This is a genomic window from Streptomyces bacillaris (assembly GCF_003268675.1).
Taxonomy (GTDB): domain Bacteria; phylum Actinomycetota; class Actinomycetes; order Streptomycetales; family Streptomycetaceae; genus Streptomyces; species Streptomyces bacillaris.
This window is the reverse complement of the sequence record NZ_CP029378.1, coordinates 7,047,778-7,105,448: the sequence shown is the minus strand read 5'-3', so window position 1 is coordinate 7,105,448 and position 57,671 is coordinate 7,047,778. Positions and strand designations below refer to the sequence as shown.

Genomic DNA, 57,671 nt, shown 5'->3' with positions numbered 1-57,671 from the left:
GGCGGCCGGGGCACCCAGCTGGCGGGCGAAGTGGACGGTGCGGGCCACGTCCTCGACCATGACGGCCGCTTTCACAGCCGAACGCGCGTCGCGGCCGACGGTGAAGGGGCCGTGGCTGCGCATGAGGACGGCGGGCGAGCGGCTGTCACGGAGCGTGTCGACGATGCCACGACCGATGGAGTCGTCGCCGATGAGCGCGAAGGGGCCGACCGGGACCTCGCCGCCGAACTCGTCGGCGATCATGGTCAGGACACACGGGATGGGCTCGCCACGTGCGGCCCAGGCGGTGGCGTAGGGCGAGTGCGTGTGCACCACGCCTCCGACCTCGGGCATATGCCGGTAGACGTAGGCGTGGGCGGCCGTGTCCGAGGACGGCGCCAGGTCGCCCTCCACCAGGTTGCCGTGCAGGTCGGTGACGACCATGGCGTCGGGGCTCAGGTCGTCGTAGGACACGCCGGAGGGCTTGATGACCATGAGATCCTCTCCCGGAACGCGGGCCGAGACGTTTCCGGCGGTCCAGATCACCAACCCGTATCGCGTCAGTTCACGGTGCAGGTCAGCGACGGTCTGCCGGAGGTTCTTCACACTGTCGACGGCACCCATCACTTCTCCTTCGATTCGATGGCAGAGCGGCGCATGGCTCGCAGTCTGCGCATGACGTCGCTGCCGCCCCGGCCGAAGTGGTCGTGCAGGGCGACGTACTCGGCGAAGAGCCGGTCGTAGGCGGCGGCTTCCGCGGGGCGGGGCCGGTAGACGGCTCGGTCGACCGAGCCCATGGCGGTAGCGGCGGCTCGGACGTCGCGGTGCGCACCCGCGGCCACCGCCGCGTGGAGCGCCGACCCGAGGGCCGGTCCCTGGGCGGAGCGGATGATCGAGAGCGGCAGGCCGAGGACGTCGGAGTAGAGCTGCATGAGGAACGAGTTGCGCACCAGACCGCCGGCGACGATGAGTTCGTCCACGGGTACACCCGCGGTGGTGAAGGTCTCCACGATCGTGCGCGTACCGAACGCGGTGGCTTCGAGCAGAGCACGGTAGATGTCCTCGGGCCGGGTGGAGAGGGTCTGCCCCAGAACCAATCCGGACAGCTCGTGGTCGACCAGCACCGAACGGTTGCCGCTGTGCCAGTCAAGGGCGATCAGGCCGTGCTCACCGACCTTCTGGTTCGCGGCCAGGTCGGTGAGCAGTTCATGGACGGACAGGCCGCGTTCCCGGGCCTGTACGTGGTAGCCCTCGGGGACCTGGTGGTCGACGTACCAGGCGAAGATGTCCCCCACTCCGCTCTGTCCGGCCTCGTAACCCCACAGCCCGTCGACGATGCCGCCGTCGACCACACCGCACATGCCGGGGACCTCGCGCAAGGTGTCGCCGTTGAGGACGTGGCAGGTGGACGTGCCCATGATCGCGACCAGCTGACCGGGCTCCACAGCTCCGGCCGCCGGGGCGGTGACGTGTGCGTCGACGTTCCCGACGGCGACCGCGATGCCCTGCGGCAGTCCGGTCCAGGCCGCGGCCTCAGCGCTCAGGCCACCGGCCCGGTCGCCGAGGCGGCCGATGGGCTGATCCAGCTTCTCCGTCACGAAGTCGGCGAAGGCGGGGTGCAGTTCGGCGAGGAAGTCCGCGGCGGGGTACTCGCCGTCCTGGCGCATCCCCTTGTAACCGGCGCTGCAGGCGTTGCGTACGTACTCCCCCGTGAGCCGCCAGACGATCCAGTCGGCGGCTTCCACCCACCGGTCCATGGCGGCGTACACCTCGGGCGCCTCCTCCAGCACCTGGAGCGCCTTGGCGAACTCCCACTCCGAGGAGATCAGCCCTCCGTACCTCGGCAGCCACTTCTCCCCGCGCGCCCGCGCCAGGGCGTTGATCCGGTCGGCCTGCGGCTGGGCGGCGTGGTGGCGCCAGAGCTTGACGTACGCGTGCGGATCCCCAGCGAGTTCGGGCAGGTCGCACAGCGGGGTTCCGTCCCCGGTGGTCGGCACCATGGTGCAGGCGGTGAAGTCGGTCCCGATCCCGATCACACGAGCTGGATCGACCCCGGCGTCCGCGATCGCGGCCGGTACGGCGATCCGCAGAACGTCGAGGTAGTCCTCGGGAACCTGCAGTGCCCAGTCCGGCGGCAAGGTCTGGCCCGTCGCGGGCAGGGACCGGTCAATGACGCCGTGGCGGTAGGCATGGACACCCGTGCCCAGCTCGGCGCCGTCCCGGACCCGCACCACCACGGCGCGTCCGGACAGCGTGCCGTAGTCGACACCGACTACGAGGGAGTCAGGTTCGTCGGCCATGAAGCCACCTTTGGTCGTTCGTCGAAGGACACCCGAAGTGTTATCGCTAACAATCTATGCGTCAAGACATCCGCCGACAGCAATGACCGGGCATGTGAGCGTGCTCAGGCAGGACTTCGGGGGATCGGCCGGGTAAGAGGCTCAGCCGCGCGGAGCCGCGACGCTCTCCCGCGGGATGAGTGTGGGGTTGAGTGTGCGCAGCGAAGGCCCCGACTCGCCCTCGATCCGAGCCAGCAGAAGGCTGAGGGTCTCGGTGGCCACCCCGTCGAAGTCCGGGCGCACCGTGGTCAACGGGGGCGAGAAGAAACCGGCTTCGGGCACGTCGTCGAAGCCGACGATGCTCACGTCGTCAGGGACGCGACGACCCCGCTCGGCCATGGCGCGGATGGCGCCGAGGGCCAGGTGGTCGTTGGCCGCGAAGATGGCGGTCACATCGGGCATGCGGGCCAGCATCTGACCCGCGCGGTAGCCGGAGGACGCGCTCCAGTCCGCGGAGCTGACGGGTGGAATCTCCGCACCGGCCTCCTGCAGAGCACGCCGCCACCCGCGCGCCCGGCCCGCGGCGTCGAACCAGTCCGGCGGACCCGAGATGTGCCACACGGTCTGGTGCCCCGCGTCCAGCAGGTGCCGTGTGGCGGCGAAGGCCCCCTTCTCCTGGTCGACCGTGACCAGCGCTCCACCCCGGTCGGGGTCCCCGTCGACGGCCACGAGCGGGACGTCGGCCGGAATCTCCGCCAGTGCCTCGTCGGCGGATGCGGTGGGAGCGATGACCACGATGCCGGCGACCCGCTGGTCCCGGTGGTGTTCCACCGCCGCGGCGATGGAGGAGCGGTCGAGGACGCGCACCCGTCGCACACTCACCGCGAAGCCCTGGGTCGCGGCGGCCAGTTCGAAGGCCGCCAGCATCGAGGTCGGCCCGTACAGAGTGGAGTTCTGGGCCACCACGCCGATCTGCTGGGAGCGGCCGGTCACCAGGGTGCGCGCGGCACGGTTGGGCCGGTATCCCAGCTCAGCGATCGCGGCACGCACTCTCAGCCGCGTCTGCTCCCGGACATTGGGGTGCCCGTTGAGCACGCGGGACACCGTCTGGTGGGAGACCCCGGCGAGCCGCGCCACGTCCGTCATGGCCGGCTCGCGTACCCGGGTAGCCGCCGAGGCGTCCTCCACCTGCATCTCCTGACTCCGCTTGTTTCTGCCTGCCCGGCACCTGTGAGCGACCACGCGGGGACGCAGCACCTCGAACCATAACCAGGCTAGAGGCCCGACAGCCAGCGCGCGCCTCCCGCACTCACCAAGATCCGGAGATGAGGAGTTCCGAGGCGCTCGAACTCCAGGGGCCTCAAATAATGAGCGCTAACATAGCGCACCTCCTCCCCTGTCCCTGTGATGCGAAATCGCAGTACCCCAGGGGTTGACTGGGTAGATGTGAGCGTTCACTCTGATGCACCAGTGACCCCGGTCACGCGAAGCTCGCCACCCCGAGTGGGCACAGTTGAGCACGGAGGAAGCAGTGTTGAAGAAGATCGCCACGGGTGTCAGCGTTCTGCTGCTCGCCACACTGACGGCGTGTGGTTCGGACAGCACCTCGAGCAAGGACGGCGACAGCGGCGCGGCCGGCAAGAAGATCACCATGGGCTTCGCCCAGGTCGGGGCCGAGAGCGGCTGGCGTACGGCCAACACAAAGTCCGTCCAGCAGTCCGCGAAGGCGGCGGGCGTGGAGCTGAAGTTCTCCGACGCACAGCAGAAGCAGGAGAACCAGATCAAGGCCATCCGCTCCTACATCCAGCAGAAGGTCGATGTCATCGCCTTCAGCCCGGTGGTGGAGACCGGCTGGGACGCGGTGCTGCTGGAGGCCAAGCGGGCGCGCATCCCGGTGATCCTGACCGACCGCGCGGTCGACTCCGACGACGACACCCTGTACGAGACGTTCCTCGGCTCCGACTTCGTCGAAGAGGGCGAGAAGGCCGGCGAGTGGCTGGTCGAGAACACCAAGGGCCCCGTCAACGTGGTGGAACTGCAGGGCACCACCGGCGCCGCACCCGCCATCGACCGCAAGAAGGGCTTCGAGGAGAAGATCGCCGCCCGCCCCGACATCAAGATCAAGGCTTCCCAGAGCGGCGACTTCACCCGCTCCGGCGGCAAGCAGGTCATGGAGGCCTTCCTGCGCTCCAACCCCGATGTCGACGTCGTCTACGCCCACAACGACGACATGGGCCTGGGCGCCATCGAAGCCATCAAGGCCGCCGGTAAGAAGCCCGGCGAGGACATCAAGATCATCACGGTCGACGCCGTCAAGGACGGTATGCAGGCGCTTGCCGACGGGGAGATCAACTACATCGTCGAATGCAACCCGCTCCTCGGCGACCAGCTCATGGACCTCGCCAAGAAGGTCGTGGGTGGGGAGAAGGTCCCCAAGCGAGTGGTCACCGAGGAGACCACCTTCACGCCCGAGCAGGCGAAGAAGGCGCTCCCCGACCGGCAGTACTGATCCACGAGCTCCAGTCCCTGCCACCGCGCGCCTCGTGCCGGTGGCAGGGGCTGGCACCCACGACGAAAGCACTGGTCATGACCGATTCCTCAGCGCTGACCGGCACCCCGGTGGTCGAGATGCGCGACATCAGCGTGGAGTTCCCCGGCGTCAAAGCTCTCTCGGGCGTCGACCTCCGTCTGCTCCCCGGTGAAGTGCACGCTCTGATGGGCGAGAACGGGGCAGGCAAGTCCACCCTCATCAAGGCACTCACCGGCGTGCATCCTCCGACGGCCGGCGTCATACGCCTGCATGGCGAGCCGGTCGCCTTCGACGCGCCCGGTCAAGCCCAGGAAGCCGGGATCAGCACGGTGTACCAGGAGGTCAACCTCCTGCCCAACCTCTCGGTTGCGGAGAACATCCTGCTGGGCCGCGAGCCGCGGCGGCTGGGGCACATCGACGGCCGGGCCATGCGTGCGGGGGCGAAGGAGCTGCTCACCCGCATCGGCCTGTCCATCGACCCCGCCTCCCTGCTGAGCTCTCACCCGATCGCCATCCAGCAACTCGTGGCCATCGCGAGGGCACTGGTCGTGGACGCACGCGTGCTGGTTCTGGACGAGCCCACCTCCAGCCTGGACGCCGACGAGGTGGACGAGCTCTTCCGGATCGTGCGCGTGCTGCGCGACGACGGAGTCGCCATCCTGTTCGTCTCCCACTTCCTCGACCAGGTCTACGAGATCGCCGACCGCATGACCGTTCTGCGGAACGGCTCACTCGTCGGTGAGTACCTGCCGTCGGAGATGAACCACATCGAACTCGTCTCAGCGATGCTCGGGCGCGAAATGGGAGTGCTGGAGGAGGTACAGCGGCGCTCGGAGGACCGGGCTCCCGGTACCGCGCCGTTCCTCAGCGCCGTCGCCCTGGGGCGCACGGGCTCGCTCGCACCCGTCGACCTGGAGATCCATGCCGGAGAGGTGGTCGGCCTGGCCGGCCTGCTCGGCTCGGGCCGCACCGAGCTGGCTCGCATGCTCTTCGGCGCGGACCGCGCGCATACCGGAACTCTGACGGTCAACGGCAGGGAACTCCGCCCCCGCGGCCCCCGGGCGATGATCGCCCAGGGCGTGGCCTTCTGCTCGGAAGACCGCAAGGCCGAGGGAGTCGTCGCCGAACTCAGCGTCCGCGACAACCTCGTGCTCGCCCTGCAGGCCGCCCGAGGGTGGGCACGGCCCATCCCGCGGCGCACCTCCGAGGCCCTGGTGAAGGAGTACATCGCGAAGCTGGACATCCGCCCCGCCGATCCCGACGCCCTCATGAGCTCCCTTTCCGGCGGGAACCAGCAGAAGGTACTGCTCGCACGCTGGCTGGTCACCCGGCCCCGACTGCTCATCCTCGACGAACCCACCCGGGGCATCGATGTCGGTGCCAAGGCGCACATCCAGAAAGTCGTGGCCGACCTCGCGGCCGAGGGAATGGCGGTGCTGTTCATCTCCGCCGAACTGGAAGAAGTGGTGCGCGTGTCCGACCGGGTCGTCGTCCTGCGTGACCGGCACAAAGTGGCCGAACTGAACGGGCAGGACGTCTCGGTGGACAAGATCATGTCTGTCATAGCCGCTCCGAGCGCCAACCACACCGCGGCGGTGGCCTCATGACGCGCGGGCGGCTGCTGTGGCCGCTCATCGCCCTCGTCGCACTGATCGTCCTCAATGTCGCCGTCGAGCCCTCCTTCGTGGAACTCCGCCTTCAGGACGGGCACCTCTTCGGCAGCATGATCGACATCCTCCGCAACGGAGCACCTACGCTCCTGATCGCCGTCGGCATGACCCTGGTCATAGCGACCCGGGGCATCGATCTGTCCGTGGGAGCCGTCGCCGCCATCGCCGGCGCGATCGCCTGCACCTACATATCCGGCGGCGGGGACGCGGTCACCGCAGTCCTGCTGGCTCTGAGCGTGTGCATCCTGCTCGGGCTGTGGAACGGCTTCCTGGTCTCCGTCCTGGGAATCCAGCCAATCATCGCCACGCTCGTTCTGATGACGGCGGGTCGCGGGGGCGCCATGCTGCTCACCGAGGGCCAGATCGTCACCGTCAAGGATCCCCTCTACCGGCAGATCGGCTCGGGGTTCCTCCTCCTGCCGATCGCGATCCTGATCAGCCTCGCCGTCCTGGCGGCCGTCGCCCTCATCACCCGCCGAACCGCGCTGGGCATGCTCATCGAGGCCGTGGGGATCAACCCGAAGGCGGGCGAGCTCGCGGGCGTGCGCTCACGCACGATCGTCTGGACGGTCTACGTGTTCGCCGGTCTGTGCGCGGGCGTCGCGGGCCTGATGATCAGTTCCAACGTGAACGCGGCCGACGCCAACAGCGCCGGTCTGTGGATCGAGATGGATGCCATTCTCGCCGTCGTCATCGGGGGCACGTCGCTGGCCGGGGGGCGGTACTCCCTGGCCGGGACCATGCTGGGCGCCCTCGTGATCCAGACACTGACCACCACCGTCTACACCATCGGTGTGCCGACCGACGTCACTCTGGTCTTCAAGGCCGTCGTGGTGATCGTCGTCTGCCTGCTCCAGTCGCCCCGGACGGCGAGGATGCTCCGCGCACGCCGTAAGACCGCTGTTTCAACGCCCCGCTCCCAGGAGGTGGCCGCCGGATGAGCACCTTGGCTCTTTCCTCCGCACGTCTTCCCCAGCGATTCCTGCCCGTGGTCGCCACCTTCGCCGTGTTCGTGGTCACCTTCGGAGCCGGGTCGGTCCGTTACGAGAACTTCGCGTCGGGGCAGGTGGTCGCGAACCTGTTCGTCGACAACTCCTTCCTCATCGTCCTCGCGGTGGGCATGACCTTCGTCATCCTGACCGGCGGCATCGACCTCTCGGTCGGCGCCGTCGCCGCCCTCTCCACCATGATCGCCGCGGCCACCCTGAACGCGGGCTGGCCTCCGCTCCTTTCGATCATCACTGTCCTCGGGTCGGGCGCCACCCTGGGCCTGCTCATGGGCCTGGTCATCCATCACTTCGAGGTCCAGCCGTTCATCGTCACGCTGGCGGGTATGTTCCTGGCCCGCGGGCTCTGCTTCCTCATCAGTGTCGAGTCGGTCTCCATCACCGAACCCTCCTTCCGTGAGTTCGCCGCCGGCGCCATCACGTTGCCGGGCGACATCACCCTGACCTACAGCGTCGTGATCGCGCTGGCCGTGGTCCTGGCGGCCCTGTACGTCCTGCATCTGACGCGCTTCGGCCGGACCGTCTACGCGGTGGGCGGCAGCGAGTCCTCGGCCCGCCTGATGGGCTTGGCCACCAGCCGGGCCAAGGTCGGCGTCTATGTGGTGAGCGGTTTCTGCTCCGCCCTGGGCGGCCTGCTCTTCAGCCTCTACATGCTCTCCGGCTACGGTCTGCACGCCGTTGGCATGGAACTCGACGTCATCGCCGCCGTCGTCATCGGAGGGACCCTCCTCGCGGGCGGGACGGGCTACGTGGTGGGTTCAGTGGTGGGGGTGCTGGTCCTCGGCACCGTACAGTCGTTGATCTCCTTCGAGGGCACCCTCAGTTCCTGGTGGACGAAAATCGTCATCGGCGTACTCCTGCTCGCCTTCATCATTCTCCAGCGTCTGATCGTCCGCCGGCAGACCTGAGCGTCACTCACGATGGCCGTCCGCCGGGAAGACCGGGCGGCAGAAACGCCGGGGCGGGGCAAAGCCTCGTCCGGACTGCGGGAACCGGCGCGTCGGTCCAGGCCCGGTCGTCCGACGTTGCCGCGTTGTCGGCCGGTGTCAGGACGCCGCCGACGCCCTGGTGCGCGGGGTGGCGGCCGGGCAGGCTAGTTTGCTCGGATGAGTCTCCTTGATGACGTGGCCGAGCGCGACGGCGGTCGATGCTGGGTGTGTGACGAAGTGGTCGACCTCGATCAGTCGGTGAACGACCCGCGAGGGCCCAGCGTGGACAGCCGGACTGCCGACCGGAAGGCCAAGGTCACCGAGCGGCTCGCACACCGGGGATGCAACACGCGGAAGGGCGCGGTCAAGGTGGTCATCGCCTGGCCGGACCGCCTGTATGTGACCGAACCCGCGCCGCTGATCACCGTGGCCGGGAGGCTGGAGCGCAAGGGGGGCCGGGAGATGGTGGGCCGCTGTCCCACCGAGCGTGATGCCCAGGAGGCGGCGGACTGGCTGGTGGACCGGTTCTCCCGACTGGTGCCGGGGCTGCCGGTGACCGCCGCCATCGAACCGGGCGGCGGCCAGTTCCTCGTCGTCCTGTCCTCCGGCCGCCGCTGACCAGGGATCACCAACCCCGCCCAGGCCCACGCGCCGTGGAGCACACCCCGCTCCCGCCGTCACTCCTATCGACCAGGTCGCCGTCACGCCGCTGTCCGCACCACAGTTCCGGCCGGGAGCCGCTGAGACGAGGCAGCCGATGTCCCACGGCGCCTCGTCCCATCCCTGCGGTGTGTCGACACGCCGCAGGGATGGGACCGAGAAGATGGCCGAGCTGTTCGCCATGAGTCAGGCCGGGCCACGGCCGAGGCAGGAGACCGGCTGCCACCGCGTGCCCCAGGCTCCCGGGGCGGGGCAGCTCGGCCCCGGCTCAGCGGCGCGTCCGGGAGATGCCGGGTGACACCACGGAGGTCTCGCGGGGCGGGGATCCGGTCGGCCGGTCAGCTGGTGGGGAAGGAGTCGGGGGTGCTGATGCGGTTCTTGAGCAGTGCCCCCGATTCGGTCAGCACCCCGCTGCTGCTGTAGTCGCCGCCGTCGCAGGTGCCCGGCCTGAAGGCCGCGCTGCTCTCGTCCGCGTCGGAGTAGGTCCAGTTCGCGTAGCCGATCTTCAGCTGGTCGAGCAGGTCCAGCCAGGCCGTCGTGCTCGCCCGGTCCATCGCTCCCCCGCCGGTGGCGGTCACCGTGCCGAACTCGGTCACGAACAGGGGCAGTCGGGAGGCCGCGCGGCTCAGCGTGGCTCGGTAGGAGTCCTTGTGGCTCGCGGCGTAGAAGTGGAAGGCGTACATGATGTTGGACGCCCTGACGGGGTTGTTGACGACCTCGCTCTCGTTCGAGCCCTCCGAGACGCCCAGGGAGGACCAGCCGCGGGTGCCGACGATGATGACGGCGTCCGGGTCCGCGGCCCGGATCACCGGGATGACCTGTTCGGCGTAGTTCTTGATGGCCGTCCAGCTCACTCCGTTGGGCTCGTTGGCGATCTCGTAGATCACGTGGTCCTTGTCGGCGTTGCGGGCCGCGACGGAGGCGAAGAACGTCTTGGCCCGGTCGAGGTTGTGGTTCGGGTCGCCCGGCGTCAGGGTGTGGAAATCGATCATGGCGTACATGCCACGTGCCTCGGCCATGTCGACGAGGCCGTTCACCCTGCTGGTGAAGCCCGCCGGGTCGGTCTCGTAACCGCCTTCCTGGACGTACATGGCCACGCGCAGCAGGTCGGACTTCCAGTCCTTCGCCAGCGCGTCCAGGGACGCGGCGTTGTAGCACTTGCTGAACCACTGGATGCCGTGGGTGCTCATGCCCCGCAGCTGTACGGGGCGGTCGTACTGGTTGCACAGGTGCACGCCGCAGACGTGGAGCCTGCCGTTGATGTCCACGGGGGTGCCGGTGCCCGGGACGGGCGGGTCGACGGGCGGGGGCTCCTCCACGGAGCCCGTACAGGCGACGCCGTTGAGCGTGAACGCCGTGGGTTTCGGGTTGACGCCTGTGAAGGAACCCACCATCCCCAGATCGGCCGAGGCGCCGTTGGCCAGTGTGCGGTTCCAGTCGACGCCGACCGCGGAGACCGCGGAACCGGACTGCGACCAGGTCGCGTTCCAGCCCTGGACGAGCTTCTGCCCCGCGTCGGGCATGGTGAACTTCAGGGTCCATCCGGTGACGGGCTCACCCAGGTTGGTGACCTTGACTCCGGCCTGGAACCCCCCCTGCCACTGGCTGGTGACCGTGTAGTCGACCTTGCATCCGGTGGCGGCCACTGCCGGAGGGCCGAGCAGGGTGGTGAGGCCCAGGGCCGTCGCGCAGGTGGCCAGTAGAGCCAGAAAGCGTTTCACATCGATTCTCCCTCGTACGCGGTAGGACGGGTTGCCGCTCACCGTCGTGATGTGGTCGCGCAGACCTTGCCGTTCAGCCTGAAGACCTGGGGGTCGTGCACGAGGCCGGTGGGGCGGCCGTTGAAGCCGAACAGCACGGTGGTGCCGGGCGCGAGCATGGCGTTCCACCTCAGGGCCTCGGCCGTCACCCGGGGGCCGGTCTGCCCGATGTCGGCCCCCCAGGTGTCGGTCACCTGCTGCCGGTCGGCGAACGTCCAGTCGAGCCGCCAGGGCCGGACGGGGTCGTCGCCGGTGTTCTTGAGCTCGATGTGGGTGGTGAAGCCGTTGCTCCAGCGCTGCGACGTGTACGTCACCTCGCACTGTGCCGTCACAGGCTCACCGCCGCCGAGATCGTCCACGTAGGACGCGACCCAGGCGAGTGGGGCGTTCCAGTTGATGGTGATCTCGTTCGTGGCCCAGGACTCGATGTCGTCGATGTAGCACATCGCCGGTGCGCAGCCTTTCAGCTTGGCCTGCGCGACCGGGTCCTCGATGGACGCGTTGGGGCCGCCGGCCAGGGACCCCGGTGCGGGGTTCGGCAGGGCCGGATCGAGCTGGTTGGCCCAGAAGCGGTGGTGCTGGTTGCGCGAGTCCCGCTCGCCGTACCCGGTGACATAGGACTGGTTCAGCGCGTTGCGGCCCAGCAGGTAGTCGAGTCCGCGCAGTACGGCGTCGCGGTAGGCGGTCCTGCCGGTCAGGTCGTGCGCGGAACCCAGGACGACCATGTTGTTGGCGACCTGGCTGTTCGAACCCCATACGAAGTGCCCGTCGTCGGGGGAGTACGGGAGGCCGTAGGCGGCCCGGGCCGAGTCTGCCGCGTATCCGTCGGCGGCTTCGGTCACCATGCCGCGTACCGTGGCGAGCTGGTCGGCGGACAGCTTGCCCGGCACACTCGCGAGGTTCAGGGCGCCGAGCCCGGCGACCGAGCCCCATGACATGCCGCCGCGCGGGAAGACCGCGTCGGTGTCACCGTGCAGCGGGGAGCGGAGGACCTCCTGACGGTAGCTGTCCTCGCCGGTGGTGAGGAAGAGTTCCGCCGCCGCCCAGTAGAACTCGTCCCGCACGTCGTCGTCGCTGTAGGCGCCGCCGCCCGTGGCGTCCTGCGGATCGGCGAGGATGTCGGGGTGGGTCTTGGCCGCTGTCCACGCGGACCGCGCGGCAGACCGGCACTGTGCGGCGAAGGCCGCGTCGTAGGCATGGAAGAGGCGGGCGCACTGGGCGGCGGTGGCCGCCAGGTTGAGGGTGGCCGCCGTGGTCGGCGGATGCAGTTCCCGGGGCTGGGGGTCACGGTCCGGCCGGAGGGGCAGTCCGGTCCACGCCTTGTCGTGCAGCTTGTGGTGAGCCATACCGGCGAGGGGCTCCCCCGCGGGCACCTGCATCCGCATGAGGAACTCCAGCTCCCAACGCGCCTCGTCGAGGATGTCGGGAGTGGCGTTCCCGTGTTCGGGCAGCCGGAGCTCTCCGTCGCCGAGCGGCCCGGCGTCGGCGGTCTCCTCGTACAGGGTCCGCTCGAACGTGGACATCAGCTGGGCAACCGCTATACCGCCGTTGACCACGTACTTGCCGTGGTCACCGGCGTCGTACCAGCCCCCCGCCGCGTCGAGACGGTAGTCGCACACACCCGGCTGGCAGGGCACGTCGTTGTCGCCCTGGTTGGGGCTCACGCCGAGATGGCCGGCCGGCCGCGCGTACTGCTCGCCCACGATGTCCGCGTCGATCTCGATGCCGCTGCGGTTGTGGTAGAAGTACGCGAGCGCGTCGGTGCGCAGTGGCGCGTAGAGGTCGTCGCCGATGGCGAACGGCTCGCTCTTCTCCCCCGCGACCGTGACGGTGTACCCCTCGCCCACGGTCGTCACCGCACTGAAGTCGAAGGTGTGGACCTGTCGCCGCGAGGCGGTGTCCACGCCCGCCGGAGTGGTGGTGCCGTCGGCCACGCGTGTCCCGGCGGCCGAGTCGAGTGTCCAGAGCAGCGGATCGGTCGCGTCGGTGACCACCGTGCCGGCCTTGGGGCCGTGGGTGAGGTATCCGACCTGGTTGACCCGGACCGGGGATCCGGTGTCCGGTTCGTACGGCGGCGGCGCGGTCCCGCCGCGCAGTGATACGTCGTCGACGCAGAAGGTGAGGGCCTCGGCGCTGCCCCCGATCTGGAAGACGAGCTGCGCCGCGTCATGGTCGGCCCCGGCCGTGAAGGTCTCCGTGACACGTTCGGCGGTCGTCCCGACCGGCTGCGCGGTGGCCAGTTCCGTGGTCCACGGTTCGGTCGCCATCTGCACGTTGGTGCGGATGGCGACCGGTACGGTGGACGTCGCCGTGTAGCTGAGGGTGTATCCCTCACCGGCGGTGAGGGCGAGCCCGTTCTGCCCGACGATGGCGTCCCACGCATTGGCCGTGCCCGCGGGGACGTCGGCACAGAGGCGTCCGTCCGAGACGGCGACGGGGCTGTTGGCCGTCGACCACCAGGGGGCGGTGCCCGCGGAGAAGTCCCCGTTGACGACGACCTCGTGGCCCTCGTCGAGAGGCTGGGCCGCGCCGGCTGGTGGGGCGAGGGTGCCGGCCAGCAGTCCGGCGGTGGCTACGGCGCCCGCTAACACGCTGACGCGTCTGGAGCGGTCCGGTCGGCGCAACGTACGGGACGGGCGGGGAGCGAGTGGCTGATGTCGCGGCACACCGAAGTCCTTACGGGAGGGGGAAGGGCACACAGTGACTGAGGCACCGGTATGACGTCCGGCGGAGTGCGGGCAGTAGTGGGAGCGCTCCCAAAATCGGGGTCGCGGGACGTGCCGTCAAGCGGTTGGACAGGATTCGCCGCTCTGCCGGACTCATGAGAGACGACCGACCGGGCCCAGGACACCACGCGACTCGGCCCGGCAGGGCTCGGCCACAAGAACTCTGCCGCCTCGCCTGACCACCCGGCCGGCCGCCTGTCGGGCCGACGGCCACCCCGCCCCCCCTGCCCGCTGGAGCGCACCGTGCCGCCCTGGCCCCGCCGCGCCGCAGCGCGACAGCCATCCCGGCCTTGACCGCCCCGCCCTGACCTCAGCCTTCATCGATCCTCTCGACACATCCTCCGCGATGGGTTGTCAGGGGCATAGCAAAGCTCCTACAGTCCGTAGCACCAGCGGATGGGAGCGCTCCCAGAACCAGAACGGCGGGCGCATCCGATTCCGTGATCGCCCCATCCGGTCGTCCCTCCCGGAGAGGCCCCGCATGCGAGCGTCACCGCACTCCCCCAGTTCCGGGCGCAGCCTGCTCAGCACTCCTGCCGGCGTCGGCACGACGCGACCCGGTGGACGCCGGATCCCGCCCGTGCGGGACCGACGACTACGGCCGCGCTCCGGCCACGGCGATCCCACCCGCTTCGCCACGGCGCTCGCCCTGAACAGCACCCTCCTGATCCAGGTGTCGCCCCGGGACTCCTCGCCCGATGGTGGCCGCAGGAGAGAGAAGCACCGCCGGAAGACCATCCCCTCACAGGCACAGGAGACCTCATGGCTCGACGCAAGAAGCTGTTCACCTCCCTGGCGGCGGCGGTCGCGACACTCCTCGGTGGAATCGGCCTGACGCTGATGGGCCAGGGAGACGCGCAGGCGCACGGCGCGACGATGACACCGGGGTCGCGTACCTACCTCTGCATGCTGGACGCGCGGACCGGGACCGGCGCGCTGGACCCCACCAACCCGGCGTGCAAGGCCGCGCTCGCCGAGAGCGGCGCGAACGCGCTGTACAACTGGTTCGCCGTGCTCGACTCCAACGCGGGCGGACGGGGGGCGGGCTACGTCCCGGACGGAAAGCTGTGCAGTGCCGGTGACCGCTCGCCGTACAACTTCACCGGTTACAACGCCCCCCGCTCCGACTGGCCCCGGACGCACCTGACGTCCGGGAAGACCATCCAGGTCAAGCACAGCAACTGGGCGGCGCACCCGGGCTCCTTCCGGGTGTACCTGTCCAAGCCCGGCTACTCGCCGAGCACCGAGCTGGGCTGGGACGACCTGGAACTGGTCGGGACCGTCTCCGACCCGCCGCAGTCGGGCGGGCCCGGCACCGACGGCGGCCACTACTACTGGGACCTGGACCTGCCCTCGGGCCGCTCGGGTGACGCGGTCATGTTCATCCAGTGGGTGCGATCGGACAGTCAGGAGAACTTCTTCTCCTGCTCCGACATCGTCTTCGACGGCGGCAACGGCGAGGTGACCGGCATTCGCGGCTCGGGCGGCACTCCGCATCCGACGCCCACTCCGACACCCACCCCCACACCGACCCCGACACCCACCCCCACTCCGCCTCCCGCCGATCCGCACACCGGATGCATGGCCGTCTACAGCGTGACCAACTCCTGGAGCGGCGGCTTCCAGGGTTCCGTGGAGGTCATGAACCACGGCACGACGGCGCGTGACGGCTGGGCCGTGCAGTGGAAGCCCGGCTTGGGCACAAAGATCAGCAGCGTGTGGAGCGGGGCGCTGACCACGGACCCCGATGGCACGCTCACGGTCAGGAACCTCGGCTACAACCGCACCATCGCACCGGAGGGCAGCGTCACCTTCGGGTTCACCGCAACATCGACCGGCAACGACTTCCCGGTCGGCTCGATCGGCTGCGTCACCCCGTAGCCACGATCACGAACGACAAGTGCCGGTTCCCGCGCGATGCGGGAACCGGCACTGTCGTGTCTGACACCCCTCCGCACGTCGGGCACCAGGACAGCTGGAGACCTCCCTTGTGCGGCCCGTTCGCCCCACCGGGTGGCAGAGGTGGCAGCGCTCGGTAGTACCCACCGGCGCCGACGCAACCGATCCACCCCGGACGAGCGGGCCCTGGGCACGAGTGATGCGGGTGCAGTTGCTCCGCGCCTGCCCTGGGTCAGGCTCAGCCGTGCTCGTCGGAGCGACACCTCCAGGGCTCTGGACGGGCGTCGAAGTACGGAGGCCCTGCGGGGGGCCACGGCCGACAGCAGCCGCCTGCCACCGGCGATTCCACCGAACAGATCACGAGCCCGACGGAACCCCGCTCTCGCGGCCACGGCCTGCGGGCCTGTCCGCGGGCGCGGCTCCCGACGATGGCGACCCCTTCTCGCCGGCGGCCTTCCCACTCGGCGGGCACGACAAGACCGTCGGAGTGTCGAAGCGCTTCGACATCTAGCTCTGGACAGCGACCCGTAGGGCGGATTACTGTTCTTGCAACCTGAGGTTTACGTGCAGATCGCGCTGTCGAAGCGCTTCTCGACCCTGGAGATCCTGATGGTCACCCTTGCCGACGTGGCGCAGCATGCCGGAGTTTCCGCCAGCACGGTCAGCTACGTCCTCAGTGGCAAGCGAACCATCTCCGAGGTCACCAAGCGCCGGGTGGAACGCAGCATCACGGAACTGGGCTACCACCCCAATGCGGGAGCCAGGGCACTGGCCAGCAGCAGATCCAACATCATCGCGCTGATGATGCCGTTGCGCACGGACATGTACGTCCCGGTGATGATGGAGATCGCCATCGCCGTTGCCACCCATGCTCGGGAGTACGGCTTCGACGTCCTGATGCTCACCGGCGAGGAGGGGCCCGCCGCCGTGCGCCGTGTGGTCGCCAGCGGCCTCGTGGACGCCGTCATCCTGATGGACGTGGAGCTGGACGATGCCCGGCTCCCCGTACTGCGCGAGAGCGGCCGACCCGCGGTGCTCATCGGCCTGCCCTCTCAGACCACCGGTTTCACCTGCGTCGATCTGGACTTCACCGAGGCCGGCGCCCTGTGTGTGGAGCATCTGGCCGAGTTGGGGCACCGGGAGGTCGTCGTGATCGGCGAGGCTCCGGCCGTGTACGAGCGGAAGGCCGGCTTCGCTGAGCGTACGATCGACGGCCTGCGTGCCCGCGCACGTCGGCTCGGGCTGCGTGTGTTGCACCGTCCGTGCGAGGGCACGTACGCCTCGGTGGCGAGCGCCGTCGGGCAGATCTTCACCGAACGCCCCGATGTCACGGGCTTCGTCGTGCACAACGAGCAGGCGGTGGAACCGCTGCTCAGCCTGTTGCGCCAGGAGAGGCGGGCGGTGCCCGAAGACATCTCGGTCGTCGCCGTGTGCCCTGAGCAGGTCGCCCTCCAGGGTTCGGTCCGGCTGACCTCCGTCACCATCCCCGCGCGGGAGATGGCACGTCAGGCCGTCGACCACCTCATCGCCAAGGTCGAGGGGAAGGCCGACGACGAGGTCGTCCTCCTCAAGCCGGAGCTCGTTGTCCGCGCGAGCAGCGGACCGGCGCCCGTCGCGGGATGACGGCCGCGGTCCCCCAGCGGTCATGGGGGCACCAGGCGCCGCGGCGTGTGCCGGGGACCGCGCCGGAGCGACGGCAGCGGGCGGATCGAACACCGCCGCGAGTGTGTGACTGCGGTGCTCGCGAAACCTGTACGCGGTGCGTTGCGTGGAGTCCCTTCCACGGGGTGGGGTCATTTCCTGCCGGGGACGGAGAGAACGTGCTCCTGGTCCGCGACGAGGCTCAGTCGGTAGCGGTCGCTCCCCGCGACCACGTCGATCGTGCGGTCGCTCGACGGCCACAGCACGGCGGTGGCGTGCTCTCCGGACCACCGCAGGTCGAGGCGGGCTCCGAAGCGCGTTCGGATGCCTCGCAAGGTGCCTTCGGCGCACTCGCGCGGCACGGAAGGCAGCAGTACCAGCCGGTCGGGGGACGACTGGACCAGGCACTCGATGAGCACTGCGGGCAGGGCGTGCGCGGCGTCCGCGTTGTACACGTCCCGCCCGGGGTAGTGGGCGCTCATGAGGGAGTCGTGGAAGTAGTCGCCGTGCAGCACGTGGTGGAGCGCTCGGCCCGCCAGCTCCCTGTCACGCAGCCGTGCGGCGACAAGGGCGGTGTGCAGGCGGCCGTGCGCCGAGTCGTTCTCGGTGCCGCGTAGTTCGAGAGCGCGGTGGGCTGCGGTCGCCAGGGCGGGCGTGTCGTAGGGGTTGATCTCGTCGAGCGGCCACACCGGGTAGAGATGGCTGATGTGCCGATGGTCGTACGTGTCCTCCAGCTCAGGACCTGCCCATTCGGCCAGTGCTCCGTCCTCGTTGACCCGGTACGGAGGAAGCCGGGCGGCGAGGGCTCGCCAGTGCGGGGCGCTGGGATGGTCGGGGCGGAAGTCGGCGGCGGTGGTCAGGGCGTGCCGTGCGGCGGCGATGTCCATGGTGGCGTCGACGGTGCCCCAGCTCGCGTTGGCGGGCCGGTTCTCGGGCGAGTACGAGGGCACCACCGCCACGGGGACGCCGGGGCCGCGGCTGACGAGGAAGTCCTCGTAGAACTGGGCCGCCTCGACCAGGGCGAGAGGGAGCCAGGGGCCGGGCCGGCCGCCGGTGAGGAGTTCGTCGACCAGAGGGTGGAGCAGCCAGTCGGCGCCCGCGGTCCACAGGTGCAGGGGGTAGGCGCGTTCGAAGTGCCGGGTGTGGCCGCTCTCCCCGTCGGTGTGGGAGGGCGCGACGATGCCGCGGGCACCGAAAATCTCGCGAGCGTTGTCGCGCCAGTGGGCCAGTTGACCGCGTACCAGTTCCGCGTGGGCCCGGGACACCTCGGGCAGCGCCCCGGCGGCGGCGGAGGACACCTGCAGGTTGAGGTTGGCGTTGGTGGTGAAGGCGCCGGACCAGGCGGTGTCCCAGTCGCCCGTCCAGAGACCGGTCAGACGGGGCGGCAGCATGCCGCTGGATGACAGGAGGTGGTAGCGGCCCGCCGCGAAGAGGCGTTCGACGAGCGCCGGGCTGTCCGGTCGGCGCAGCAGCTTACTGCCCGGCAGTTCTCTCTCCGCCGGGTCTGTCGTCAAGGTGAGTACGGCGCGGAGGTAGGCGTCCCGGTGAGCAGGCAGATGTCTGTCCAGAAGCCGCGAGAAGACCAGCTCGGTGGCATCCTCCGGGCCCGAAGCAACGGCCCCGTCGAGGCCGGCCGGGGCCGATTCGAGCAAGGCACGCAGTGCGGCGGTGTGGGCGCCACCGGGGTCGCTTCCAGCAGGATGCCGTTCCACGCGGGTCAGCAGCAGGATCGCGGAGGCCCCGGTGACCCGCAGGCTGTCGCCGGCCGTGTCCGCCCGGCCGTCGGGGACGGCCACGAGGGTCGTCCCCGTGAAGGCGGTCCGGCCGTTGCCGTACTCGGTGCGCAGGCTCAGCACCGCCCTGGTGCCGCGGCGCCCGCCACTCTCGCACACCACCGAGCGCGAGAAGCGCAGCCCGTCGGGCAGCCCGGGCAGGCGCTCGTCGAGGCGGATCTCGGCGCTCAGTCCACCGGGCCGGCCGGACACCCGGTGGACGATCACGTCGTCGGTGCGTGAGACGAAGACGTCGCTGCGCCAGCCGCCGTCCCCCGCGCGCACCTGCCCGGTGGTGAAGTCCACCTGTCTGCGGTATCCCGGCTCGTCCCCCGCCCCGCTGCGTCGCATGCGGACCTGGAAGGCGGGGTGGAAGGGCTGCACCCACACGTGCGGGTACTGCGCGCCGAAGTCCTCCGCCGCTCTGGTGTCGCCCGCCAGCAGGGCGGTCTGGAGAGCGTGGAGCCCGGCGGCGAGCGCCGGCGGAGCGATGGCCTCGCTGCCATTGGGACGGACCAGGGTGTGGTGGGTGACGACGACGCGTTCGTCGGCCGGGTCGCCGAACACCATGGCGCCGTGCCTGCCGTTGCCGCTGAGGAAGGCGTCCTCCCACCGTTTGGCGGGCTGCGGTTCCCACGTCCCGTGCCTCACGTCAGCACCGCCGCACCGTGGCGCTCCAGGCGCACGGAACCGTCCACCCGGTCGCCCGTGAGCAGGTCCCGGTAGGAGCCCGGTACCTCGACGACGATCGGCCCGGGAGCATGGTTGAGCAGGAAGAGCAGGCCACCGCGGCGGATCGCCTCAAGGCCGGGCGGCCGGTTCTCCAGGACGGGGCGGGCGCCCGCCTCGTGGGCCACGTGGGCGAGCAGCTCGCGGAGGGCTGTCGGCTCGGGCAGCGTGGAGACGTACCAGGCACGGCCGTGGCGCAGCACCGCGGGCATGCCGACGAGTTCGCCGCTTCGATAGGTGGCTACGGTCTCGGCCGCGGAGAGTTCCAGCTCCTCCGCCCAGAGGGTTCCCTCGAAGGTGCGGAGGCCGTCGCATGTCACCTTTTCGCCCGCCGGCAGCGGCCACCACTCGTGGACGAGGCGGATACCGAACAGATCACGCAGCCGTTCGTCCATGCCGCCGGGACGGATGCGGTCGTCCTGGTCCGCGGCCCCGGTCATGAACCCGCAGACGAGGGTGCCTCCGCCGCGTACGTGGGCGACGAGGTTGTCGACAGCGGCGTCGGTCAGCAGATACAGGTGCGGAACGACGACCAGACGGTAGGGAGTCAGGGTGTGCTCGGGGTGGGCGAAGTCGGTGGTGACACCGGCCTCCCACAGGGCCCGGTGCCAGGCGCGTACCACGGCGGGGTAGTGCACCTCGGAGGACGGGCGGCCCTCCTGTTCGTCGGCCCACCAGGAGTCCCAGTCGTGGAGGATCGCCACCTCGGAGGTGACGTGCGTGCCGGCGACGCTCTCCCCCAGTCGGGACAGTTCGGCACCGATCTGCTTGATCTCCTGATAGGCGCGGCCGTGTTCCCCCGCATGGGAGACCATGGCCGAGTGGAATTTCTCCGCTCCCTGTCGCGACTGCCTCCACTGGAAGTGGCAGACGGCGTCCGCGCCACGGGCGACGGCCTGGAGGGACCAGAGCCGGTCGAGGCCACGGGGCTTGGGCACGTTGACACCGCGGAAGTTCACCGCGCCCGCCGCCTGCTCCATCACCATCCACGGCCCCCGGGCCTGCGAGCGGGTCATGTCCTGGATCATGGCTCCGTACTGGCCGGCGTGCGGGTCGGCGGGGTCCGGGTAGATGTCGACGGAGACGACGTCCTCCTCCTGGGCCCACCTCCATGCGTCCTGCCCGGTCCAGAACGGCATGAAGTTGGTGGTGACGGGGATGTGGGGGGTACGCGCGGCGACGATGTCGCGCTCGGCGGTGTAGCACTCCAGGAGCGCGTCGGAGGTGAACCGCCTGAAGTCGAGCGTGCAGGCGGGGTTGCGCAGGTACTGGGCCTTGCGCGGTGGGATGACTTGCTCCCACGTGTCGTAGCGCTGGCTCCAGAAGGCGGTGCCCCACGCTTCGTTCAGGGCGTCGATCGTGGTGTACCTGTGGCACAGCCAGCGGCGGAAGTGCCGTGCGGTCTCGTCGCACCAGCAGAAGGTGCAGTACTCGTTGTTGATGTGCCACATGCGCAGAGCCGGGTGGTCGCCGTATCGCTCGGCGAGGTCCTTGGCGATGGCGGCCGCGTAGCTCCGGTAGACGGGTGAGCTGGGGCAGAAGTGCTGTCGTGATCCGTACCAGACGACGGACCCGTCCTCACCGCGCGGCAGTGTGTCGGGGTGGAGGGATCCCATCCACGCCGGCGGCGAGGCGGTGGGGGTGGCGAGGACGACCCCTATGCCGTGCTGGTGCAGAAGGTCCATGAGCCGGTCGAGCCAGCCGAGGTGGCGTTCTCCCGGGCGGGGTTCGATCGTCGCCCAGGAGAACACCCCGATGGTGACCGAGGTGACCTCGGCCTCCTTCATCAGCCGCACGTCCTCCAGCCATGTCTCCTCGGGCCACTGCTCCGGGTTGTAGTCGCCGCCGAGGAGGATGCGGGGTCCGGTGGCATCGTTGAGAGAGGGCATGCAAGGACTCGCTTCGTCATAGGGGTCGAGGTTCGACGGAGAGGTCAGGCGGGGTCGGCGTACTGGATGCCGCGGCCGTTCGTACCGAGGTAGACGCGGCCGTGGATGCGGGGATCACCGGTGATCGTCTCGCCGATCCAGCCCCATTGGTGGGCGTCGTCGTTGATGCGGGTCCAGGAGGCGCCCTCGTCGTCGGAACGCAGAACGGCGGTGATCTGGTCGGTGGCGCCGACCTGGAAGACCGTCGGATGGTCCGCGCCGGCGGCGGCCTTGCCGAAGCCCAGGGTGTAGGAGGCCCAGCAGCTGTCGACCTTGGTGAAGGTGGCACCGCCGTCGACGGATCGGTACAGGCCGTTCCACTTGGCGGAGAGCCAGAGGTGGCCGCTCCGGTCGGGTGTGGCGGCCAGGCGGAACTGGCTGTCGCCCGCCGGCAGGCCGGTGGCCGCGGCGGTGAAGGTCCGTCCGGCGTCGACCGAGCGGAGAACGGTGCCGTTCGCCGTGTCGTAGGCGTAGAAGCGGCGCGGGTCCCCCGGGTCGGCGACCGGCGTGCCGCCCCGGGGGAAGGTGGGCACTTCCGTCCAGGTGGCGCCGTTGTCGGTCGAGCGGTGAGTGGCGTACGTGGAGCCGTCCCAGTGGACGAACGACCACAGCAGGGTGCTGCCGTCCGCGCTGGTCGCGATGGGGCCGGGAGCCGTGCTCGCGATGTCCGGCTGGCTCGCGAAGGGCTTCCAGCTCTGGCCGCCGTCGCCGGACCAGGCGCCGTTGCGGCTCGATGACCATCCCGTCCGTACGACGTAGGAGGGCTTCCGGGCCGCCATCGCCAGACCGGTGGCGGAGCCGAAGACCGGGTTGGTGGCCATGCCGCGGGAGGGCGAGGCGGTGAGGGAGTCGTGGTACATGACGCCGATGTCGGCCAGACCGCTGATCAGGTGCGCCCCGCCTTCGGGAGGGGAGATCAGCTGCCGTACGGCGCTTTCCTCCAGGCCGCGGATCTCAGGCGCCCAGTGGACCAGGTCGCGCGTTCCGTAGAGGGTGGCGCCGGTGCCGAAGACGATGTGGCGGGAGTCGAAGGGGTCGATGGCGACTGCCTGGATCCACCAGCCGAACTTGGGCCGGGACTCGCCCCATCGCAGGTAAGGCGTCTCGGAGACGTCCAGGACGGCACGGTCCTTCAGGGATTCCCAGGTGCGTCCGCCGTTCGTGGAGCGGAAGACCGTGTCGATGTCCGCCCAGCGGTTGTTGGTGGTGACCACCAGGGTGCCGGGCCGCTGGGAGTCGACCGCGACGCCCCCGTATCCGAACGTGTCGACTGATCCGTCCGAGGTGGTGCCACCGGGCCGGACCGGGGTGATGTCGGTCCAGGCTCCCGTGAGGGTGTTCAGGGCGTGCACGCTGCCGTCGCTCTGCCCGTTGGGCCCGGGGGCGTCGGCGTAGGTGACGTGGAGCGTGCGGATCGCGGTGTCGTACGCGGCCCGGATGGGCACGCGGGCCGAGGCGCCTCCCGGCTGCCCTGGGACGGGCTCCCAGGCGGCGCCGGAACGGCGGCGGTACAGGGCGGTTCCGCCGTCGGCCCATCCCGCGTACAGCGTTCGTCCCGCGGCGACGAGGAGGGTGATTCCCTGCCCGTTCGCCACCGGCTCGGGTCCGAACCCCGCCCGCGCCCAGGTGGCACCTCGGTCGGTGGACTTCCACAGGCCGTCGTGGCGGGTGCCGAGCCAGAGGGTGTCGCTGTCGACGGGGTCGACGACGAGTCGCTCGCCGGCGCCGCGCCCGTCCTCGTTGGCCCCGAGCTTCACCGGCAGATCGGTGCGGGACCAGGTGGCTCCCCGGTCTTCCGAACGCAGCACGGCTCCGTTGTCCGACCAGCTCTGCGCGTACGTCCCGACGGCGAGGTAGAGGCGGTCGCGATGGTGGGGATCGATGGCCATGGCCTCGACGCCCAGCAGGTTCCAGTCGTCCCAGCCGAGGTGGTCGGTGAGAGGGACCCACGCGCGTGTGCGGCTGTCCCACCGGTATGCGCCACCGATGTCGGTCCGGGCGTAGGCGAGTCCCTTCACCCCGGGGTGGAAGAGGACGCCGGTGACGAAACCGGTTCCGCCGATGACCGCGGTACGCCAACGATGCTGCTGGGCGGCACCGGCCGTGCCGGAGGACGCTCGCGCGGTGCCGGGGGCCGCCGGAGCGGCGACGGCGCCGACTGCGGACAGCGCGGGCCAGGCCGTCAGACCCGTGAGCACACCGGCGGTGAGAACCGTGCGTCTGCCGGGCTGATGTTCAAGCATGGACATGCCGAAACCCTCTCTTCGTGGGGCGGTTGCGGTGCGGAGCGGTACCGCCGTGTCCTCCCGTGGTCAGGGGCGGGCGGACACGGCGGAGATGGGGGGAGGCACACCGGACCGCGGACGACGGCTCAGGTGAGGGAGACCACCGGGCCGGGCGACGGCGTCCGGGACCGGCGGTGCGGTGGGTCTCAGCCCTTGACCGCGCCCGTCAGCATGCCCTTCTTGAAGTGCCTCTGGACGAACGGCGACAGCACGGCCACCGGCAGCAGTGCGAGCACCATGACAGCCATCTGGATCGACAGGGGCGAGAGCTGGCCGGTGTTGATGGCCTGTGCCAGGCCCGTGGGTCGTTCCTGCTTGAGAACCAACTGCATCATCACGTTCTGCAGCGGCATCATGCTCTGGTCGCTCAGGTAGATCGACGCGTTGAACCAGGCGCTCCAGTAGCCGACGGCGTAGAAGAGCCCGATCACGGCGAGGACCGCGCGGGACAGCGGCATGATGATCGTCCACAGGATGCGGAGGTCACCGGCACCGTCGATGCGGGCGCTGTCGAGGAGCTCGGGTGCGACGCTCATGAAGAAGGACCGCAGGACGAGGATGTTGAAGACGTTGACCGCGCTGGGAAGGATCAGGGACAGGTAGGTGTCGGTCAGCCCGATCCCTTGGACCAGCAGGTAGGTGGGGATGAGACCCGCGCCGAAGAACATGGTGGCGAGAAGGGTCACCAGCAGGGGCCGGTGCAGCAGTGATCCGCTGCGGGAGAGACCGTAGGCGCACAGGACGGACACGGTCATGCTGAAGATGGTGCCGACGGTCGTGACTCCCACGCTCACCAGCGCCGCCCGGGTCACCTGCCCTCCGCCGAGCAGTTCCTGGTAGGCCACGAAAGTGATCTCGCGGGGGACGACGACGAGCCCTCCGGCCTCCGTGATGGTCTTCACCGAGGACAGGCTGGTGACGATCACGATCCACAGGGGAAAGAGGATCGCCGCGCAGGCGAGTACGAGTACCGTGGCCTTCGCCGCCAGACCGGCCCGGCTCGGCTCCTCCTCCCACACCGGCCGCAGCCGGCCGCGGGACCCCCCGAGACGCGTGGAACCCCACACGGTGCTCATCGCTTGTACACCCCCTGCTCGCCCATCATGTGGGCGACCTTGTTGGCCGCCAGTACGAGACCGAGGCCGATGATTCCCTTGATGACTCCGACCGCTGCCGCGTAGCTGAAGTCGCCGAACTGGATGCCGACGTTCCAGACGTAGGTGTCGAGGACTTCGGCAGCGGTCGGGCCGACCGCGGTGCGCTGGAGAAGGATCTGCTCGAATCCGACGGTCAGGGCGTTGCCCACCTGTAGCACCAGCAGCAGGGCGACCACGGGACGCAGGGCCGGCAGCGTCACGTGCCACATCCGCCGCCACCGCGAGGCACCGTCCATCGCCGCCGCCTCGTACAGGTCGGGGCTGATGACGGAGAGCGCGGCGAGGAAGATGATGACGCCCCAGCCCGCGTCCTTCCAGATCATCTCGAAGGTGACCAGGAACTTGAACAGCCCGGGATCGGTCATCAGGTCGATGCCCTCGTAGCCGTGCTCGCGCAAGGTCTGGGCCAGCATGCCGGCGCCGCCGAACATCTGCTGGAAGATGGTGATGACCAGAACCCACGAGAAGAAGTGGGGGAGATACAGCACCGCCTGCGCGACGGCGCGGACCCGGGGCGGACGAAGCTGTTGATGAGCAGCGCGAGCAGGATCGGCACGGGAAAGAACAGGGTGAGCTGCACCAGGAAGATCGTCAGGGTGTTCTCCAGCGCCTGCCAGAAGAGACGATCCTCCAGCATGCGGCTGAAGTGCTCGATGCCCACCCACGGACTCTCGCGGATGGCCTGCAAGGCGTTGTCCCCGAGGTAGGGGTCGTAGTCCTGGAACGCCACCATGTTGCCGAGCAGAGGCACGTAGTTGAAGACCAGGACGAGCAGGACCGCGGGCAGGGTCATCAGGATCAGCGTGCGATCGCGACGCAGTCTGACTCTCCAGCCGATGCCTTGGGAGGCGCCGACGGGGACGTTCGCCCGCCTCGCTGTATCCGCCCCCTCGGCCGGGCCGGAGCAAGCCGGGACCTTCCTGCTGTCGTCAGCGGCGCGTTCTGGACCCGCCAGCTTGCTCTGCGGCACGTGCTTTCTCCTTGTTCCCCCTCGGGCCGGTGCTGTCAGGACGCCTGGTCGCCGGCGTCGTCCAGGAGCTTCCGGTACCAGTCACGCAGTTGGTCACCACCGCGGGAGCGCCAGTCCGACACGGCCTGCTGCATGTCGCTGATCTTCTTCCGGCCTCGCACGATGTCCTTCTCCAGGTCCTCGAACTGGCTGCTGAGCTCGGCCCAGCGGTTCGGCTCCTGGACCTGCATGCCGTAGAAGAGGGGCCGGGTGACGAACGCGCCCATGCGCTGCTGCCAGCGGACCATCCCCTCGGCCACGTCGGGGTGGTTGGGGTAGGCGAAGAACTGCTGAGGGCTCGCGATGTACTCGTAGGTCGCGAAGACCTCGTTGTTGCCGGTTTCGGTCTTGGTGATCTCGTCACCCTTGAGCGTGTGGTGGAGCCCTTCCACGCCGTACGCCTTGAGGCGCTGTTCCTTGGTGCCGTACGGGGCCGCCGTGTAGTTGGCGACGGCGAGGACGTCTCGGATCGTCTTCTCGTCGGCGTTCTTGTTGACGAACGCCCAGATGTTGGAGGGCGAGCCGGCGAAGAGGCGCGGCTTGCCTCCGTCGTGGTGGAAGTAGTCCATGGCGGCCATGGAGAAGCCCGGGTTGTCGCCCCGCTGGACGACGGTCTTGCCGTACCAGTCGGAGATGTCCGCGTTGTACATCCACACCCGGCCGGCGGTGAAGAGGTTGCCGATGTCTCCGCTCTCGGCCTTGGCGTCCGGGTGCACGAATCCGGCGGAGTAGAGGGAGCGGGACCACTCGAGGGCTTCGAGGTACTCGGGGGTCTCGATCCGGTGGACCAGCTTGTCACCGACGAGCTTCCAGCAGGCGGGCTTCTCGTCGAGGACACCGAAGAACTTGTACGCGGCCCAGGTCATGTCGCCGCAGGCCCAGACCCTGCTCCTGGCGGAGGTGATCTCCTTGGCGAGGTCGAAGAACTCCTGTGTGGTGGTGGGCGGCTGGTAGCCCTTGGCCTTGAAGAGGTCGGACCGGTAGAAGGGCGCGATATTGGGGATGTCGCTGGCCGGCATGGGCAGGCCGCGGAGCTTGCCGCCGAAGACGGCCCGCTGCCAGGCGTTGGTGGGGATCGCAGCCAGGTTCGGGTAGTCCTTGACCTTGTCGCCCGACAGGTACGGGCCGAGGTCGGCGAACTTGTTGTTGATGGCGCTGGGCATCTTCCCGCCCAGCTCCCAGGCGGGAACCACGACGACGTCCGGGACCGAGCTGGAGGCGAGGACGGCACCGAGCTTCTGCCCGTAGGTGTTGCCGTCCTGGTTCTGCCAGTTCACTTTCACGCCGATGGCCTCGTCCATCGCCGTCCAGTACGGGTTGCCGTTCTCGGGGGAGGTTCCCCAGAGGGGAGCCATGATCGAGACAGTGCTGCCCTTGCCGAGCTTCTCAGGCACGGAGACGGCGAGCTTCGAGGCCGGCAGCGCGGTGGTGAAAGCCACGGCTGACCCGTTCGTGCTCGGCAGGTCCGGCTTCACGACGTCGGACCCGACGAAGGCCGGGAGGATGCCCTGAAGCTTCTTCCCCGTGGTGACACCCTCGGCGCGGCTGTCACCGGACGAACCGCTGCACGCGCTGAGCAGGGGCACACCGCCGGCGACGGCGATCGCGGCGACCGCGGTGGAGCCGAGGAACGTTCTCCGGCTGGGAGCTCTGGTGTCGGGCATGGCATAGCCCCTTTCGTCATGCGGGCAGCCGGGAGGCATTCGGGAGCGGCCGTACGCATGCAAGTCGGCGGATGAGGCGAGCTGGGACTCACAAGGCAAGGAGTGGTCGACCGACCGCTTCGTCGAAGCGCTTCGATGTTGCAGCGAGGTTAAGTGAGGAAGGCAAGCCGTTCAAGAGTCGCCCCGGGATTCTTTGGTTTCGCTTTCTCTGCTGAGCATGCAACAGCGGCCCCTCACCTTCGATGAGCACTTGGCCGAGGCGGCTGCGTCTTGACACTCCTCGCAGGGACCTTCAGCATCGAAGCGCTTCGAATCTTGCTTCACTGTTGAGATCGCTCACCCTTGGGGAACTCTGTGACCGACATGCGGCCGTCCTTCCGTGACGCCACCCTCTCCCTCGACGAGCGCGTGGACGACCTGCTCAGGCAGCTCACGCGCGATGAGCGGATCGCGATGCTGCACCAGTTCGCGCCCCCCGTCGAACGCTTGGGCATCGAGGCGTTCCGTACCGGTCAGGAGGCCCTCCACGGCGTCGCGTGGATGGGGCCCGCCACGGTCTTCCCACAGGCCGTGGGGCTGGGAGCCACGTGGAACGAGGACCTCGTCCGCCAGGTCGGTGAGGCTGTCGGGGAGGAGGCCCGCGCCATGCGGGCGAACGATCCGAGAGTCGGACTCAACGTGTGGGCCCCCACGGTCAACCTGCTGAGGCACCCGTTGTGGGGCCGCAACGAAGAGGGATACTCCGAAGACCCTCGGCTGACGTCCGCCATCGCTGTCGCCTACACCCGCGGCCTGCGCGGCGACCACCCCGTCTACTGGCGCACCGCACCGGTGCTCAAGCACTGGCTGGCCCACAACAACGAGACCGACCGGGACACGAGCTCCTCCTCGATCCGCCCCCGGGTCCTGCACGAGTACGACCTCCGGGCTTTCCGCCCCGCGGTGGAGGCGGGGGCCGTCGCCGGAGTGATGCCCTCGTACAACCTCGTCAACGGCAGGCCGAACCACCTCTCCCCCCTGCTGGACACGCAGCTGCGGACCTGGACCGACCAGCCCCTGGTGGTCTGCTCCGACGCCGGTGCGCCTTCCAACCTGGTCGACTCCGAGGACTACTGCGACACCCATGAGGAAGCCGTGGCCGCCGCCCTGCGCGCCGGTGTGGACAGCTTCACGGACCACGGCCAGGACTCCTCCGTCATCGTCGGACGCGTTCGCGGGGCACTCGACCTCGGGCTGCTCCAGGACGAGACAGTCGACGAGGCCGTACGCCGACTCCTGCGGATGCGCTTCTGCCTCGGGGAGTTCGATCCCGAGCTGGACCCGTACGCGAAGGCCGCGGCGTTCGACACCCCGGAGCACCGGTCGCTCGCGCGGGAGGCCGCCGAGCAGGCCGTCGTACTGCTCAAGAACGACGGCCTGCTGCCGCTTGCCGAAGGCACACGCATCGCCCTGGTCGGGCTGCTCGCCGACGAGTGCAAGCTGGACTGGTACAGCGGCACGCTGATCCACCGCTCCACGCCCCTGGACGGACTGCGCGAGCGCTTCGGCACAGCCGCTGTCTCCTTCACCGAAGGCGCCGACCGGGTGCGGCTGCGCACAGCGGCCGGCTGGGTGCGTGTCCCTTCCCCGTCGGCAGCGGCGACGGTGCGAGGAGCCGAAGGAGCACTCGACCCGGCCCTGCTGAGTGGTCGCACCGATCTCGCGCCGCTGACCGTTGGCAGCGACCCGACGGCGTTCACCGCGGTGGACTGGGGTGACGGACTGCTGACCTTCCGGGCCCCCGACGGCGCCTACGTTTCGGTCGCCGAGGACGGTTTCCTGCGCGCGTCGGCCGTCCAGCCCGGGGGCTGGGTGGTGCAGGAGACGTTCCGTCCGGAGGAACACGGTACGGGCCACCTCCTCGAGCATGTCGGCACGGGCCGGTACGTGTCGGTGACCGCCGGAGGTCTGAAGGTCGCCGAAGAGGGTGATGTCTTCGACATCGTGACCGTGAGTCGCGGTGTGGACGACGTGGCCGCGGCGGCCGCGGCCGCCGACGTGGTCGTCGTCGTCGGCGGCAACGACCCGCACATCAACGGCCGCGAGACCGAGGACCGCACCACACTGCGCCTGCCCGACCACCAGACCGACCTGTGGCGCGCGGCCCACGCCGCGAATCCCCGTACGGTGCTCGCCGTCGTCTCCTCGTACCCGTACGCGATGCCCGACGCGGATGCCGCCCTTCCCGCCCTGCTCTGGACCGCCCACGGAGGGCAGGCCGCGGGCACCGCACTCGCCCGGGTCCTGGCCGGCGACGTGTCGCCGGCGGGACGGCTTCCGCAGACCTGGTACACCTCCGACGCCGAACTGCCCGACCTGCTGGACTACGACATCATCGGCAGCCGTCAGACCTACCTGTACTACGAGGGCACCGCTCTCTATCCGTTCGGCCACGGCCTCTCCTACAGCTCCTTCGCCTATGACGATCTGTCGACCGCGCGCGCCGGAGACACCGTCCAGGTGTCCTTCACCGTGACCAACAGCGGAACGCATGACGCGGACGAGGTGGCCCAGGTCTACGTCCAGGTGCCGGATTCGGCCGTCCCCAGACCGCAGCGGCAGCTCCTCGCCCACCGCAGGCTGCACCTCGCCTCCGGCGCGGCACGACGGCTCGCGTTCGAGGTGCCCGTCGAGGCACTCGGCTTCTGGGATGTCTCCCGTGGCCGCTGGACAGTCGACGCGGGCCGGCGCGTCATCCTCGTCGGCGCCTCCAGCGCGGACATCCGACTCACCTCCGACCTCCGGATCGAGGGCGAGGAAACCGCTCCGCGTCCCGTACTGGACAGCGGCCTCGATGCGGCGGACTACGACGAACAGCGCGGCACCGTGATCGTGGACCGGACCAGGGTGACGGGCGACGCGGTGACAGCCATGGACGGCGTGACCGGCGAACTGGTCTTCCGAGGCTGCGACTTCGGGGGCGGGGTCGTCACGGCGTCGGCGGAGACGGCCGCGACCGGACCGGCCACCGTGGAACTGCGGCTGTCCGACGGGACACTCCTCGCGTCCTGCACACCCGTCGCCGACGGTCCCTACACCTATGCGACCACCCCCGCCGGTCTCTCGCTGTCCGGCGTGCACGATCTGCACATCCGGCTGAACGGCCCGGTACGGCTCGCGAGGGTCTCCTTCACCGGCTGAGGCCTACAGCCGCAGTACAGCCCGGCACCCCCAGGTGCCGGGCTTCGCCGTGTTCGCCCTGGTCCATGGCGTCGAGCACGGGTACGGTCGGCCCCACTCGAGCGCGAGGCCGTTCTGCGGGTAGCGGCCGGTACGCACCACCCCTGGCACCCGTCGAAGGCCCCGGCGGGCGCGGCAGCCCCTCCGCGGGAAGGGCCGGTAGGCACCACCGGGGCGCCCCGAGGCGCGGGGAAGAGGCTCGTCAGGGCATGGGCACGACCACTTCACCGGCGCCCCGGACACAGCCGCCGCCGACCACCTCAACGCGGTAGGAACGATCCGTCCCCTCGGCACGCACGCGCAGGCCGTCCTCGTCCTGGGCGAGGTGGAAGACCGCCGCCACCCGGCCCTCGAGGTCGGGCACCGTGACCGAACGGCGGAGGGGCGTGCCGACCGAAGCCGGATGGACGCGCAAGGTCAGCTCGTCCAGCCAGTCGGAGTCCGGCCTCTGGTCGTCCGCGCCGAGGGGCAGAACCGCTCCCGCTCGCACGAAGAGCGGCAGGCTGTCGAAGCCGTGCTTCTCCCGCCGCCACACGGGGCCGGCCACCTTCTCACCGCTCAGCAGATGAGTCCAGGTCCCCCGCGGCAGGTAGTACTCCACCTCGCCGTCCGCGGTGAAGACGGGTGCGACGAGGAGGTCCGGGCCGAGCATGTACTGCCGGTCCACGGTGCGGCAGGCTGGGTCCTCGGGGAATTCGAGGAGCATGGGGCGCATCACGGGGACACCGGTGGCGTGGGCCTCGACGGCCACCCCGTAGAGGTAGGGCATGAGCCGGTGCTTGAGCAGGGTGAACTGCCGCGCGGCGTCGACAGCCTCCTCACCGAACTCCCACGGCACCCGGTAGGACACGTTGCCGTGGAGCCGGCTGTGCGAGGAGAGCAGGCCGAAGGCGAGCCATCTCTTGAACACGTCCGGGTCCGGGGTTCCCTCGAAGCCGCCGATGTCGTGGCTCCAGAAGCCGAAGCCGCTCAGGGACAGGGAAAGCCCACCGCGCAGCGACTCGGCCATGGCCTCGAAGGAAGCGAAGCAGTCGCCGCCCCAGTGAACGGGGAACTGCTGCCCGCCGGCGGTCGCCGAACGGGCGAAGAGGACGGCCTCACCGGTACCGCGTTCCTCCTCCAGAAGCTCGAAGACGGTCTTGTTGTAGAGGTGGGCGTAGTAGTTGTGCATCCGCTCGGGGTCGGAGCCGTCGTGCCAGACGACGTCCGTCGGCACGCGCTCCCCGAAGTCCGTCTTGAAGCAGTCGACGCCCTGGTCGAGCAGCGGCCTCAGCTTGTCCTGGAACCATGCCCGGGCCTCGGGGTTGGTGAAGTCGACCAAGGCCATGCCGGGCTGCCAGAGGTCCCACTGCCAGATGTCGCCGTTCGGCCGCCGGACCAGGAACCCGCGAGCGGCGCCCTCCGCGAACAACGTCGACTTCTGCGCGATGTACGGGTTGATCCACATACTGATCTTCAGTCCGCGGGACTTCAGACGGGCGAGCATGCCCTCCGGGTCGGGGAAGGTCTCCGGATCCCACTGGAAATCCGACCACTGGTACTGGCGCATCCAGAAGCAGTCGAAGTGGAACACGGAGAGCGGGATGTTCCGCTGCGCCATGCCGTCGACGAAGGACGTGACGGTGGCCTCGTCGTAGGCGGTGCAGAAGGACGTGGTGAGCCACAGGCCGAACGACCATGCGGGCGGCAGGGCGGGGCGACCGGTGAGGGCGGTATAGCGGACGAGCACCTCCTTGGGAGTCGGTCCCGCGACGACGTAGTACTCCAGTGCCTGGTCCTCGACGCTGAACTGGACCTGGCCCACCGACTCCGATCCGACCTCGAAGGACACCTTGCCGGGGTGGTTGACGAAGACGCCGTAGCCGCGCGAGGAGAGGTAGAACGGGATGTTCTTGTACGCCAGCTCGCTGCTGGTACCGCCGTCGGCCTGCCAGATGTCCACGGTCTGGCCGTTCTTGACGAAGGGCGTGAAGCGCTCGCCGAGCCCGTAGACCTGCTCTCCGACGCCGAGAGCGAGCTGGACGGCCATGTGGTGGGCGCCCTCGGAAGTGGTCACGAAGGCGCTGCCCTTGCGCTCGGCGGCGGTCAGCCGGTGGCCGCGTTCGTCCAGGAAGTCGAGCGACCACGGCTTCCCGGTGTCGAGGCGCAGAGTGAGCGGCCCGCTGCGCAGCTCGACGAGATCGCCCTCGCGCCGGGTATGGCCCGCACTGGCCCACGTACCCTCGCCCGGCAGCTCGAAGTCGGGCCCGGAGTGCCGCTTGCCCGCGTGATGGGTGACGCGTACGCCGATGATCCCTTCTGCGGGTGAGAAGAACTCGGTGGTGATGAGAGCCGTGTTGAGAGTGTCTCCACGATGGCTCACGCGCGTGACAGCCGCGTAGGCCGTGATGTGGTCGGCGCTGACATGGAGATCGCGCACTTCGGTGGCGTACGAGGCGCGGACGCCCTCGCGCATCAGCCAGAAGCCGTCGGTGAACTTCATCTGGTCTTCCTTGGTGTGAGGATGGCGTGATCAGGCGAGGAGCACAGGGCCGGCTCGGTGCGTTTCGGCTGCTGGACCTGTCGGAGACCGCGGGTCACGCGGGGCCCCGCACTTCCCCTTCGAACCGGTGCGCACCGACGGCTTCGACGGGGTGCGGAGGTCCGCGAAGAGCTGCACGCGCGACTACCTGCTCCTCGAAGGCCGTGCGGCACCCGCATCTGAACTCCATGCATCGAACCGCTTCGACATGCCGTGCATACGCTGACGTCCGACACCGTTCCAACAAACGTCGCCGTGGTCAAGGGATTCACCGACAGCCAGGCATCTCATGGGTGGGCTGACCGCCCTTGTACCAGAATTCGATCCACGCGTCATCGAAGCGCTTCGAACCGTTCCGAGCCCGGTAGCTCCCAGCAGCTTCCCGGCTTGTCGCCGGCCGCACCTCCATCTCGTACCGGACGAGCCGCACCGGCCGGCACGGCGGCGACCTTCACACAGGTGAGCTCCCCTCCAGCAGCCTCGAACCGTGCATGAGAACCCATCAGGCAATGTGTCGCTCCTGTGTCGCGGGGGCGTCATATGCGCCAAGCTCTCGCGTCCGACACCCCTCACGCGCTGCTGGACCTCCGCCGGCAGGGCTGATCACTGCCTGTCCCGAGCCTCTCGCGCCGACCGCCCGCTCCGCCCCGTCACCGCTCGCCCGGGGGCACGGTCATCGCCAGGAGCGCGGTGTCGTCGTCGAGTCCCTCGCCGAACGGGTCCAGTAGTGCGGTGAGCGCCCTGACGGTACCGGGCGCCGAGGTGGGAGCGAGGGACCGCGCGAAGTCCGGGAGTGCTTCGTCACCGTAGCGTTCACCTGACGTCCGATCCCGAGGGGCCCGGACAGCACCGTCACTACCGGTGCCCCCGCGTCCGCGGCTCTCAGGGCGGCTGCCAGGCAGGGCAGTTCCGGTGCCCGCTCACGAAGCATCGCTCGACCGCTCTCCGGCTCGTGAACATCCTCCCGGAACGGGCCAGCAACCACTTAGGACCGGCTCCTTGAACCGCCGGATTGCCTGTTGCGGCGGAGCAGGGCTGAGCCATTCCGCGCGTGGATCGCCGGGCGGCAGCGCCCTGCTGCGCACACGAAGCGCCGAGCCGACACCTACCCCAAGAACGACAACCGCACCTGCCGCTCCGGGTTGTCCCGGTTCGTGTCCACCAGGCACACCGACTGCCAGGTCCCCAGTTCCAGTCGGCCCCCGATCACCGGCAGGGTCGCGTGGGGCGGCACCAGGGCGGGGAGTACGTGGTCGCGGCCGTGACCCGGGCTGCCGTGGCGGTGTTGCCAGCGGTCGTCCGCCGGGAGCAGGTGGTGGAGGGCGGTCAGGAGGTCGTCGTCGCTGCCCGCGCCCGTCTCCAGGACGGCGATGCCCGCCGTGGCGTGGGGGACGAAGATGTTGAGGAGGCCGTCGCGGCCGGACGCCGAGCGGGTGAGGAACTCCTCGCACTCCCGCGTCAGGTCCATGACGGTCTCCGCCGTACCCGTGGTGATGTTCAGGACCGTGGTGGTGAAGGAATCGGACATGCCTCCATCTTCCCTTCCGGGGCGCGAGATGCCACGTCCACGCTCCGGGACGCCCTTGACCGTCTCCTGAACGGATGACTACGTTCAGCGCCATTTTCCGATCAGCTCTGCTCACCTCGCGCGGTCACATCGACCTGCTGCGGGTGGCATCCGCCGCGTGTCGTCGCGGCTGCTGACGTTCACCCGGCGCCCGTACCGCTCCGGCCGCTCCGCCTTCCACGGCGCGTGCTGCCTCACTCTGCGCTGTCCTGCTGGGCTTCTGACCTCGTCCCCCGTCTCTCCCTCCGGATCGCCGGGAGGCGCGGCCCGCTGTCCGGCTTCCGGGCCGTGCGGCCCGGGCGTTCGTCCTCGGCCGGGGCGCCGCGTCCTGTCGCCGTCCCCGGTTTCCCCTGCTCACGCCCCCCGTGGAGCCCCCATGACCATCAGTCACGCACCGCCCGGACCGACCGGGTTGTCCGCCGCCCCGGAGAAGGGCCTCTCCCCCGGCAGCCGTACGCCACCCGGCCTGGAGCCGATCGTCCCGGCGTCCGTGCGGCGGGCGCGGCTGCGGTCCGTGGCCCGGTGGGTGCGGCGGACCGTGGGGCCCCTGTTGTTGCTCGCGTTGTGGCAGGTGTTCAGCGCTACGGGGGTTCTGCACCCGGACGTGCTCGCCTCGCCGGGGACCATCGCCCGGGCGGGGGGTCATCTGATCGCGGACGGGACCCTTCCCGGCCGCCATGGGGGGTGTCTCTCCAGCGGGTCGCGGTGGGGCTGGTGCTCGGCGGAGTCGTCGGGACGGTGCTCGCGCTGGTCTCGGGGCTCTCGCGGCTCGGGGAGGACCTGGTCGACGCGACCGTACAGATGCTGCGGACCGTCCCGTGGGTGGGGCTGATCCCGCTGTTCATCATCTGGCTCGGGATCGGTGAGGCGCCGAAGGTGGCGCTCATCGCGCTCGGGGTCGCCTTCCATCTCTACCTGAACGTGTACGCGGGCATTCGCGGCGTGGACGCCCAACTCATCGAAGTGGGTGAGTCGTTGGGGCTCAACTGGTGGGGGCTCATCCGGCATGTGGTGCTGCCGGGGGCGTTGCCCGGGGCCATGACCGGCTGCGCTACTCCCTCGCCACCGCCTGGCTGGCGCTCGTCTTCGGTGAGTCCATCAACGCCGACGCCGGGATCAGGTTCCTGATGAACCAGGCCCGGGAGTTCTTCCGCACCGACGTGATCGTCGTCTGCCTCGTCGTGTACGCCTTCCTCGGCCTCACCGCCGACGTCATCGTCCGCACCCTCGAAAGGCTGCTGCTGCAATGGCGACCGACCTTCACCGGCCAGTGACCGCCCCGGCCCCCTCTCCCGCCGGAGAGTCCGAAGCCGCCGTACGGGTCGAGGGGCTCACCCGGGCCTTCGACGGGCGTGCCGTCATCGATGACCTTGATCTCACCCTGAAAGCCGGTGAGTTCACCGCGCTGCTGGGGCGCAGCGGGTTCGGCAAGTCGACCCTGCTGCGGGTGCTGGCCGGGCTCGACCGGGAGATAGACGGGACCGTGCCGGCGCCCCGGGGCCGTGCCGTCGCGTTCCAGGCACCGCGCCTGATGCCCTGGAAGCGGGTCTGGCGCAACGTCCTGCTGGGGCTGCCGGGGAAACCCGAACGCGCCCTGGCCGAGGAGGCGTTGGCGGAGGTCGGGCTGACCGACCGGGCGGGCGCCTGGCCCGATACGCTCTCCGGCGGCGAGGCCCAACGCGCCTCGCCTGGCCCGCGCGTTGGTACGGGAGCCCGATCTGCTCCTGCTCGACGAGCCGTTCGGCGCGCTGGACGCCCTGACCCGGATCAAGGCGCAGCAGCTGGTCGCCGAACTCTGGCAGCGGCGCGGCTGCGCGGTCCTCCTGGTCACCCATGACGTGGACGAGGCCCTGCTGCTGGCCGACCGGGTGCTGGTGATGCGGGACGGGCGGATCGCGTACGACACCCCCGTGGGCCTGGACCGCCCGCGCGGGGTCGGCGCCCCCGGCTTCACCGGCCTGCGGGCCCGGCTGCTGAGCGAGCTGGGCGTCGAGGACGGCCCCGCCGACGCAGGTGCCCGTGCCGGTGCCGAATCCGGTGCCGATGCCGACGCCCTTGCCGCCACAGGGACCGGAGCCGGAGTCGCCACCGGCTCGGACGCATGACCCCCCTTCCCCTCCCGATCGTCACGGAGAACCGCATGAAACGCCGCGCCCTGCCCGCCCTGCTCCTCCCCCTCGCCCTGCTCCTCGCCGCCTGCGGGGGCGGCGCTTCGTCCACGGGGTCGGGAGGCAGCACCGACGTCAAGGGGAGCGTCACGCTCAACGTCGGTGACCAGAAGGGTGGTTACGAGGCCATCCTGCGGGCCTCCGGAGAGCTGGACGACCTCGACTACCGCGTCAAGTGGTCCACCTTCACCTCCGGACCACCTCTGCTGGAGGCGGTGAGCGCCGGGGCCGTGGACATCGGCGGGGTGGGCAACACCCCGCCCGTCTTCGCCGCCGGGTCGGACTCGAACATCGTCGTCGTGGGCGCGACGCACGGTTCCCCGGCCGGTGAGGCCATCGTCGTTCCGAAGGACTCGCCGCTGAAGAAGCCCGAGCAGCTCAAGGGCGCGTCCATCGCCGTGGCGCAGGGCAGTTCGGCCCACTTCCAGCTGGTCGCCCCGCTCCGGAAGGCCGGCCTCTCCATCAAGGACGTGAAGCAGAACTATCTCCAACCCGTCGACGCGCTGGCCGCGTTCAGCCGGGGCCAGGTCGACGCCTGGGCGATCTGGGATCCGTACACCTCACAGATCCTGCGGGCCGGGAACCCCCGGGTACTGACCACCGGTGAGGGTGTCGTCAACGGGCTCGGCTTCCAGGTCGCTTCGCCCGCCTCGCTCAAGGATCCGCAGAAACCGAAGGCCATCGGTGATCTGCTAGTCCGTCTGGAGCGGGCGCAGAGCTGGGTGTTCGAGCATCCGGAGGAGTGGGCGAAGGTCCGGGCGAAGGAGACCGGACTGCCCTACGAAGTGGCCCTGGACGCCGTGAAGCGCAGCTACGGCACCCGGGTCCCGGTGGCGATCGACGACGCCGCCATCGCCTCCGAGCAGGAGATCGCCGACACCTTCGCCGAACTCGAGCTGACCCCCCGGCGGTTCGCCTTCGAGGACTACGTCGACACCCGCTTCAACCGGGACCTTCCCGCCTCCACAACCGCACCCCGCTCCTACGGAAAGGCCTCGTCGTGAACGTACATCTGCACTGGTTCCTGCCCACCGGAGGTGACGGCCGGACGCTCGTGGACCGGCACGCCTACACCGACGGCGGGATCAAGCGTGACCGGATCACCCCGGTGAGCGGGGTGCGCGCCCCGGACATCGAGTATCTGGCCCAGATCGCCAAGGCGGCCGAACAGCTCGGTTCCGAGGCCGTGCTGACGCCGACCGGCACGTGGTGCGAGGACGCCTGGCTGACCACGGTGGCGCTCGCCCAGCACACCGAGCGGCTGAAGTTCCTGGTGGCCTTCCGGCCGGGGGTCATCTCGCCGGTGCTCGCCGCCCAGATGGCCGCCACCTATCAGCGCATCACCCGGGGGCGGCTGCTGCTCAACGTGGTGACCGGTGGCGACTCGACCGAACAGCGGCGGTTCGGGGACCACTTGGACCACGACCGGCGTTACGCGCGCACGGCGGAGTTCCTGTCGGTGGTGCGGGGCGCGTGGAGCGGGCAGCCGTACGACTTCGACGGCGAGCACTACCAGGTGGAAGGCGGGCTCACCGCGCTCCCGCCGGACCCGCTGCCGGAGATCTTCTTCGGGGGCTCCTCGGCTGCGGCCGGTCCGGTGGCCGCCGCCCATGCCGATGTCTATCTGACCTGGGGCGAGCCGCCGGCCCAGGTGAAGGAGAAGATCGACTGGATCCGGGGACTGACCGAGGAGCAGGGGCGAACGGTCCGGTTCGGCATCCGGCTGCACACCATTTCGCGAGACTCCTCGCGCGAGGCGTGGGCGACGGCCGACCGGCTGCTGGACGATCTCGACGCGGACACGATCGCGGCGGCGCAGCAGGCGCTGGGAAAGAGCGAGTCGGTGGAGCAGCAGCGGATGCTGGCGCTGCACGGCGGTTCGCGGGAGAAGCTGGAGATCGCGCCGAACCTGTGGGCGGGCGTCGGTCTGGTGCGGGGCGGGGCCGGCACGGCGCTGGTGGGCAGTCATGCGGAGGTCGCGGACCGGATCGAGGAGTACCACGCGCTGGGCGTGGAGCACTTCGTGCTCTCGGGCTATCCGCATCTGGAGGAGGCGTACTGGTTCGATGAGGGCGTGACGCCCGAGCTGGCGCGGCGCTGGCTGCTGTCGACCGTACCGGCGTCCCCGCTGCTGGGGGCCTCCGGTGCCGAGACCCGGGCTCCGGGCGCGGGCCCGTCGGCTCCGGCTCCCGGTGGGGCGCCGCTGCTGGTCGCCGGAGGCCGCTGAACGCTGGGTAGGGCGCTCGGGAAGATCCCGGGCGCCCCGCTAGTTAGTAGAAACGTGAACATTCATGGGGTGCGCGAGCTGGACGTGGTCGTGATCGGCGCCGGGCAGGCGGGGCTCTCCGCGGCCCACCATCTGCGCCGTGTCGGTCTGGAGCCGGACCGTGACTTCGTCGTCCTGGACCACGCGCCCCGGCCGGGCGGCGCCTGGCAGTTCCGCTGGCCCTCGCTGACGTACGGCAAGGTCCACGGGATGCACGCGCTGCCGGGCATGGAGCTGACCGGCGCGGACCCCGACCGGCCCTCGTCCGAGGTGATCGGTGAGTACTTCACCGCGTACGAGAACCGCTTCGGCCTGCGGGTCCACCGGCCCGTCGAGGTGCGTGCCGTACGCGAGGGGAGCGGCGGGCGGCTGCTCGTGGAGACGTCCGAGGGGGCGTACGCCCCGCGCGCCCTGATCAACGCGACCGGCACCTGGGACCGGCCGTTCTGGCCGCGCTACCCGGGTCAGGAGACATTCAGGGGGCGACAGCTGCACACGGCGGACTATCCGGGGCCGGAGGAGTTCGCGGGTCTGCGCGTCATCGTGGTCGGGGGCGGGGCCTCCGGTACGCAGCATCTGATGGAGATCGCGGAGTACGCCGCCGAGACCTTCTGGGTGACCCGGCGCGAACCGGTCTTCCGCGAGGGCCCGTTCACCGAGGAGTGGGGGCGGGCCGCCGTGGCGATGGTGGACGAGCGGGTACGGAACGGGCTGCCGCCGCAGAGCGTGGTGAGCGTGACCGGGCTGCCGGTCACCGACGCGGTGCGGCGCGCCCGTGAGCAGGGAGTGCTCGACCGGCTGCCGATGTTCGACCGGATCACGCCGACCGGAGTGGCCTGGGACGACGGCCGTACGGTCGAGGCGGACGTGATCCTCTGGGCGACCGGCTTCCGGCCCGCCGTGGACCATCTGGCCCCGCTGAAGCTGCGCGAGCCGGGCGGGGGCATCCGGGCCGAGGACACCCGTGCTGTACGGGACGGACGCGTCCATCTCGTCGGGTACGGGCCGTCCGCCAGCACCATCGGCGCCAACCGGGCCGGGCGCGCCGCCGTGCGCTCGGTGCTGCGGCTGCTGGAGGGGGCCGATGGGCGACGGCGTGCGGAGGAGACGGCCCGGGCGGCCGCGTGACGGGGGCGGGGGCCGGGGTGGCTGGTGACGACCGCTCCTGCGGCGGGGGCGTCAGCCCGTGGCCGCTCGGCGGTTGCGGTTGAACTCCTCGACGTTTCTTTGCTGTTCGTCGTAGCTGTCGGTGAAGCGGGTGTCCCCGGGGGCGACCGTGACGAAGTACAGCCAGGGGCCGGGCGTGGGGCTGATGGCGGCGCGCAGGGCCTCCTCCCCCGGGTTGGCGATGGGCGTCGGCGGCAGCCCCTTGCGTACGTAGCTGTTGTACGGGCTGTCCAGCTGGGTGTCGGCGGTCGTGGTGTCCAGGGTGGAGCGCTTGAGGGCGTAGTTGATGGTGGAGTCCATCTGCAGCGGCATGTCCTTGAGCATCCGGTTGTAGATGACCCGGGCGACCTTGCCCATGTCGGATGCGGTGTCGGCCTCGGCCTGGACGATGCTGGCGATGGTGGCCGTCTCGTAGACGGTGACGTTGTTGCGCTGGGCTCCGGCGGTGATGTGGTCGGCCCCGAACCGCTTGCGGGCGGTGTCCGCCATATAGCGCAGGAGGCTGGTGGGGGTGGTGGCGGAGTCGATGGGATACGTGGCCGGGAAGAGGTACCCCTCGGGGTTGCCCTCGGCCTGCTCGGGCAGTTCCAGGTCCACCGTCGTCGCGGTCTTCTGTGTGGAGCCGGGCTTCAGGCCGAGCGCCCGGTCGACGGCTTCGTACACCTGTGAGGCGCGCCAGCCCTCCGGGATCACCAGGGTGGCCTGCGGGCGCTCCTGCTTCTTCTCCTTCTCGTCGGAGCCGAGCAGGGAGAGCGGGATCAGCACGGCGGCCGACACGACGAGCAGCGCGGCGACGACCAGGACGATCTTTCCGCGGCGGGTCGGGCGGAGTCTGCGACGGGGACGGGCGTCCGGGGACTCGTTCACCATGCGGGCACGTTAACCCGGTGTGCTCCCCCGGGCCGGTAGCCCGGCTGCGGCGTCGGCTCCGGCGACACGAACGCCGTACCGCACCACCAGAACACACGAACAGGGGATCGGGTGTTCGCCGGAACGCGTGATCGTCACCGGATTCCTCGCTCTTCACCCTTCCGGGGCGCGATGATTGCAGAGCGCAGTCAACGGGCTGCAGACCGCTACTGCGCACGTCCCACACCTGCATCACGCACAAGGAGAAAGACCAGATGAACTTCCTGACCAACCTGCTGGCCGGCATCGTCCACTTCGTGGGTTGGCTCGTCTGACCATCGCTCCGCCCGGCGCCGTCGCTCCCCGTCCCACGGGAGCGGCGGCGCCGCTGCGTTGCCCGCGTGGGCGCCGCTATGGAGCCGTGGTGACCGGGCCCGTGAAGGGCGGCAGGGCGGCGAACCCGGGGTCCACCGTCACCGCCTCCGCGAGCGCTTCGAGGGTCCGGCGGACCCGGGTGAGCGGGTGGTCCGGGAAGTCCGCGTCCCACCGGTCGTGGTCAGCCTCGTGGAAGGGCAGCCCGCCCTGGACCTCAGGGGCGTACGGATGCGGCCGGAAGTACTGCTCGGGGCCGAGCCTGGCCATCACCACCCCCTCCCGCATCCCGGTCATGCCGCGCTCGGCCGCCTGGATCTTCACCACCATGCTGCAGGTGGCGCGCGGCACGGTGAAGCTGCCGATGAACGCCTGGCCGCTGGGCTGCCCCGGGAGCGGCAGCTTGAGTATCTGGCGGAGGGCGGGCATCCCGCCGAGCCGCTTCACCGAGGCCTCGATGAGCCCGCCGCCCGCCTCCGCCGTGAAGCGGGTCAGGCCGTGGCGCAGGGCCGGGCCGTCGTCCAGGGCGGCCGGCAGATCCGGCACCAGGTCGAAGAAGTGCAGGGACAGTACGTCGCCGTGGCCGTTCAGCCAGGTGTCGGTGTCCACGGTCCGGTAGCCGGGGAGTTCGACCCCGAGGAGAGCGCTCATGCGCGGCGATCATGCCGTACGGGCGGTGGGCCGGTGATACCGGGGCCGTAGCCGGGGTGCGGCTGACCGCCGTACGCCTTCAGGAGGCCGGGGCCGGGGCCTGGTGGGAGTCGCGGCGGACCAGCGCGGCGTAGCGGCCGTCCCGGTCGAGCAGCTCCTCGTGGGTGCCGCGCTCGGCTATGCGCCCGTCGTCCAGGACGACGATCTGGTCCGCGTCGCGGACGGTGGAGAGGCGGTGCGCGATGGTGAGCGTGGTGCGGCCCTCGGAGAGCGCGTCGATCGCTTCCTGCACGGCGTGTTCCGTACGGGTGTCGAGGGCGCTGGTCGCCTCGTCGAGGATCAGCACCGGCGGGTCGCGGAGGATGGTGCGGGCGATGGCGAGGCGCTGCTTCTCGCCGCCCGAGAAGCGGTAGCCGCGCTCCCCGACGAGGGTGTCGTACCCGTCGGGCAGGGACGCGATGTGGTCGTGGATCTGTGCGGCGCGGGCCGCGGCCTCGATCTCCTCGTCGGTGGCCTCCGGCTTGGCGAAGCGGAGGTTGTCGGCGACGGAGGCGTGGAAGAGGTAGGTCTCCTGGGAGACCACGCCGACCGCCCGGGCCAGTGTGTCGAAGTCCAGGTCGCGGACGTCGACCCCGTCGAGCGTGACCCGGCCGCCGGTGACGTCGTAGAGGCGGGGGACGAGATAGCTGAGCGTGGACTTGCCGGAGCCGGTGGGGCCGACGACGGCGAGGCTGGTGCCCGCGGGCACGGTCACGTCGATGCCCCGGAGGGTGGGGGCTCCCTTGCCGCCCTGGCCGTCGTAGCTGAAGTCGACCTTCTCGAAGGCGATCTCGCCGCGGATCCGGGGCGGACGGACGGGGTTCTCCGGCTCGGTGATGTCCACCTCGAGGTCCAGATACTCGAAGATCCGCTGGAAGAGGGCGAGGGAGGTCTGCATCTGCACGCCGGTGGAGAGCAGGCTCACCGCCGGGCGGAAGAGCCCCTGCTGGAGCGTGACGAAGGCGACCAGCGTGCCGAGGGAGACGGCGGTGGAGCCCGGCTGTGCCGTGAGTCCGGCCACCCAGTAGATGACGGCGGGCATGGCGGCCATGACGATGCCGATGATCGACATCCGCCAGCGGCCCGCCATGCTGGAGCGCACCTCCAGGTCGACCAGGCGCTCGGACTCCTCGCCGAACCCCTTGGTGAGGGAGTCGGAGCGGCCCATCGTGCGGCCGAGGAGGATGCCGCTGACCGAGAGGGACTCGGTCACCGTGGCGGCCATGGCGGCCATCTGCTTCTGGCGCTGGGTGGTGATCCGCTTCCGCTCCCGGCCGACGCGGCGGCTGATCGCGACGAACACCGGCAGCAGGAGCAGCGAGACGACGGTGAGCCGCCAGTCGAGCGCGAGCATGGCGACGACGGTGGCGATGACGGCGGTGAGGTTGGAGACGAGCGAGGTCGCGGTGGAGGTGACCGTCGCCTGCATACCGCCGATGTCGTTGGCGATGCGGGACTGGACCTCGCCCGTGCGGGTCCGGGTGAAGAAGGCGAGCGGCATCCGCTGGAGCTGGGTGTAGACGGCGGTGCGCAGGTCGTGCATGACGCGCTGGCCGACGGTCGTCGAGATCAGGGTCTGCAGGACGCCGAAGACGCTGTTCAGCACGGCGGTGAGGATCATGCCGAGCGCGAGCAGCGTCAGCAGTCCCGTCCGCCCCTGGGGGATGGCGGTGTCCAGGATCTCGCGCAGCAGGAACGGGGAGGCGACCGACACCAGGGAGGAGGCGCCGACCAGCAGCCCGACCACGGCGAGCCGGCCGCGATAGGGGTGGAAGAGGCGGAGGATGCGGCGCACCTCACCGGGCGCGCGGTCGGCGAGCGGGCGGGCGTCGGGTGGGGGCGTCCACGTGGGTTCGTCGGGTTTCATGGGCTCCTTCGGTGGGCGTGAGGAACGGCCGGACGGGTCCGACGTTCAGAGCTTAGCTCATTGTTACCTATACTCACAATGAACGGGGTCCTGATATTGTTCCCGTATGGACGCCTCAGATTCCCCCGCCGCCGACGCCCCGGATGCGGCCGGACCGGCCGGCCGGTCGCCCAGCCCCGAGACCGGCCCCGCCACCGGTCCCGCCACCGGTCCCGCTCGCGACCGCGAACACGACCGGGACCGGGACCGCGACCCCGACGGCATGCTCGCCGAGCAGCTGCTGCGGCTGACGCGCCGGCTGCACCGCATCCAGAGCCGCCAGCTGGAGCCGATCGGGATCACCCCGGCCCAGTTCCGGCTGCTGCGGACCGTAGCGAGCTACGACGCGGCCCCCCGGATGGCCGATCTCGCCCAGCGCCTGGACGTCGTCCCGCGCGCCGTGACCACGCTGGTCGACGCCCTGGAGGCGAGCGGGCGGGTCCGCCGCGCCCCCGATCCGGACAGCCGCCGGGTGGTGCGCATCCGGATCACCGACGAGGGGCGCGCCACGCTGCGCTCCCTGCGCAACGCGCGCCGGGCCGCCGCGGAGGAGATCCTGGCTCCATTGACCGCCGAGCAGCGCGAGGTGCTCGGCGGGCTGCTCTCCGCCCTGGTCGACGGAATGCCGGAGCGCCACTGCTGAGACCGGGTGCGCACGGCCCCGGGCCGGGGGCCGTGCACCGTACGACCGCCGAAGGGACGCCGACATGCCGCTGCTGGAGCCCGATCCGGAGGCCCTCCGCCCCCGTACGGCGCGCGAACCCGCCGTCGACCGGGTCACCGACCGGAGCGCGGGCGGCACCCCCGAGCCGCTGCGCTCCGAGCTGATCGCCCTGCTCGGCGCGGAGAAGGTGCTCTGGAAGGTCTCCGACCTCGTGCGGTACGCCTCCGACGCCAGCCCGTACCGCTTCCTCCCCCGGGTCGTGCTCGTCCCCGAGGACCTCGACGACGTCTCCGCGATCCTCTCGTACGCCCACGGCAAGGGCCGCGAGGTGGTCTTCCGGGCCGCGGGCACCAGCCTCAACGGCCAGGCCCAGGGCGAGGACATCCTCGTCGACGTCCGCCGCCACTGGACCGGCGTCGAGGTGCTGGACGACGGGGCGCGGGCCCGCATCCGCCCCGGCACCACCGTCCTGCGGGCCAACACCACCCTCGCCCGGTACGGCAGGCTGCTGGGCCCCGACCCGGCGAGCGCCATCGCCTGCACGGTCGGCGGGGTCGTCGCCAACAACGCCTCGGGCATGACGGCGGGCACCACCCGCAACTCCTACCGGACGCTCGCCTCGCTCACCTTCGTCCTGCCGAGCGGCACCGTCGTCGACACCGCCGACCCCGCCGCCGACGAGGAGCTGGCCCGTGCGGAGCCCGACCTCTGCGCGGGGCTGCTGGCGCTCAAGGCGGAGATCGAGGCGGACCAGGAGCTGACGGCCCGTATCCGTGCCAAGTACGCCATCAAGAACACCAACGGCTACCGCCTGGACGCCTTCCTCGACGGCGCGACGCCCGTCCGGATCCTGCGCGGTCTCATGGTGGGCTCCGAGGGGACGTTCGGCTTCATCGCCGAGACCGTCTTCGACACCCTGCCGCTGGACCGGCGGGTCACCAGCGCGCTGCTCTTCTTCCCGTCCCTCACCGCCGCCGCTGCCGCCGTGCCCCGGTTCAACGAGGCGGGGGCCATCGCGGTGGAGCTGATGGACGGCAACACCCTGCGCGCCTCGGTCAGCGTGAAGGGCGTTCCGGCGGACTGGGCGGCGCTGCCCCGGGAGACGGCGGCGCTGCTGGTCGAGTTCCGCGCCCCGGACGAGGCGGCCCAGGCGGCGTACGAGCGGGCCGCCGCCGAGGTGCTGCGGGGGCTGGACCTGGTGGTTCCGGCCGCCTCCGTCACCAACGCGTTCACCCGGGACGCGGGGACGGTCGCCGGGTACTGGAAGGCGCGCAAGGCGTTCGTGACGGCGGTCGGCGGCTCCCGCCCCTCGGGGACGACGCTGATCACCGAGGACTTCGCGGTGCCGCCGGACCGGCTGGCCGACGCCTGCGAAGCGCTGCTGGAGCTGCAGTCCCGCCATGGCTTCGACGCGGCCGTGGCCGGGCACGCGGCCCACGGCAATCTGCACTTCCTGCTCGCGTTCGACGCCGCCCGGCCGGAGGACGTCGAGCGGTACGACGCGTTCATGCAGGCGTTCTGCGCCCTCGTCGTGGACCGTTTCGACGGCTCGCTCAAGGCGGAGCACGCCACCGGCCGCAACATCGCGCCGTTCCTGGAGAAGGAGTGGGGCGCGCGGGCGACGGAGCTGATGTGGCGGACGAAGCAGATCATCGACCCCGGAGGGGTGCTCGCGCCGCGCATCGTGCTCGACCGTGATCCGCGCGCCCATCTGCGGGGGCTGAAGACCATTCCGAAGGTGGAGGCGGTCGCCGACCCGTGCATCGAGTGCGGCTTCTGCGAACCGACGTGCCCCAGCCAGGATCTGACGACCACTCCGCGCCAACGAATCGTGCTGCGGCGGGAGATGATGCGGCAGGCGGACGGTTCCCCGGTGGAGACCGGACTCCTCGACGCCTACGGGTACGACGCGGTGGACACCTGCGCCGGGGACTCCACCTGCAAGCTCGCCTGCCCGGTCGGCATCGACACCGGGGCGATGATGAAGGGGTTCCGCCACCGCAGGCACACCCCGCGCGAGGAGCGGATCGCCGCGCTCACCGCGAAGAACTTCCGGGTGGTGGAGGCCTCGGCGCGGCTCGCCGTGGGGGCGGGGGACGCCATCGGCGAGCGGGGCGGCGACCGGCTCCTCGCGACCGTGACCCGGCTTGCGCGCAGGGCCGTGCGCCCCGATCTCGTACCGGAGTGGCTGCCCCAGCTCCCCGGCGCCGCCGCCCGGGAGCTGCCGCGCACCGCACGCGCCCGAGCGAGCGCGGTCTACTACCCGGCCTGCGTCAACCGCATCTTCGCCGGACCGGAGGTCGGACCGGGCAGGGGACCTCGGACCGGAGCGGAGAGCGCCCCCTCCCTGGCCGAGGCCGTCGTGGCCGTCTCCGCGCGGGCCGGGAGGCCGGTGTGGATCCCCGAGGACGTGGCGGGGACGTGCTGCGCGACGATCTGGCACTCCAAGGGGTACGAGGAGGGCAACAGGATCATGGCCAACCGGATCGTGGAGGCGGTCTGGGGCTGGACGGGCGGCGGGGCGCTGCCGCTGGTCGTGGACGCGTCCTCCTGCACGCTCGGGATCGCCGAGGAGGTCGTCCCGTATCTCACCGACGACAACCGGGAGTTGCACCGGGAGCTGACCGTCGTGGACTCCCTCGTATGGGCGGCCGACGAGCTGCTGCCGGAGCTGACGGTGTTCGAGAGGGCCGGTTCGGCCGTCGTCCATCCGACCTGCTCGATGGAACACCTGGGCGACGTCGGGCAGTTGCGCGCGCTGGCCGAGGCCTGTGCCGATGAGGTCACCGTCCCCGACGGCGCCGGTTGCTGCGCGTTCGCGGGCGACCGGGGCATGCTGCACAAGGAGCTGACCGATTCCGCCACGGCCGGCGAGGCGGCCGAGGTCAACTCCCGTACGTACGACACCTATCTCTCGGCCAACCGCATGTGCGAGGTCGGCATGGAACGGGCCACCGGCCACCCGTACCGCTCGGCTCTGATCGAGCTGGAGCGGGCCACCCGACCGACCGGCGGCCAGACAGTCGAGGGCTCCGAGAAGGCCTGATCGGCGCGGTTCCGGAGGCCCCGGCTGGTTGAACCAGTCGGGGCTTTCGCGTGCCCCGGAGAAAAGTCCATGGTTTGAGTACGGGAGTCCAATTGGGCTCCCTTGCGCACCATCAGCCTCACCGTCCAGGGTCCTACCGAGGCCCGGTCCCGGCGCGCTCCCGCCCGCAGGGGACCGGCCCCGCTCGCGCACGTCCAGAACCCCCACACCCCACCTGGAGGCTCGATGAACGACGACGCCCGGCCCGGACAGACACCGCGGGACCTCCCCCCGCAGAGCACCGGCGACGAGGTGAACCGGCAGGATCCCAGCCGCCGTTCGGTGCTGTGGACCACGGCGGGCGTGGCCGGCGCCGGACTCGGGCTGAGTTCCCTCGCGGGCGGTTCCGCAGCGGCGGCCGGGAGCGCCGCGCCGGAGGCCGCCGAAGCCGTACGGGCCGCGGAGGCCGTCGCCGCCGTCCCCGCCCGGCAGGGCCGCACGATGACGGACGTCCCCTTCGAGCGGCGCTCGACCGTACGGGTCGGGATCGTGGGCCTCGGCAACCGGGGCGACAGCATGATCGACCTCTTCCTGGCCGTCCCCGGCGTGCGGGTCGTGGCGGTCTGCGACCCGGTCCGGGAGAAGACGGTGAAGGCCGCCGCCAAGGTGACGGCCGCCGGGCAGCCCGCCCCCGCCGTCTACGCCAAGGGCGAGGACGACTACGTCAACCTCTGCCGGCGCGGGGACATCGACTTCGTCTATGTGGCCACCCCCTGGGAGACGCACTTCCCCATGGCCAAGGCGGCGATGCTGAACGGCAAGCACGTCGGCGTGGAGTGCCCGATCGCGATGCGCCTGGACGAGCTGTGGCAGCTCGTCGACCTCTCCGAACGCACCCGTCGCCACTGCATGCAGCTGGAGAACTGTTGTTACGGCAAGAACGAGATGCGGGTGCTGCGGATGGCGCACGCCGGTCTCTTCGGGGAGCTGCTGCACGGCGCGGGGGCGTACAACCACGATCTGCGCCAGCTGATGTTCGACCCGGACTACTACGAGGGCCCGTGGCGACGGCTCTGGCACACCCGGCTGCGCGGTGACCTCTACCCCAACCACGGGTTCGGGCCGGTCGCCAACTACATGGACCTCAACCGGGGCGACCGCGCCGTCTCCATCACCAGCGTCGGCACCCCCGCCCTCGGCCTCGCCGCTTACCGGAAGGAGCACATGCCGCCGGGCGACCCGAGCTGGAAGGAGTCGTACATCGGCGCCGACCGGACGATCAGCCTGGTGCAGACCGCCCAGGGCCGGGTGATCCGGCTGGAGCACGATGTGTCGTCGCCGCATCCGTACTCCCGGATCAACAGCCTCGGCGGCACCCGGGGCGTCTTCGAGGACTATCCGGAGCGGATCTATCTGGAGCCCACGAACACCAACCACCAGTGGGACGACTTCAAGAAGTACGCCGAGTGGGACCACTGGCTGTGGAAGGAACACGCCAATCCGCCGGGCGGACACGGCGGGATGGACTACATCATGGTCTTCCGGCTGATGCAGTGCATGCGGCTCGGGCTGGTCCCGGACTTCGACGTGTACGACGCGGCCGTCTGGACGGCCCCCGTGCCGCTCAGCCATCTCTCCATCAAGGCCAAGGGCGCCCCGCTGCCGATACCGGACTTCACCCGGGGCGCGTGGAAGAAGGCCAGGTCAGGCATGGATTCGGAGAAGCCCGCCGCCTGACACCACGGGGTCCCGGGCGGCTCGGCCCGGGACCCCGACGGGCAGGTGCGGGGCGGTGGAGCGGCCGCGGAGACGGTCGCCCGCGCGGCGGCGGGAGCACCGCGAAAACCGGTTGCCCCCGGAGACGGTGGAAGGCGAACCTTGCACGGTTTGGTCACCCCGTAACCGCGCGGCCCGCACAGGCCGGGCGCGTACCGAGCCCTGGGACGTCATGCAGATTCGCGATCTTCCGTACAAGGACCCCGGCGACCCCGACGTACGATCGGGCCCTCGCTTCCTGTACTGGCTCGGGCGCAATCAGCTCGGCGGACAGCTCAAGGCCCTCGGCTGGGGTCTGCTCCACCAGCTGAGCATCGCCGGGTTCCCGATCGGCGTCGGCCTCGGGGTGCAGGCCGTCGTGGACCGCTCCGGATCGCGCCTGGCGCTCGCCTGCGGCCTGGTCGCGCTCCTGGGCATCACGATCGGCCTGGGCGACACCATGCTCCACCGGACGGCCGTCACCAACTGGATCACCGCCGCCGCCCGGGTGCAGCAGCTCCTGGCGCGGAAGACCGCCGAGCTGGGCTCCGCCCTGACCCGGCGGGTCGCGGCCGGTGAGGTCGTGGCCGTGTCGACCGGGGACGTGGAGAAGATCGGCTGGTTCGTGGAGGCGCTCTCGCGCTTCGCGGCCGCCGCCACCGCCCTCGTCCTGGTCTGCGTGGGGCTGGTCGTCTACCTGCCGACGCTCGGCGTGCTCGTCGCCGTCGCCATGCCGGTGCTGGCCCTCGCCGTGCTGCCACTGCTGCCGCCCGCCACCCGGCGCGCCGACGAACAGCGCGAGAAGGCGGGCAGGGCGACCGAGCTGGCCTCGGACACCGTGGCGGGGCTGCGGGTGCTGCGCGGCATCGGCGGCGAGCAGCTCTTCCTCGGCCGCTACCGCCGCGCCTCCCAGGAGGTCCGCCGGGCGGCCGTGCGCTCGGCCCGGATGTGGGCGCTGATCTCGGCGGTGCAGGTGCTGCTGCCGGGCCTCCTGCTGATCTCCCTGATCTGGCACGGGGCGACGCTGGTGCGGGACGGCCGCATCGAGGTGGGCCAGTTGGTCACGGTCTACAGCGCGGCCACACTCATGATCTTCCCTCTCCGTCATTTCGAGGAGATCGCGATGGCCTACTCCTTCTCCCGGCCGTCCGCGCAGCGTGCCGTCCGGGTGCTGTCGCTGCGCCGCAGCGACCTGACGGCCACCGCGTCGGGCCTTCCGTCGGGCGATCTGTACGACCCCGCCACCGGGCTGATGGCCCCTCAGGGGCAGTTCACCGCCGTCGTCTGCGGCGACCCGGACGAGGCGGGACGGCTGGCGGAGCGGCTGGGCGGCCACGCCCGGACCGGCGACGAGGACGGCGAGGAGGCGGAGGCTCCCCCGTCCGTGCTGCTCGGCGCCGTGGCGCTGGACGAACTCCCGCTGGAGACCGCGCGGACCGCCGTCCTGGTCCAGGACAAGGACCCGGTGCTGCTCTCCGGCACGCTCCGGGAGCTGCTGGACGTGCCGTCGTCCGGCCTGGTCACCGCCGAAGCGGCGCTGGAGGCCGCGGAGTGCGGCGATGTGCTCGCCGCCCTCGCCCAGGCCTCCCCCGACAACGACGGCGACCCGATGCGGACCCGGATCACCGAGCGGGGCCGGTCGCTCTCCGGCGGTCAGCGCCAGCGCCTCGCGCTCGCCCGGTCGCTGATCACCGACCCGGAGGCGCTGGTCCTGGACGAGCCGACCTCCGCCGTCGACTCGCACACCGAGGCGCGGGTCGCCGCCGGGGTGGCGGCGCTGCGCCGAGGCCGTACGACGGTCGCGTTCGCCTCGTCCCCGCTGCTGCTGGACCTGGCGGACCGGGTCGTCCTGGTCCACGAGGGGTCCGTGGTCGCCGTGGGCACCCACCGCGACCTGCTGGGCACCGAACCGCGCTACCGGGCCGTCGTCACCCGCGAGACCGACGAGGAGGCCGCGGCGGACGACGTCACGGTCCCCGCCATGAACAACGCCCTGCAGAACGCCCAGGAAATCGAGGAGAGGGCATGATCGGCGTCGCACCTCCGGCGTACGACCCGGCCGCCCCGGAGTCGGCCACCACGCTTCCCGTCGGCACCCCGCTGACCGTACGGAGTTACGTACGGGATCTGCTGCGGCGCCACCGCAAGGCGTTCGCGCTCCTGATCGGCGCCAACGCGGTGGCGGTCATCGCGTCGATCGTCGGTCCGTATCTGCTCGGCGGGCTGGTGGAGGATCTGTCCGACGGGGTCACCGACCTCCATCTGGAGCGCACGGCCGCGATCTTCGCGCTGGCGCTGGTGATCCAGACGGTCTTCACCCGGTCCATGCGGCTGCGCGGGGCCATGCTGGGCGAGGAGATGCTCGCCGATCTGCGCGAGGACTTCCTCGTCCGGTCGGTGGGGCTGCCGCCGGGCGTCCTGGAGCGGGCCGGGACGGGCGATCTGCTCTCCCGGATCACCACGGACATCGACCGGCTGGCCAACGCGATGCGCGAGGCCGTGCCGCAGCTGGCGATCGGCGTGGTGTGGGCCGGGCTGCTGGTCGGCGCGCTCACCGTGACCGCTCCCCCGCTGGCGCTCGCCGTGATCGTGGCGCTGCCGGTGCTGATCGTGGGCTGCCGCTGGTACTTCCGGCGGGCGCCGTCCGCGTACCGCTCGGAGGCCGCCGGTTACGCGGCCGTCGCCGCCACACTGGCCGAGACCGTGGACGCCGGGCGGACCGTGGAGGCGCACCGGCTCGGCGCGCGCCGGGTGGCACTGTCGGACCGGCGCATCACGGAGTGGACGGCGTGGGAGCAGTACACGCTCTTCCTGCGCTCGGTGCTCTTCCCGGTGGTCAACGCCACGTACGTGACGATCCTCGGCGCGGTCCTGCTGCTCGGCGGCTGGTTCGTGATGGAGGGGTGGCTGACGGTCGGGCAGCTGACCACGGGGGCGCTGCTGGCCCAGATGATGGTCGACCCGATCGGGATGATCCTGCGCTGGTACGACGAACTCCAGGTTGCCCAGGTGTCGTTGGCGCGACTGGTCGGCGTACGGGACATCGAGCCGGACGCCGGGAGCGCGGAGGTCGGGCCGGAGGGCCGGGACGTCCGGGCCGACGAGGTGCGCTTCGGCTACCGGGAGGGCGTGGACGTCCTGCACCGGGTGTCGCTGGACGTGGCGCCGGGCACCCGGCTCGCCCTGGTGGGCCCCTCGGGCGCGGGCAAGTCGACGCTGGGCCGGCTGCTGGCCGGGATCTACGCCCCGCGCACCGGCGAAGTGACGCTCGGTGGGGCCGAGTTGTCGCGGATGACGGCGGAGCGGGTCCGGGAACATGTGGCCCTGGTCAACCAGGAGCACCATGTCTTCGTCGGCTCGCTCCGGGACAACCTGCTGCTGGCGCGGGACGGTGCGCAGGACGCCGAGCTGTGGGCCTCGCTGGCCGCGGTGGACGCCGACGGCTGGGCGAAGGGGCTGGAGAAGGGGCTGGACACGGAGGTCGGTTCGGGCGGGTTCGCGCTGACCCCCGCGCAGGCGCAGCAGATCGCGCTGGCCCGGCTCGTGCTGGCCGACCCGCACACGCTGGTCCTGGACGAGGCGACCTCGCTCCTCGACCCGCGGGCCGCCCGCCACCTGGAGCGTTCGCTCGCCCGGGTGCTGGAGGGCCGTACGGTGGTGGCGATCGCGCACCGGCTGCACACGGCCCATGACGCGGACGTGATCGCGGTGGTGGAGGACGGCCGGATCAGCGAACTGGGCAGCCATGACGAGCTGGTGGCGGCGGACGGGGCGTACGCGGCGCTCTGGCGGTCCTGGCACGGGTGAGGGCACCCGGGGCGGAGGCCGGGCGGGGCACCGGAGGTCACCGTACGGTCGGTGCCGTGGTCGGCCGTAGGTCGGGCCCGGCAGGGTCACCGTACGGAACGACGCCCGGTGGGGTCACCGTACGGTCGGTGTGCGGTGGGGCTGGAGGAGTTGGTCGACCGGGGCGTGGTCGTCGGTGAGGACCTGGGCGTCCCCGGTCCAGGCGGTGACGGTGTCGCCCGTGGCGATCCGCCAGTCCGTCTCCCGGGTGTCCAGGGCCTCCTGGACGGCGGGCGCGTCGAAGGGCCGGTCGGCGGCGAGCACCACCATGTTGCCGCCCACCGGGGCGGCGGCCGGGTCCAGGCCGATGTCCACGGGGGCGCCGACCACGGCGACGTACCGGAACACCGTGGCCAGCGTGGCGACTTCGGCGCGGGCGAACTCCAGCCGGCCGTGGTCGATGAGGTTGACCGCGTACAGCCCGTCGTCCTTGAGCACCCGCCGTACGTCCCGCAGCGCCTCCGACGTGGTGAGGTGCCACGGCACGCTGACGCCCCCGAAGGCGTCCCCGACGACGAGGTCGCGGCTGCCGTCCTTCAGCCGCTTCAGGCCGAGCCGGGCGTCCTCGACCCGGACGTCGATGCCGGTGGAGGCCCCGAGGTTCAGCCGCTCGTGGTCGATACGGACGACCCCGCCGTCGATCTCGGAGACGAGGCTGCGGGTGCCGGGGCGGGTGGCCGCGAGATAGCGGGGGAAGGTGAGGCCGCCGCCCCCGATGTGGTGGGCGGCGAGCGGCTCGCCCGCGGGGAACGCGGTGTCGACGACGGCCGCGATGGCGCGTACGTAACCGAACCTGAGGTACGTCGGGTCCTCGACGTCCACGTAGGAGTGGCGCAGCCCGTCCAGGACGAGGGTGCGGCCGGTGGCCCGCTCGGGGTCCGCGACGATCCGGGCGCAGTGGTAGCGGGTCTCCGCGTCGCAGCCGCCGGGGGCGAACGCGGTGGCGAGGGAGCCCACGACGACGGTGGCCAGCGCCACGGCGGAGGCCCGGCGCCAGCGGCGGGCCCGCCAGCCGGTCAGGACCGCGCCGATCACCAGCAGGGTGCCGAGGCCGATCAGGATGGAGCTGACGGGCAGCCGCGAGATCAGGACGAAGCCGGTGAGGACCGTGCCGACGATGGCGCCGAAGGTGCCCACGCCGGAGAGCCGCCCCACCACCGTCCCGGTCTCCGCGAGGCTGGTGAGCCGCAGCTTGGTGACGAGCGGGGTCACCGCCGAGAGCAGGGCGCCCGGCACGAGCAGGGTCCCCGCCGCGACCAGCAGCAGAGCGGGGGCCGCCCACTCCGCGGTGGTGCGGAGCAGGAGCGGGGTGAGCGCGACGACCACGCCCGAGACCCCGAGAGCGGGGGCGATGAGCCGGTGCGGGTCGGTCCGGTCCGCGACACGCCCGCCCAGCCAGGAGCCCAGGGCGATCGCGGTGAGGGCGATACCGATGACCAGGGTGCTGGTTTCGAGGGTGAGGCCGAGGTACGGGGCCAGCAGCCTCAGGGCGACGATCTCGACCACCAGCACGGCGGCCGAGGAGCCGAACACGAGCACCGCCGCGGCGCGTTGGCCCATGCCACGGTCGCGGGGCGGCCCCTCGGGGGCGGGAGAGTCATCGGCCACGGGCGGGGAGGACGGTGTGGTCACCGCAGCATCCTCGCATGCGGGCGCGGGAACTCCGGGCGGACGGAGGGCGCTTGGATCCCGGTCACTAAGTTGATTAGTATGCGTGGCCCAGCCTCCGCACGGCCCCTCGGTCGGCGGCCGAGGAAGAAGGAGCCCTCCCCCGTGGCCTCCCACCGTCGTCCCAAGCAGTCCTCCAGCCAGGGTTACGCGTCCGTGCTCACGGCGACCGCCGCGGTGAGCGTCGCGCTCTCCGCCTCTCCGGCGTCGGCCGACCCCCTGCCCGATCCGAACAAGAAGGGCGTGCAGGCGCAGATAGACCGCCTCCACGAGGAGGCGACCCAGGCGACGGAGAAGTACAACGGGGCGAAGGAGAACGCGGAGAAGCTCCGCAAGGAGGCCGACAACCTCCAGGCGGCCGTGGCCCGCAAGCAGGACGACCTCAACGAGCTGCGGCGCGGGCTCGGTTCGGCGGCCACCGCCCAGTACCGCAGCGGCGGGATCGACCCCTCGGTGCGGCTGCTGCTCTCCTCCGACCCGGACGCCTATCTGGACGAGGCGGCGGTCCTGGACCGGCTGAGCGCCCGCCAGTCGCAGTCCCTCCAGCGCTTCCTCTCCGAGCAGCGCGGCCTCCAGCAGAAGCGCACCCAGGCCGGTACCAAGCTCGCGGCCCTCCAGGACACCCGCAAGGAGCTGGGGAACCGGAAGAAGGAGATCCAGGGCAAGCTGGCCGAGGCACAGCGGCTCCTCAACACGCTGACGGCCAAGGAGCGGGCCGAGATCGCCGCCAAGGAGGAGCGCGCCAACCGGACCAGCGAGCGGGTCCAGCTCGGCAACGAGGCCAGCGCGTCGGGCATCACCGCGGCGGCCTTCGCGGCGGCCAAGACCCGGGTGGGCATGCCGTACGTCTGGGGGGCCACGGGCCCGGGGTCGTTCGACTGCTCGGGGCTGACCTCCTGGGCGTTCCGACAGGCAGGCGTCAACCTGCCCCGCACCTCCCAGGCACAGGCCAACGCCGGGACCCGGATCAACTCCATCGGCGCGCTCAAGCCTGGCGACCTCGTCATCATGCGCACCGACCTCAGCCATGTCGGCTTCTACGCCGGGAACGGCCAGATCCTCCACTCGCCGAAGCCGGGAGCGGTGGTGCGTTACGAGTCGATGGCGCGCAGCGGGATGCCGTTCATGTGGGGCGTACGGATCTGAGGCTGCGGGCGCCGCCCGTGGCCGGGAGACCGGAACCGGGGCCGCGGGCGGGGGGCGGAGGCCGTCACCCGAGTCCGGCGTGGCAGGTCAGCAGGACGGGCAGCAGCGGGGCCATCAGGGCGCCGGTGCCGACCGTGCAGCGGAGCGCCGGATGGGCGCCGCGCTGCGGGGCCAGGACGCGGCGGAGGCGGATGACCACCGACGCGCCGCCGACCGCGAGCGTCCCGCGCGGCGCCCGGCCGGCGGCCAGGGTGAACATCGCCGTGGCCAGCGCGTGGTGCGGGGAGCGGCGCAGGGCCCGGTCGTCGGCGGCCATCTCCAGGAGCAGCGGGATCTGTTCCCGCAGGTGGCGGGCGAGGGGCAGCCAGGGGAAGACCCAGGCGAAGGCGTGGGCCGCCGCGAGGAGCAGATGGTGGCGGCCATGGATGTGGGCCCGCTCGTGTTCGACGACGGCGCCGAGTTCGTCGTGCGAGAGGGCGTCGACCGCGCCGCTGCTGACGACGATCCTCGGGCGACGGCCCGGCAGGCAGTACGCGGCGGGCTCGGCGTGCTCCACCACCGTGGCCCGCAGCCGCGCCGAGGGGCGCCCCACCTTGTCCAGCACGTCACGGTGGCGGGCGCGCGCGGCCCGGGCCCGTACGGCGTGGAAGGCGAAGCCGGTCAGATGGGCGGCGAGCAGCACGACGAGCGCCACCAGACCCCAGGAGACGCCCCGGCCCCCGTCGGTCTCGCCGCCGAGCCCCAGGGCCGCCCGGCAGGAGTAGAGGATGCCGTGCAGATGCGCCCCCGGGGTGGCCAGGTGCGCGGCGGCCAGGTGCACGCAGAGCGAGAACGACGCCGCGAGTGCGAACCAGACGGCGACCGCCAGCAGCGGTGCGCGCTGCGGCCAGGCGCTGCGGAGCAGCACGCGCGGGGCCAGTACGCCGACGGCGGCGGCGTAGCCGAGGAAGGCGGGGGCGGCGTTCACAGCTCGCCGCCCCGGCCGGTCGCCCGCAGCGCCTCGCGCAACGCGGCGACCTCGTCGTCCGTCATCCGCTCGACGAAGTGGACGAGGGCGGCCGAGCGGTCCCGGCTCGCCCCCAGGGCGTCCTCCATGAGGGCCGCCGCGTACGCCTCGCGGCTGCGCACCGGCGTGTAGAGCCACGCCTGTCCCTGCTTGCGCCGGGTCAGCCAGCCCTTGTTGTAGAGGATGGTGGCCACGGTCATCACCGTCGTGTA

At 70.8% G+C, this 57,671-nt stretch carries 36 protein-coding genes and 3 pseudogenes (2 of these 39 only partly in view); 20 read left to right on the top strand and 19 right to left on the bottom strand.

Annotated features, from left to right (window positions below; all coding sequences use genetic code 11):
* The 3 genes from DJ476_RS31030 to DJ476_RS31020 all read right to left on the bottom strand — a co-directional run.
* Positions 1–603: the 5' portion of an L-ribulose-5-phosphate 4-epimerase gene (locus DJ476_RS31030; RefSeq protein ID WP_112492057.1), read on the bottom strand. Its footprint begins 60 nt before the window's first position; the window shows 603 of its 663 coding nt (coding positions 1–603); its start codon is at positions 601–603; its stop codon lies beyond the left edge, outside the window.
* Complete coding sequence (gene araB, locus DJ476_RS31025; RefSeq protein ID WP_112492056.1) at positions 603–2,279, bottom strand: ribulokinase; 1,677 nt, start codon at positions 2,277–2,279, stop codon at positions 603–605. The genes DJ476_RS31030 and araB overlap by 1 nt, the downstream gene beginning before the upstream one ends.
* Before the next feature lie 141 nt (positions 2,280–2,420).
* On the bottom strand, positions 2,421–3,404 hold the full coding sequence (locus DJ476_RS31020) for a LacI family DNA-binding transcriptional regulator (protein WP_318294817.1): 984 nt from the start codon (positions 3,402–3,404) through the stop codon (positions 2,421–2,423).
* Between the two features lie 385 nt (positions 3,405–3,789).
* On the opposite strand from DJ476_RS31020, the gene DJ476_RS31015 reads away from it, so the two are divergent.
* From DJ476_RS31015 to DJ476_RS30995, 5 genes are all read left to right on the top strand, one after another.
* Complete coding sequence (locus tag DJ476_RS31015; protein WP_404827558.1) at positions 3,790–4,767, top strand: ABC transporter substrate-binding protein; 978 nt, start codon at positions 3,790–3,792, stop codon at positions 4,765–4,767.
* Positions 4,768–4,844: 77 nt separating this feature from the next.
* A complete protein-coding gene (locus tag DJ476_RS31010; RefSeq protein WP_112492054.1) occupies positions 4,845–6,395 on the top strand; it encodes a sugar ABC transporter ATP-binding protein in 1,551 nt (516 codons plus the stop codon).
* Positions 6,392–7,399, top strand: a complete 1,008-nt coding sequence (locus DJ476_RS31005; protein WP_112492053.1) for an ABC transporter permease — start codon at positions 6,392–6,394, stop codon at positions 7,397–7,399. The genes DJ476_RS31010 and DJ476_RS31005 overlap by 4 nt, the downstream gene beginning before the upstream one ends.
* On the top strand, positions 7,396–8,373 hold the full coding sequence (gene yjfF / locus DJ476_RS31000; RefSeq protein WP_112492052.1) for a galactofuranose ABC transporter, permease protein YjfF: 978 nt from the start codon (positions 7,396–7,398) through the stop codon (positions 8,371–8,373). Before DJ476_RS31005 ends, yjfF begins: the two co-directional genes overlap by 4 nt.
* A 198-nt stretch (positions 8,374–8,571) precedes the next feature.
* Positions 8,572–9,012 carry a hypothetical protein gene (locus DJ476_RS30995; RefSeq protein ID WP_112492051.1) on the top strand — a complete coding sequence of 147 codons (441 nt, stop codon included), beginning with the start codon at positions 8,572–8,574 and terminating at the stop codon, positions 9,010–9,012.
* A 380-nt stretch (positions 9,013–9,392) separates the two neighbouring features.
* Here DJ476_RS30995 and DJ476_RS30990 read toward each other — a convergent pair whose 3' ends face one another.
* Both DJ476_RS30990 and DJ476_RS30985 read right to left on the bottom strand, forming a co-directional pair.
* Complete coding sequence (locus DJ476_RS30990; protein ID WP_112492050.1) at positions 9,393–10,775, bottom strand: cellulase family glycosylhydrolase; 1,383 nt, start codon at positions 10,773–10,775, stop codon at positions 9,393–9,395.
* A 38-nt stretch (positions 10,776–10,813) separates the two neighbouring features.
* A complete protein-coding gene (locus tag DJ476_RS30985; RefSeq protein ID WP_167480409.1) occupies positions 10,814–13,405 on the bottom strand; it encodes a glycoside hydrolase family 9 protein in 2,592 nt (863 codons plus the stop codon).
* An 897-nt stretch (positions 13,406–14,302) separates the two neighbouring features.
* Between DJ476_RS30985 and DJ476_RS30980 the strand changes: the two genes are divergently transcribed.
* Positions 14,303–15,421 carry a lytic polysaccharide monooxygenase auxiliary activity family 9 protein gene (locus DJ476_RS30980; protein ID WP_112492049.1) on the top strand — a complete coding sequence of 373 codons (1,119 nt, stop codon included), beginning with the start codon at positions 14,303–14,305 and terminating at the stop codon, positions 15,419–15,421.
* Positions 15,422–16,048: 627 nt separating this feature from the next.
* Positions 16,049–17,062 (top strand): LacI family DNA-binding transcriptional regulator, encoded by a 1,014-nt coding sequence (locus tag DJ476_RS30975; protein ID WP_112492668.1) that lies wholly within the window; start codon positions 16,049–16,051, stop codon positions 17,060–17,062.
* A gap of 170 nt (positions 17,063–17,232) precedes the next feature.
* On the opposite strand, the gene DJ476_RS30970 is transcribed toward DJ476_RS30975, so the two are convergent.
* The 6 genes and pseudogenes from DJ476_RS30970 to DJ476_RS30945 all read right to left on the bottom strand — a co-directional run bounded on the left by DJ476_RS30970 (position 17,233) and on the right by DJ476_RS30945 (position 27,624).
* The gene (locus DJ476_RS30970; RefSeq protein WP_112492048.1) at positions 17,233–19,503 is read right to left on the bottom strand and encodes a glycosyl hydrolase family 95 catalytic domain-containing protein; all 2,271 of its coding nucleotides are present in this window, start codon (positions 19,501–19,503) and stop codon (positions 17,233–17,235) included.
* Complete coding sequence (locus tag DJ476_RS30965; RefSeq protein ID WP_112492047.1) at positions 19,500–21,470, bottom strand: beta-galactosidase; 1,971 nt, start codon at positions 21,468–21,470, stop codon at positions 19,500–19,502. Before DJ476_RS30965 ends, DJ476_RS30970 begins: the two co-directional genes overlap by 4 nt.
* A 44-nt stretch (positions 21,471–21,514) precedes the next feature.
* The gene (locus DJ476_RS30960; RefSeq protein ID WP_112492667.1) at positions 21,515–23,752 is read right to left on the bottom strand and encodes an exo-alpha-sialidase; all 2,238 of its coding nucleotides are present in this window, start codon (positions 23,750–23,752) and stop codon (positions 21,515–21,517) included.
* A gap of 188 nt (positions 23,753–23,940) precedes the next feature.
* Positions 23,941–24,870, bottom strand: a complete 930-nt coding sequence (locus tag DJ476_RS30955; protein ID WP_112492046.1) for a carbohydrate ABC transporter permease — start codon at positions 24,868–24,870, stop codon at positions 23,941–23,943.
* Positions 24,867–25,921: pseudogene (locus tag DJ476_RS30950) on the bottom strand (ABC transporter permease). The gene DJ476_RS30955 and the pseudogene DJ476_RS30950 overlap by 4 nt, the downstream one beginning before the upstream one ends.
* Positions 25,922–25,956: 35 nt before the next feature.
* Entirely contained in the window at positions 25,957–27,624 is a 1,668-nt protein-coding gene (locus tag DJ476_RS30945; protein ID WP_112492045.1) for an extracellular solute-binding protein, read from the bottom strand.
* Between the two features lie 363 nt (positions 27,625–27,987).
* Here DJ476_RS30945 and DJ476_RS30940 point away from each other — a divergent pair, with 363 nt between their 5' ends.
* Entirely contained in the window at positions 27,988–30,804 is a 2,817-nt protein-coding gene (locus tag DJ476_RS30940; protein ID WP_112492666.1) for a glycoside hydrolase family 3 C-terminal domain-containing protein, read from the top strand.
* 241 nt (positions 30,805–31,045) lie between these two features.
* On the opposite strand, the gene yicI is transcribed toward DJ476_RS30940, so the two are convergent.
* Positions 31,046–33,325: an alpha-xylosidase gene (gene yicI, locus DJ476_RS30935; RefSeq protein ID WP_112492044.1), complete on the bottom strand. Its 2,280-nt coding sequence runs from the start codon at positions 33,323–33,325 to the stop codon at positions 31,046–31,048.
* A 1,144-nt stretch (positions 33,326–34,469) separates the two neighbouring features.
* Complete coding sequence (locus DJ476_RS30925; RefSeq protein WP_112492043.1) at positions 34,470–34,892, bottom strand: secondary thiamine-phosphate synthase enzyme YjbQ; 423 nt, start codon at positions 34,890–34,892, stop codon at positions 34,470–34,472.
* A gap of 74 nt (positions 34,893–34,966) precedes the next feature.
* Between DJ476_RS30925 and DJ476_RS36140 the strand changes: the two genes are divergently transcribed.
* From DJ476_RS36140 to DJ476_RS30900, 6 genes and pseudogenes are all read left to right on the top strand, one after another.
* Entirely contained in the window at positions 34,967–35,068 is a 102-nt protein-coding gene (locus DJ476_RS36140) for a putative leader peptide (RefSeq protein WP_367814115.1), read from the top strand.
* 239 nt (positions 35,069–35,307) lie between these two features.
* Positions 35,308–36,205: pseudogene (locus tag DJ476_RS30920) on the top strand (ABC transporter permease).
* Positions 36,178–37,036, top strand: a pseudogene (locus DJ476_RS30915) (ABC transporter ATP-binding protein). The pseudogenes DJ476_RS30920 and DJ476_RS30915 overlap by 28 nt, the downstream one beginning before the upstream one ends.
* A 35-nt stretch (positions 37,037–37,071) precedes the next feature.
* Positions 37,072–38,103 (top strand): ABC transporter substrate-binding protein, encoded by a 1,032-nt coding sequence (locus DJ476_RS30910; protein WP_112492665.1) that lies wholly within the window; start codon positions 37,072–37,074, stop codon positions 38,101–38,103.
* Positions 38,100–39,326 carry an LLM class flavin-dependent oxidoreductase gene (locus DJ476_RS30905; RefSeq protein ID WP_112492042.1) on the top strand — a complete coding sequence of 409 codons (1,227 nt, stop codon included), beginning with the start codon at positions 38,100–38,102 and terminating at the stop codon, positions 39,324–39,326. Before DJ476_RS30910 ends, DJ476_RS30905 begins: the two co-directional genes overlap by 4 nt.
* Positions 39,327–39,380: 54 nt before the next feature.
* A complete protein-coding gene (locus DJ476_RS30900; RefSeq protein ID WP_112492041.1) occupies positions 39,381–40,493 on the top strand; it encodes an NAD(P)-binding domain-containing protein in 1,113 nt (370 codons plus the stop codon).
* 51 nt (positions 40,494–40,544) lie between these two features.
* Here DJ476_RS30900 and mltG read toward each other — a convergent pair whose 3' ends face one another.
* From mltG to DJ476_RS30885, 3 genes are all read right to left on the bottom strand, one after another.
* Positions 40,545–41,402 (bottom strand): endolytic transglycosylase MltG, encoded by an 858-nt coding sequence (mltG, locus tag DJ476_RS30895; protein ID WP_112492040.1) that lies wholly within the window; start codon positions 41,400–41,402, stop codon positions 40,545–40,547.
* Between the two features lie 390 nt (positions 41,403–41,792).
* Positions 41,793–42,404, bottom strand: a complete 612-nt coding sequence (locus DJ476_RS30890) for a hypothetical protein (RefSeq protein WP_112492039.1) — start codon at positions 42,402–42,404, stop codon at positions 41,793–41,795.
* A 79-nt stretch (positions 42,405–42,483) separates the two neighbouring features.
* Positions 42,484–44,310, bottom strand: coding sequence for an ABC transporter ATP-binding protein (locus DJ476_RS30885; protein WP_112492038.1), 1,827 nt, complete (start codon positions 44,308–44,310; stop codon positions 42,484–42,486).
* Positions 44,311–44,416: 106 nt separating this feature from the next.
* On the opposite strand from DJ476_RS30885, the gene DJ476_RS30875 reads away from it, so the two are divergent.
* The 5 genes from DJ476_RS30875 to DJ476_RS30855 all read left to right on the top strand — a co-directional run bounded on the left by DJ476_RS30875 (position 44,417) and on the right by DJ476_RS30855 (position 53,600).
* Positions 44,417–44,992: a MarR family winged helix-turn-helix transcriptional regulator gene (locus tag DJ476_RS30875; RefSeq protein WP_208853547.1), complete on the top strand. Its 576-nt coding sequence runs from the start codon at positions 44,417–44,419 to the stop codon at positions 44,990–44,992.
* A gap of 64 nt (positions 44,993–45,056) precedes the next feature.
* Entirely contained in the window at positions 45,057–48,059 is a 3,003-nt protein-coding gene (locus DJ476_RS30870; RefSeq protein ID WP_112492036.1) for an FAD-binding and (Fe-S)-binding domain-containing protein, read from the top strand.
* A gap of 225 nt (positions 48,060–48,284) precedes the next feature.
* Positions 48,285–49,775 (top strand): Gfo/Idh/MocA family protein, encoded by a 1,491-nt coding sequence (locus tag DJ476_RS30865; RefSeq protein WP_103417870.1) that lies wholly within the window; start codon positions 48,285–48,287, stop codon positions 49,773–49,775.
* Between the two features lie 211 nt (positions 49,776–49,986).
* Positions 49,987–51,822 (top strand): ABC transporter transmembrane domain-containing protein, encoded by a 1,836-nt coding sequence (locus tag DJ476_RS30860; RefSeq protein ID WP_112492035.1) that lies wholly within the window; start codon positions 49,987–49,989, stop codon positions 51,820–51,822.
* A complete protein-coding gene (locus DJ476_RS30855; protein ID WP_103417868.1) occupies positions 51,819–53,600 on the top strand; it encodes an ABC transporter ATP-binding protein in 1,782 nt (593 codons plus the stop codon). The genes DJ476_RS30860 and DJ476_RS30855 overlap by 4 nt, the downstream gene beginning before the upstream one ends.
* Before the next feature lie 114 nt (positions 53,601–53,714).
* Here the strand turns inward: DJ476_RS30855 and DJ476_RS30850 are convergent, their stop codons facing one another.
* Positions 53,715–55,271, bottom strand: coding sequence for a fused MFS/spermidine synthase (locus DJ476_RS30850; protein ID WP_112492034.1), 1,557 nt, complete (start codon positions 55,269–55,271; stop codon positions 53,715–53,717).
* A 141-nt stretch (positions 55,272–55,412) separates the two neighbouring features.
* Between DJ476_RS30850 and DJ476_RS30845 the strand changes: the two genes are divergently transcribed.
* The gene (locus DJ476_RS30845) at positions 55,413–56,453 is read left to right on the top strand and encodes a C40 family peptidase (RefSeq protein ID WP_112492033.1); all 1,041 of its coding nucleotides are present in this window, start codon (positions 55,413–55,415) and stop codon (positions 56,451–56,453) included.
* 64 nt (positions 56,454–56,517) lie between these two features.
* Here DJ476_RS30845 and DJ476_RS30840 read toward each other — a convergent pair whose 3' ends face one another.
* On the bottom strand, positions 56,518–57,420 hold the full coding sequence (locus DJ476_RS30840) for a M56 family metallopeptidase (RefSeq protein ID WP_112492032.1): 903 nt from the start codon (positions 57,418–57,420) through the stop codon (positions 56,518–56,520).
* On the bottom strand, positions 57,417–57,671 hold the 3' portion of the coding sequence (locus DJ476_RS30835) for a BlaI/MecI/CopY family transcriptional regulator (RefSeq protein WP_018492542.1). The gene runs 114 nt beyond the window's last position; the window shows 255 of its 369 coding nt (coding positions 115–369); its start codon lies off the right edge, out of view; its stop codon occupies positions 57,417–57,419. The genes DJ476_RS30840 and DJ476_RS30835 overlap by 4 nt, the downstream gene beginning before the upstream one ends.

Bases quoted from the DNA above. Each gene is read 5' to 3' on its own strand.
- araB (WP_112492056.1), bottom strand. From the start codon at position 2,279: ATGGCCGACGAACCTGACTCCCTCGTAGTCGGTGTCGACTACGGCACG.
- DJ476_RS31020 (WP_318294817.1), bottom strand. From the start codon at position 3,404: ATGACGGACGTGGCGCGGCTCGCCGGGGTCTCCCACCAGACGGTGTCC.
- DJ476_RS31010 (WP_112492054.1), top strand. From the start codon at position 4,845: ATGACCGATTCCTCAGCGCTGACCGGCACCCCGGTGGTCGAGATGCGC.
- DJ476_RS31005 (WP_112492053.1), top strand. From the start codon at position 6,392: ATGACGCGCGGGCGGCTGCTGTGGCCGCTCATCGCCCTCGTCGCACTG.
- yjfF (WP_112492052.1), top strand. From the start codon at position 7,396: ATGAGCACCTTGGCTCTTTCCTCCGCACGTCTTCCCCAGCGATTCCTG.
- DJ476_RS30995 (WP_112492051.1), top strand. From the start codon at position 8,572: ATGAGTCTCCTTGATGACGTGGCCGAGCGCGACGGCGGTCGATGCTGG.
- DJ476_RS30980 (WP_112492049.1), top strand. From the start codon at position 14,303: ATGGCTCGACGCAAGAAGCTGTTCACCTCCCTGGCGGCGGCGGTCGCG.
- DJ476_RS30975 (WP_112492668.1), top strand. From the start codon at position 16,049: ATGGTCACCCTTGCCGACGTGGCGCAGCATGCCGGAGTTTCCGCCAGC.
- DJ476_RS30965 (WP_112492047.1), bottom strand. From the start codon at position 21,470: ATGCCCTCTCTCAACGATGCCACCGGACCCCGCATCCTCCTCGGCGGC.
- DJ476_RS30960 (WP_112492667.1), bottom strand. From the start codon at position 23,752: ATGCTTGAACATCAGCCCGGCAGACGCACGGTTCTCACCGCCGGTGTG.
- DJ476_RS30955 (WP_112492046.1), bottom strand. From the start codon at position 24,870: ATGAGCACCGTGTGGGGTTCCACGCGTCTCGGGGGGTCCCGCGGCCGG.
- DJ476_RS30945 (WP_112492045.1), bottom strand. From the start codon at position 27,624: ATGCCCGACACCAGAGCTCCCAGCCGGAGAACGTTCCTCGGCTCCACC.
- DJ476_RS30940 (WP_112492666.1), top strand. From the start codon at position 27,988: ATGCGGCCGTCCTTCCGTGACGCCACCCTCTCCCTCGACGAGCGCGTG.
- yicI (WP_112492044.1), bottom strand. From the start codon at position 33,325: ATGAAGTTCACCGACGGCTTCTGGCTGATGCGCGAGGGCGTCCGCGCC.
- DJ476_RS30925 (WP_112492043.1), bottom strand. From the start codon at position 34,892: ATGTCCGATTCCTTCACCACCACGGTCCTGAACATCACCACGGGTACG.
- DJ476_RS36140 (WP_367814115.1), top strand. From the start codon at position 34,967: ATGACTACGTTCAGCGCCATTTTCCGATCAGCTCTGCTCACCTCGCGC.
- DJ476_RS30910 (WP_112492665.1), top strand. From the start codon at position 37,072: ATGAAACGCCGCGCCCTGCCCGCCCTGCTCCTCCCCCTCGCCCTGCTC.
- mltG (WP_112492040.1), bottom strand. From the start codon at position 41,402: ATGGTGAACGAGTCCCCGGACGCCCGTCCCCGTCGCAGACTCCGCCCG.
- DJ476_RS30890 (WP_112492039.1), bottom strand. From the start codon at position 42,404: ATGAGCGCTCTCCTCGGGGTCGAACTCCCCGGCTACCGGACCGTGGAC.
- DJ476_RS30885 (WP_112492038.1), bottom strand. From the start codon at position 44,310: ATGAAACCCGACGAACCCACGTGGACGCCCCCACCCGACGCCCGCCCG.
- DJ476_RS30875 (WP_208853547.1), top strand. From the start codon at position 44,417: ATGGACGCCTCAGATTCCCCCGCCGCCGACGCCCCGGATGCGGCCGGA.
- DJ476_RS30870 (WP_112492036.1), top strand. From the start codon at position 45,057: ATGCCGCTGCTGGAGCCCGATCCGGAGGCCCTCCGCCCCCGTACGGCG.
- DJ476_RS30865 (WP_103417870.1), top strand. From the start codon at position 48,285: ATGAACGACGACGCCCGGCCCGGACAGACACCGCGGGACCTCCCCCCG.
- DJ476_RS30860 (WP_112492035.1), top strand. From the start codon at position 49,987: ATGCAGATTCGCGATCTTCCGTACAAGGACCCCGGCGACCCCGACGTA.
- DJ476_RS30855 (WP_103417868.1), top strand. From the start codon at position 51,819: ATGATCGGCGTCGCACCTCCGGCGTACGACCCGGCCGCCCCGGAGTCG.